53 protein-coding genes (1 of these 53 only partly in view) are annotated in these 56,592 nt (G+C 63.0%); 21 read left to right on the forward strand and 32 right to left on the reverse strand.

Features of this window, described 5'->3' with window-relative positions; translation table 11 throughout:
* The first annotated feature begins 591 nt into the window (after nt 1–591).
* Nucleotides 592–738 (forward strand): hypothetical protein, encoded by a 147-nt coding sequence (locus tag ACSFA0_RS24990; protein ID WP_435452964.1) that lies wholly within the window; start codon nt 592–594, stop codon nt 736–738.
* A gap of 233 nt (nt 739–971) precedes the next feature.
* On the opposite strand, the gene ACSFA0_RS24995 is transcribed toward ACSFA0_RS24990, so the two are convergent.
* The gene (locus ACSFA0_RS24995) at nt 972–2,528 is read right to left on the reverse strand and encodes a GIY-YIG nuclease family protein (RefSeq protein ID WP_435452965.1); all 1,557 of its coding nucleotides are present in this window, start codon (nt 2,526–2,528) and stop codon (nt 972–974) included.
* A gap of 501 nt (nt 2,529–3,029) precedes the next feature.
* On the reverse strand, nt 3,030–3,767 hold the full coding sequence (locus tag ACSFA0_RS25000) for a hypothetical protein (protein ID WP_435452966.1): 738 nt from the start codon (nt 3,765–3,767) through the stop codon (nt 3,030–3,032).
* A gap of 247 nt (nt 3,768–4,014) precedes the next feature.
* Between ACSFA0_RS25000 and ACSFA0_RS25005 the strand changes: the two genes are divergently transcribed.
* On the forward strand, nt 4,015–4,923 hold the full coding sequence (locus ACSFA0_RS25005; protein WP_435452967.1) for a DUF72 domain-containing protein: 909 nt from the start codon (nt 4,015–4,017) through the stop codon (nt 4,921–4,923).
* Nucleotides 4,924–4,979: 56 nt separating this feature from the next.
* On the opposite strand, the gene ACSFA0_RS25010 is transcribed toward ACSFA0_RS25005, so the two are convergent.
* Nucleotides 4,980–5,219: a hypothetical protein gene (locus tag ACSFA0_RS25010; RefSeq protein ID WP_435452968.1), complete on the reverse strand. Its 240-nt coding sequence runs from the start codon at nt 5,217–5,219 to the stop codon at nt 4,980–4,982.
* Between the two features lie 114 nt (nt 5,220–5,333).
* Here ACSFA0_RS25010 and ACSFA0_RS25015 point away from each other — a divergent pair, with 114 nt between their 5' ends.
* The 6 genes from ACSFA0_RS25015 (at nt 5,334) to ACSFA0_RS25040 (ending at nt 8,989) form a co-directional block, all read left to right on the forward strand.
* Nucleotides 5,334–5,810, forward strand: a complete 477-nt coding sequence (locus ACSFA0_RS25015; protein ID WP_435452969.1) for a DUF4262 domain-containing protein — start codon at nt 5,334–5,336, stop codon at nt 5,808–5,810.
* 119 nt (nt 5,811–5,929) lie between these two features.
* The gene (locus tag ACSFA0_RS25020) at nt 5,930–6,130 is read left to right on the forward strand and encodes a hypothetical protein (RefSeq protein ID WP_435452970.1); all 201 of its coding nucleotides are present in this window, start codon (nt 5,930–5,932) and stop codon (nt 6,128–6,130) included.
* A complete protein-coding gene (locus ACSFA0_RS25025) occupies nt 6,123–6,872 on the forward strand; it encodes a nucleotidyl transferase AbiEii/AbiGii toxin family protein (RefSeq protein ID WP_435452971.1) in 750 nt (249 codons plus the stop codon). Before ACSFA0_RS25020 ends, ACSFA0_RS25025 begins: the two co-directional genes overlap by 8 nt.
* A gap of 158 nt (nt 6,873–7,030) precedes the next feature.
* Nucleotides 7,031–7,438 (forward strand): TrfB-related DNA-binding protein, encoded by a 408-nt coding sequence (locus ACSFA0_RS25030; RefSeq protein WP_435452972.1) that lies wholly within the window; start codon nt 7,031–7,033, stop codon nt 7,436–7,438.
* A 28-nt stretch (nt 7,439–7,466) separates the two neighbouring features.
* Complete coding sequence (locus tag ACSFA0_RS25035) at nt 7,467–7,808, forward strand: hypothetical protein (protein WP_435452973.1); 342 nt, start codon at nt 7,467–7,469, stop codon at nt 7,806–7,808.
* A gap of 56 nt (nt 7,809–7,864) precedes the next feature.
* Complete coding sequence (locus ACSFA0_RS25040; RefSeq protein WP_435452974.1) at nt 7,865–8,989, forward strand: competence protein CoiA family protein; 1,125 nt, start codon at nt 7,865–7,867, stop codon at nt 8,987–8,989.
* A 128-nt stretch (nt 8,990–9,117) separates the two neighbouring features.
* On the opposite strand, the gene ACSFA0_RS25045 is transcribed toward ACSFA0_RS25040, so the two are convergent.
* The 3 genes from ACSFA0_RS25045 to ACSFA0_RS25055 are packed head-to-tail and all read right to left on the reverse strand — an operon-like array spanning nt 9,118 to nt 13,572.
* On the reverse strand, nt 9,118–10,671 hold the full coding sequence (locus ACSFA0_RS25045; RefSeq protein ID WP_435452975.1) for a hypothetical protein: 1,554 nt from the start codon (nt 10,669–10,671) through the stop codon (nt 9,118–9,120).
* A gap of 7 nt (nt 10,672–10,678) precedes the next feature.
* A complete protein-coding gene (locus tag ACSFA0_RS25050; RefSeq protein WP_435452976.1) occupies nt 10,679–12,121 on the reverse strand; it encodes a hypothetical protein in 1,443 nt (480 codons plus the stop codon).
* Nucleotides 12,118–13,572 (reverse strand): hypothetical protein, encoded by a 1,455-nt coding sequence (locus tag ACSFA0_RS25055; RefSeq protein ID WP_435452977.1) that lies wholly within the window; start codon nt 13,570–13,572, stop codon nt 12,118–12,120. Before ACSFA0_RS25055 ends, ACSFA0_RS25050 begins: the two co-directional genes overlap by 4 nt.
* Nucleotides 13,573–13,718: 146 nt before the next feature.
* On the opposite strand from ACSFA0_RS25055, the gene ACSFA0_RS25060 reads away from it, so the two are divergent.
* The gene (locus ACSFA0_RS25060; RefSeq protein WP_435452978.1) at nt 13,719–14,324 is read left to right on the forward strand and encodes a plasmid fertility inhibition factor family protein; all 606 of its coding nucleotides are present in this window, start codon (nt 13,719–13,721) and stop codon (nt 14,322–14,324) included.
* Nucleotides 14,325–14,385: 61 nt separating this feature from the next.
* Here the strand turns inward: ACSFA0_RS25060 and ACSFA0_RS25065 are convergent, their stop codons facing one another.
* On the reverse strand, nt 14,386–15,891 hold the full coding sequence (locus ACSFA0_RS25065; protein WP_435452979.1) for a hypothetical protein: 1,506 nt from the start codon (nt 15,889–15,891) through the stop codon (nt 14,386–14,388).
* Between the two features lie 276 nt (nt 15,892–16,167).
* Here ACSFA0_RS25065 and ACSFA0_RS25070 point away from each other — a divergent pair, with 276 nt between their 5' ends.
* Nucleotides 16,168–16,800: an ERCC4 domain-containing protein gene (locus tag ACSFA0_RS25070; protein ID WP_435452980.1), complete on the forward strand. Its 633-nt coding sequence runs from the start codon at nt 16,168–16,170 to the stop codon at nt 16,798–16,800.
* Between the two features lie 80 nt (nt 16,801–16,880).
* Here ACSFA0_RS25070 and ACSFA0_RS25075 read toward each other — a convergent pair whose 3' ends face one another.
* The 3 genes from ACSFA0_RS25075 to ACSFA0_RS25085 form a co-directional block, all read right to left on the reverse strand.
* Nucleotides 16,881–17,390 (reverse strand): hypothetical protein, encoded by a 510-nt coding sequence (locus ACSFA0_RS25075; protein ID WP_435452981.1) that lies wholly within the window; start codon nt 17,388–17,390, stop codon nt 16,881–16,883.
* A gap of 15 nt (nt 17,391–17,405) precedes the next feature.
* A complete protein-coding gene (locus tag ACSFA0_RS25080; RefSeq protein WP_435452982.1) occupies nt 17,406–18,959 on the reverse strand; it encodes a hypothetical protein in 1,554 nt (517 codons plus the stop codon).
* Between the two features lie 119 nt (nt 18,960–19,078).
* The gene (locus tag ACSFA0_RS25085; RefSeq protein ID WP_435452983.1) at nt 19,079–20,569 is read right to left on the reverse strand and encodes a hypothetical protein; all 1,491 of its coding nucleotides are present in this window, start codon (nt 20,567–20,569) and stop codon (nt 19,079–19,081) included.
* A 436-nt stretch (nt 20,570–21,005) separates the two neighbouring features.
* Between ACSFA0_RS25085 and ACSFA0_RS25090 the strand changes: the two genes are divergently transcribed.
* Complete coding sequence (locus ACSFA0_RS25090; protein ID WP_435452984.1) at nt 21,006–21,458, forward strand: hypothetical protein; 453 nt, start codon at nt 21,006–21,008, stop codon at nt 21,456–21,458.
* A gap of 20 nt (nt 21,459–21,478) precedes the next feature.
* Nucleotides 21,479–22,132 (forward strand): YkgJ family cysteine cluster protein, encoded by a 654-nt coding sequence (locus ACSFA0_RS25095; RefSeq protein ID WP_435452985.1) that lies wholly within the window; start codon nt 21,479–21,481, stop codon nt 22,130–22,132.
* A 387-nt stretch (nt 22,133–22,519) separates the two neighbouring features.
* Here the strand turns inward: ACSFA0_RS25095 and ACSFA0_RS25100 are convergent, their stop codons facing one another.
* The 9 genes from ACSFA0_RS25100 to ACSFA0_RS25140 all read right to left on the reverse strand — a co-directional run bounded on the left by ACSFA0_RS25100 (nt 22,520) and on the right by ACSFA0_RS25140 (nt 30,111).
* Nucleotides 22,520–23,098: a hypothetical protein gene (locus ACSFA0_RS25100; RefSeq protein WP_435452986.1), complete on the reverse strand. Its 579-nt coding sequence runs from the start codon at nt 23,096–23,098 to the stop codon at nt 22,520–22,522.
* Nucleotides 23,099–23,252: 154 nt separating this feature from the next.
* The gene (locus ACSFA0_RS25105) at nt 23,253–24,305 is read right to left on the reverse strand and encodes a hypothetical protein (protein ID WP_435452987.1); all 1,053 of its coding nucleotides are present in this window, start codon (nt 24,303–24,305) and stop codon (nt 23,253–23,255) included.
* A gap of 179 nt (nt 24,306–24,484) precedes the next feature.
* Nucleotides 24,485–25,096, reverse strand: a complete 612-nt coding sequence (locus tag ACSFA0_RS25110; RefSeq protein ID WP_435452988.1) for a DUF262 domain-containing protein — start codon at nt 25,094–25,096, stop codon at nt 24,485–24,487.
* 103 nt (nt 25,097–25,199) lie between these two features.
* On the reverse strand, nt 25,200–27,050 hold the full coding sequence (locus tag ACSFA0_RS25115; protein ID WP_435452989.1) for a DNA cytosine methyltransferase: 1,851 nt from the start codon (nt 27,048–27,050) through the stop codon (nt 25,200–25,202).
* 151 nt (nt 27,051–27,201) lie between these two features.
* On the reverse strand, nt 27,202–27,969 hold the full coding sequence (locus tag ACSFA0_RS25120; protein ID WP_435452990.1) for a DUF6884 domain-containing protein: 768 nt from the start codon (nt 27,967–27,969) through the stop codon (nt 27,202–27,204).
* An 89-nt stretch (nt 27,970–28,058) separates the two neighbouring features.
* Nucleotides 28,059–28,292 carry a hypothetical protein gene (locus ACSFA0_RS25125; RefSeq protein ID WP_435452991.1) on the reverse strand — a complete coding sequence of 78 codons (234 nt, stop codon included), beginning with the start codon at nt 28,290–28,292 and terminating at the stop codon, nt 28,059–28,061.
* A gap of 84 nt (nt 28,293–28,376) precedes the next feature.
* On the reverse strand, nt 28,377–28,751 hold the full coding sequence (locus ACSFA0_RS25130; protein ID WP_435452992.1) for a hypothetical protein: 375 nt from the start codon (nt 28,749–28,751) through the stop codon (nt 28,377–28,379).
* A gap of 6 nt (nt 28,752–28,757) precedes the next feature.
* Entirely contained in the window at nt 28,758–29,297 is a 540-nt protein-coding gene (locus ACSFA0_RS25135) for a hypothetical protein (protein ID WP_435452993.1), read from the reverse strand.
* 76 nt (nt 29,298–29,373) lie between these two features.
* Nucleotides 29,374–30,111 carry a hypothetical protein gene (locus tag ACSFA0_RS25140; RefSeq protein WP_435452994.1) on the reverse strand — a complete coding sequence of 246 codons (738 nt, stop codon included), beginning with the start codon at nt 30,109–30,111 and terminating at the stop codon, nt 29,374–29,376.
* Between the two features lie 486 nt (nt 30,112–30,597).
* Between ACSFA0_RS25140 and ACSFA0_RS25145 the strand changes: the two genes are divergently transcribed.
* The gene (locus ACSFA0_RS25145) at nt 30,598–31,200 is read left to right on the forward strand and encodes a hypothetical protein (protein ID WP_435452995.1); all 603 of its coding nucleotides are present in this window, start codon (nt 30,598–30,600) and stop codon (nt 31,198–31,200) included.
* 16 nt (nt 31,201–31,216) lie between these two features.
* On the opposite strand, the gene ACSFA0_RS25150 is transcribed toward ACSFA0_RS25145, so the two are convergent.
* Nucleotides 31,217–32,392, reverse strand: a complete 1,176-nt coding sequence (locus ACSFA0_RS25150) for a site-specific integrase (protein ID WP_435452996.1) — start codon at nt 32,390–32,392, stop codon at nt 31,217–31,219.
* A gap of 216 nt (nt 32,393–32,608) precedes the next feature.
* On the opposite strand from ACSFA0_RS25150, the gene ACSFA0_RS25155 reads away from it, so the two are divergent.
* Entirely contained in the window at nt 32,609–33,658 is a 1,050-nt protein-coding gene (locus ACSFA0_RS25155; RefSeq protein ID WP_435452997.1) for a DNA-binding protein, read from the forward strand.
* A 126-nt stretch (nt 33,659–33,784) separates the two neighbouring features.
* On the opposite strand, the gene ACSFA0_RS25160 is transcribed toward ACSFA0_RS25155, so the two are convergent.
* The 3 genes from ACSFA0_RS25160 to ACSFA0_RS25170 form a co-directional block, all read right to left on the reverse strand.
* Complete coding sequence (locus tag ACSFA0_RS25160) at nt 33,785–34,234, reverse strand: hypothetical protein (RefSeq protein WP_435452998.1); 450 nt, start codon at nt 34,232–34,234, stop codon at nt 33,785–33,787.
* A gap of 143 nt (nt 34,235–34,377) precedes the next feature.
* On the reverse strand, nt 34,378–34,872 hold the full coding sequence (locus tag ACSFA0_RS25165) for a hypothetical protein (RefSeq protein WP_435452999.1): 495 nt from the start codon (nt 34,870–34,872) through the stop codon (nt 34,378–34,380).
* Between the two features lie 464 nt (nt 34,873–35,336).
* A complete protein-coding gene (locus tag ACSFA0_RS25170) occupies nt 35,337–36,785 on the reverse strand; it encodes a Dyp-type peroxidase (RefSeq protein WP_435453000.1) in 1,449 nt (482 codons plus the stop codon).
* 536 nt (nt 36,786–37,321) lie between these two features.
* Between ACSFA0_RS25170 and ACSFA0_RS25175 the strand changes: the two genes are divergently transcribed.
* Nucleotides 37,322–38,413, forward strand: a complete 1,092-nt coding sequence (locus ACSFA0_RS25175) for a hypothetical protein (RefSeq protein WP_435453001.1) — start codon at nt 37,322–37,324, stop codon at nt 38,411–38,413.
* 44 nt (nt 38,414–38,457) lie between these two features.
* On the opposite strand, the gene ACSFA0_RS25180 is transcribed toward ACSFA0_RS25175, so the two are convergent.
* Entirely contained in the window at nt 38,458–39,225 is a 768-nt protein-coding gene (locus ACSFA0_RS25180) for a hypothetical protein (RefSeq protein WP_435453002.1), read from the reverse strand.
* A gap of 672 nt (nt 39,226–39,897) precedes the next feature.
* Between ACSFA0_RS25180 and ACSFA0_RS25185 the strand changes: the two genes are divergently transcribed.
* The 5 genes from ACSFA0_RS25185 (at nt 39,898) to ACSFA0_RS25205 (ending at nt 44,649) form a co-directional block, all read left to right on the forward strand.
* On the forward strand, nt 39,898–40,626 hold the full coding sequence (locus ACSFA0_RS25185; RefSeq protein WP_435453003.1) for a hypothetical protein: 729 nt from the start codon (nt 39,898–39,900) through the stop codon (nt 40,624–40,626).
* A gap of 266 nt (nt 40,627–40,892) precedes the next feature.
* Complete coding sequence (locus ACSFA0_RS25190; RefSeq protein ID WP_435453004.1) at nt 40,893–42,398, forward strand: LPD1 domain-containing protein; 1,506 nt, start codon at nt 40,893–40,895, stop codon at nt 42,396–42,398.
* Nucleotides 42,399–42,402: 4 nt separating this feature from the next.
* Nucleotides 42,403–42,954: a hypothetical protein gene (locus tag ACSFA0_RS25195; RefSeq protein WP_435453005.1), complete on the forward strand. Its 552-nt coding sequence runs from the start codon at nt 42,403–42,405 to the stop codon at nt 42,952–42,954.
* A gap of 133 nt (nt 42,955–43,087) precedes the next feature.
* Nucleotides 43,088–43,612 carry a hypothetical protein gene (locus ACSFA0_RS25200; RefSeq protein ID WP_435453006.1) on the forward strand — a complete coding sequence of 175 codons (525 nt, stop codon included), beginning with the start codon at nt 43,088–43,090 and terminating at the stop codon, nt 43,610–43,612.
* 125 nt (nt 43,613–43,737) lie between these two features.
* On the forward strand, nt 43,738–44,649 hold the full coding sequence (locus ACSFA0_RS25205) for a hypothetical protein (RefSeq protein WP_435453007.1): 912 nt from the start codon (nt 43,738–43,740) through the stop codon (nt 44,647–44,649).
* A gap of 236 nt (nt 44,650–44,885) precedes the next feature.
* Here ACSFA0_RS25205 and ACSFA0_RS25210 read toward each other — a convergent pair whose 3' ends face one another.
* The 4 genes from ACSFA0_RS25210 to ACSFA0_RS25225 form a co-directional block, all read right to left on the reverse strand.
* Complete coding sequence (locus ACSFA0_RS25210; protein ID WP_435453008.1) at nt 44,886–46,322, reverse strand: hypothetical protein; 1,437 nt, start codon at nt 46,320–46,322, stop codon at nt 44,886–44,888.
* A 3-nt stretch (nt 46,323–46,325) separates the two neighbouring features.
* Complete coding sequence (locus ACSFA0_RS25215) at nt 46,326–47,489, reverse strand: hypothetical protein (RefSeq protein WP_435453009.1); 1,164 nt, start codon at nt 47,487–47,489, stop codon at nt 46,326–46,328.
* Nucleotides 47,490–47,561: 72 nt separating this feature from the next.
* Nucleotides 47,562–49,406 (reverse strand): hypothetical protein, encoded by a 1,845-nt coding sequence (locus tag ACSFA0_RS25220; protein WP_435453010.1) that lies wholly within the window; start codon nt 49,404–49,406, stop codon nt 47,562–47,564.
* 2 nt (nt 49,407–49,408) lie between these two features.
* On the reverse strand, nt 49,409–50,818 hold the full coding sequence (locus ACSFA0_RS25225) for a hypothetical protein (protein WP_435453011.1): 1,410 nt from the start codon (nt 50,816–50,818) through the stop codon (nt 49,409–49,411).
* 384 nt (nt 50,819–51,202) lie between these two features.
* Between ACSFA0_RS25225 and ACSFA0_RS25230 the strand changes: the two genes are divergently transcribed.
* Nucleotides 51,203–51,727 (forward strand): hypothetical protein, encoded by a 525-nt coding sequence (locus ACSFA0_RS25230; RefSeq protein ID WP_435453012.1) that lies wholly within the window; start codon nt 51,203–51,205, stop codon nt 51,725–51,727.
* A gap of 59 nt (nt 51,728–51,786) precedes the next feature.
* Here ACSFA0_RS25230 and ACSFA0_RS25235 read toward each other — a convergent pair whose 3' ends face one another.
* The 4 genes from ACSFA0_RS25235 to ACSFA0_RS25250 form a co-directional block, all read right to left on the reverse strand.
* Complete coding sequence (locus ACSFA0_RS25235) at nt 51,787–53,190, reverse strand: hypothetical protein (RefSeq protein WP_435453013.1); 1,404 nt, start codon at nt 53,188–53,190, stop codon at nt 51,787–51,789.
* A 140-nt stretch (nt 53,191–53,330) separates the two neighbouring features.
* Complete coding sequence (locus ACSFA0_RS25240; RefSeq protein WP_435453014.1) at nt 53,331–54,062, reverse strand: hypothetical protein; 732 nt, start codon at nt 54,060–54,062, stop codon at nt 53,331–53,333.
* Nucleotides 54,063–54,116: 54 nt separating this feature from the next.
* On the reverse strand, nt 54,117–55,688 hold the full coding sequence (locus tag ACSFA0_RS25245; protein ID WP_435453015.1) for a hypothetical protein: 1,572 nt from the start codon (nt 55,686–55,688) through the stop codon (nt 54,117–54,119).
* A gap of 48 nt (nt 55,689–55,736) precedes the next feature.
* Nucleotides 55,737–56,592, reverse strand: the 3' portion of a protein-coding gene (locus tag ACSFA0_RS25250; protein WP_435453016.1) for a hypothetical protein. It continues 575 nt past the right edge of the window; only the last 856 of its 1,431 coding nucleotides appear in the window; its start codon lies beyond the right edge, outside the window — the gene reads right to left on this strand; the stop codon is at nt 55,737–55,739.

Here is a 56,592-nt window from a genome sequence, read left to right on the forward strand (position 1 = left end):
AGGTATCGGCTCCGCGCATCGTCTGGGGTCTTGGGTTGCAACTGTCGGTGGTGTCAACTTCCAACGCTTGAGGGCTGTCGCGCGCCGACTGGGAGAGGTATTTCAGCACCCTGCTAGCTCTTCCAGAACCGCCAGATAGACCGTTTCTGCTCTACGCGACTTGCCTCGAGCGGCGTCTTGATGGTCGTCGCAAAGCTGAACCTTCGGCGTGCCTCGACCTCGTACTCGTGAGCGAACCCTCGGGCGTGCACATCGCCGCGCAGTGCACGCGTCCGCCATTGGCGGGAGCGCGCTAGGACTTCTTCGTCCGGGAGAGTGGCAAGTTCTGTCATTCGATGAATTCTGCCGAATCGGCTGGGACTGCCGAAGGTCAAAAGACACACAAGCGGCTTCCTCCTACGAGGCACTTCGACGTCGTGGCGCGCCGACGTCGCTCAAGCACCAGCCCGGTGCTCCAATGTCTGGCGTCGCTCGTCGCACCTAGGCGGCTGGCCGTACCCAAAGCGTGACGCCCAGCCCCGCGACGCGCGAAGGATCTAGAACACCGCCTGCGACCAGTTGCAGATCAGGGCCGAAAGCGCCCCCGAGGAGGTGAGCCATCGCGTTGACTTCGCGCAGCAGCTCTACCCGCCCGCTCGCTACGAGCAGCGCCACGGCGCCGTCTACGTCAGTCGTAGCGGTGCCCTGCTCTATCCTGATGCCAGCGTCTTCGAGTGCCTGTTCCAGGGCCTGGGTTAGGCGTTTGGGCGGCCCGAATCCGCGGCCGACCCGGATCTGGCGGCCGTCGCCCACGATCCGATCCAGGTCAGCCCTATCGAAAGCAGGCCCAACCGCCCCCTCGAACATCTGTTCGATGACTTCCACACGCGCGCGGCGCCTCTCCGTTTCCATGCTGTCTCCTATTGGGAGGATTCAAGCACGCGGCGGGGGCAGCCGCCGTCAGCGAATTACGCATACCGGTACGGCCGCCCCTACGGGCGGAGCGGCTCAAGCCGCACACGCTGCGCTCCGATAGTGCAATGGACGATCACGTGGCAGAGCGGACATCCGGCAGGCCCAGTTGCGCCGATCGCGCCTAGGTAGCGCAAACGTGTGCCACAGCCACCGCACAGTGCTGTCCATGCCGCCCAGAGCTTGGGGGGCGCAGCTGCCAGCACCACTTCGACGCGGATCTCACTGGCCACGGACAAGCTGGGACGCGGCGGGCCCGGCGGCGGAATGGCGCCCCTGCGTGCCGCCAGTGCTGCCGCTGCCGTCACGGGAGCCTCCATTGGAACGCCCTCGTCGATCGCAGCCACGATCGCGCGCAGCGTGTTGAGCTCGGCGCGGATGAAGTGCTTCCTGGCATCGACGCGATATGGGGCGAAAGCCACAGCTGCTTGGGCGCCCGCAAGTGCGGTCGAGCCCACTGCCTTGCACGCGACCACCCGGTAGAAGCCAACCTGTGAGGTGAGCGTCCGTTGTGCCGCATTCAGCCTGTTCAAGACGGCGCGCTCAGTCTCCTTGGTCACGGTGTAAACGGCAGTGCCAGGCGCGTGCCAATAGTTCTGGCAGACGTACACCCACCCCCCATCGCTTCCATGACGGGGAGGTACCGGGACCTCTGGAAGCACTGGGACGGGCATCGGTGGGCGTTCCGCCCACATGGCACTGTCGAGGAAAGCGTTGACGGCCAGGCCGCCGTCCTCGGCCATAAGGGCGATAGCGTCCATCGCGCGCTTGAGAAGGGCCTCAGGCCCAACGAAGAACTCCCGTTCAGCAGCAATTCGACGCGTTGCAAGAACGTCGAACAATGCCTGCTCCATGTCGTAGCTCGAACCGACAACCACTGAGTGCAGCAGGCGGAAACGGCCGATGTCATTGGCCTCCTCCACCTGATTGTTGAGCGCGGCGATGCGCACAGGAGGCAGACCAACCGTGTAGCCGATCTTGTAGACGTGCTCACGACGCTCGTCGTTGCGCGCGAGGTACAGCACGCCCGGGACCCCGGAATGACGCCGGTAGTGCGCTGGGTCGATCAAGGCGGCAGGCTGCCTCGGCGGCGACGGCGACGGAGCCTTCCGGGTCGCCCTGGTACCGAGCGTATCGCTCAGGGCCGGCGATACCGCGTGCGACAAGGTCGGCGCAGGCGCCCCATCCAACGCCGGAGTTGACGCGGTCGGCTGCGTCGCGATCTTGTACTCACCTTTCGGCTCGACTTGCGCCGGTGCCAGAGTTGATGTCGGGCCCGGTGCCGGCGCCGACGCCAGCGGCCTCTCGGGGGTGTCAGGGTCTGCGCTGCGGGCGACGGTCGGTGCCCCCCAGTGTGTGGGAGCGGCTGCAGGAAGACGACCTGCCAGACCTGTCTCAGGTGTGGTGGTGGCGACCACGGCGGTCGCAGGCAGGTCGGCGCCTGCCGTCGCACCAGACGCACCCGTTGTCGGCCGGACCTTCGAGCGCGTCTTGTCCTCGCGAAAGAAGTACATGATCAAGCCGAAGGTTACGGGCGACAGTCCGCAGACCAGGGCCAACAGCGTCTCGATGCTCATGTCGGGCCAGGCGTGGAAGGGGTTCCCGGGCTCATGGCCTCGTGACCGCTGCGCCTGGCTCCTTCGAGACGCACATTGCAACCGCGCCTCGTTCCCCATTGACGACCACCTCTGCAAACGCAAAGTCGACTTTATGGGAGCGCATGATGGTTCGGAGCTCGTCCGTGCAGTAGAGATCCCCGAGGGCCTTTGAGATCGACCGATTCCGCTCGAACATTTCGGGCTTGACCGCTCCATCCTTTGAAGTCCGCCACTCGGCATGCGTCGAGTTGAACAGCGTCAAGTACGAGGACGGTGACTCGAGAGTCTGGCGCGCGGGGCCATTCCCGTCGAGTCGGGCTTGATTCCCGGCAACGATGCGAGCTGCATAAGCTCCAAGCGCCATGGCGGGCGTCGTCATAGCCGCCGGCGGCTGAGGCTCAGTGGGTTGCGATCGCTCGCTGCACGCGCCCAGCGCCAGGCTCGCGACGATGAGTGCAGCGAGGGATCTACGGTTGCCCGTCACACGAAGCCGATCCAGGCGAACGCTCGCCCTTTCGGCTTTTCAGACGCCGGCTGATCGATCCCGTGAACGAACTTCAAGCCGGTTAGCCCCGTCGCGACCACGTGCTCGGTTTCGCCTTCCGAAATGGCAAGTTTGTCAGTGAGAGACGCCCAGCCGTCAGAGGTCAGATGGTGACGGCGGAGCACCTCCAGGTCCTTCGCGCCCATGCTCAACCCTGACGGCCACACCAGGTGTTTCTCCTGGAAGCCCTCAAGCGTGGCCAACACCTTCGCGAGAGTGCCACCCGGCACGAGCACGGTCGGCGAAACCCATGCTGGATCCGGGACATATGCGGGGCCCGCAAGCTCGGCATCGAGCAGATCCCACCGGTCCCGGTAGGGCTCGAGCTGGCGCTGGTAGGCCTTGTTCATGCTGTAGATGCCAAACCCATCGAACCAGGGGCGCCGAAGTTCCATCACGGCGGTCGCTGGCAGCACCCAGATGTGTGGCGCGACGCTGACGTTGTTGAAGGCCGTGTAGTGCAGCAAAACAAAAACGAGGTTCTGCTCGTGCGAGTAGTCCGCCTTCCCGATGGGCCACTTGCCCCCACCGGTGATTGCCTTCACGGAGATCTGGAAGATCCTGCCGGTTGAAGCCTTCGAAAGGATGTCGATGTTCTTAGCGTTCCCCAGAGTGAGGGCTGGCTGGTGCCCGGCGCGATACAGGCGCTCCAGGACTGCGAATTCGCCGGCCATGCCGGTAGCGTGCCCATTGGCCATCAAAAGACTCCAGATCTGTTCTTGTCGCGCGCAGGCACGGTCGCAGGATGGTAGCCGGCCGCGCGCTATCTAGGCGACAATGATTTCGGGCCTGATGCGCTCGTAAGGCCGTGGGGCCGTGGGGCCGTGGGGCCGTGGCGCCGAGGGGCCGAGGGGCGTAGGGGCCGGGCCCATGATGGGCGGGGTCGCCTCCAACCAAGAAGGAATTCATGCAGGGCTTCCCATGACCATTCTGGTCGGCACTGCGTCTTGGACCGACAAGACGCTCATCGACAGCGGGCTCTTCTATCCGCCCGAGGTGAAAAGCGCGGAGGCTCGCCTACGCTTTTACGCTTCGGTCTTCCCCATGGTCGAGGTGGACAGCAGCTACTACGCCATCCCGTCCCAAACCAATGCGCGGCTTTGGGCGGAGCGAACGCCGCGTGACTTCACGTTCAACGTCAAGGCGTTCCGGTTGTTCACCGGCCACCAGACAGAAGCCAAGGTCCTGGACCGCGATATACGGGAGAGCCTGCCGGCCAACCTCGCGTCGAAACCGAAGCTGTACTACAAGGACTTGCCGCTTCAGATCCTCGACGAGCTCTGGCGCCGTTTCCACTTAGCGGTCGCACCGTTGCGTGAAAGTGGCAAGCTGACCGCAATCCATTTCCAGTTCGCCCCATGGGTCATCTGTAACCGCGATGGCCAGGCACATCTCCGGGAGTGCGCCTCGAGGATGGGTGAGCAGCTGATGGCGGTCGAATTTCGGAACAAGACTTGGTTTGACGCCTCGCACGCGTCCTCAACGCTCGAGCTCGAACGCGAGCTGGGCGTCGCGCACGTCGTCGTGGACAGCCCGAAGGTTGAAACCGCGAATGTCGTTCCGTCGATCTGGGAAATCACCAGCACCAGGCTATCCATCCTCCGCCTGCACGGACGAAACAGCGCGACCTGGAACATCAAGGGCGCCACCTCGGCATCGGATCGGTTCGATTGGGACTACAGCCAAGCTGAGCTGGAGGCGCTCGTCCCTCAGATCCGCGAGCTCGAGCAACGAGTCGAGGTGCTGCAAGTCATCTTCAACAACAACAGGGAGGACCAGGGACAGCGCAATGCCAGGACCTTGATGGATATCCTAGGGATTGAGCGCTGATTGCGCGCGAAGGCTCAGATTCGGTGTCGCTGCTGTTCGCGCAACCATCAGCGATCTTAGAACGGGTAATAGACCGCCCGAATGTGCTCTCCTGCGTTTCCGCCCGCCTCGCCGTCGCCGTAACCGTCGCCGATCTGAGCGCACAGCTGGACCACATCGACGATCATGTCGAGTAGGTTCTGATCCATCTTGTCACCTTCACGGATCAGGCCGTGGCGCGCAGCAAGATCGGTGAACACCTCCACGGGCTCCGCGGTCAGCGGAACTTGTTGTGTCAGGGGGTCGTAGGAACTCATTGAATTTGCCTCGCTGTTTGCAGCAGGCCGATTACCGCCTGCTGATGTCCGAAAATCCTCGATGGAGGAGCAGATTACTCCGGAGTCACGTCGCTTGGATGCCAGAATATGCGCATGCTTTTTGACAGCGATGAACGCCGCACTCCCATCCGAACACCTCGATCGAGTTGGGGCCTCCAGACGGTGGCTGAGGATCCGATGCACGGACGCCCTGGGTACACCCGAACGACGGGCCTGCAGTCCGGCTTCGTGCATCCCGACTTGATCGTCTTCGGACTGGACGGCGCGGTAGCGCAACGTTTACTGGCCGACCTGGCGGAGCAAGTCGCTGAAGGCGTTCGGCTCGACGCCGAGCAGACGATCGAGGGCGTAGCCAGCTTGCCGCTCAGCCTCCGACCGACCGACGGCCGCCTGAAGCACCACGTGCGTGACGGGCTGCCCGGCGGTGCTGACTTTCTGCAGATCGTGTGGCCCGATCGCACTGGCACGTTCCCCTGGGAGGACGGGTATGACGAGACTCAGCGCCCTGGGCAGCCGCTCCTGTTCGGCATTGAGCTGCTCGCGCGACCGATTTCCCGGATGCTTCACTAGCCGAATAATCGATCGGCTGCACGTGTACGGATGGTCCGCGCATGCAGTCGAAAATGGACAATCGGAGCTCAGGGCGCTTTCGCAATAAAATCCGCCTTTTGCGACGCTCCTCGCCTCTCATGATCACCATCGGCGACTTTCCTGAGCTCAAGCTCATCTGCTGGAATCGGCGCGCCGACGACCAGATCGATGACGCGACGGCGTTTGCCCTGTACGAGCGAAACTGGAAGCACGTCGATCCAGCGCGCCTGAGCGCGCCGGAGCGCGAGCTGATCGAGCGTTTGACGCGTGAGCAGGGTCACGGAGTCATGAATGTTTGAGCGGGAGCACCACCGGCGCATCGCGAAGGTGCTGGCCGCTTTCGATGCCAAGGTACTGGAGGACGCTCAGTGTTTCTTCGGTGGCGGCACAGCAATCGCGCTGTCGCTTGGTGAGTACCGTCGCTCAGACGACATCGACATGCTGTGTTCGTCGCAGGACGGCTACCGAACGATCCGCAATCTCGTCAACAGCGATCTCGGCCCACTTCTCAAAACACCGCAGAAGCATATGCGTGAGGTCCGTGCCGACAGGTACGGGATTCGCACTGTTCTCGAGGTCGACGGCGAGCCGGTCAAGTTCGAAATTGTGAATGAGGGCCGGATCGTCGTCACCGGCGCCATGCATTCTGAGTTCGGCGTTCCAACGCTCTCCCGTGTCGATATGTACGCGGAAAAACTCTTGGCCAATGCTGACCGGGCGCGCGACAAGTCCGTCTCGAGCCGAGACATCATCGACCTCGCGATGATGATCGATGGCTGGGGACCGATCCCGCCCGCCGCATGGCAGAAGGCTGTTGCTCCTTACGGCGCCTCGGTGGAAAAGGCCTTCCGCGTTGCCACGGAGATGGTCACCGACCAAGCCTACCTGGCGTCGTGTCTGAAGACCATGCAGATGGATGCGGCGCTTGCGCCGCGCATCCTGGCGGCGCTGGGCCCACCGCCCGAGCCTGGTCTGATGAGAACGATGCGCGGCGCGCCAAGTGACAGCAGTCCGAGCCTCATCGCACGCAAACGTCCCTGATTGACCGGCGGGCCTCGGCTCATTCACGCTGACGAGATGTCGTGCACGACGTCAGACCCCTCCAGCACTGAAATTGCGCCTTTTGCAGTGCTGCTGGGACCTGGAGTCGCTCCGGGCTGCGCTAAGCTTTCGCCCTCCAACCAATAAGGCGAAGGAACATGGGCAGCGACGAATCCAGCGGTAGCCGTGTGAGGGCCAAGGCCACGCTCACACGGGACCAGTTTGACGCGGCGATCGGTCGGTCCAAGTCATTGAAGGCTCGGACGATTGCGATCGCACGCGGGGTTCTTGTCGACGGCCGTCCGCAGTCAGATTTTGTGGCGGCCTACGGCCTCTCAAAGAGCGCCGTGTCGCAGGCTGTTTCACGCATTGCAGCTTACTGCGACGTGCCGGCCGGCCATGTACAGATCACAGCTGTCTTACCGCTGCACCAGGCAGACATCGTTCGCGGATGGGCGTCCGATGCTTCGCGCGCTCATGCGCAAGCGTTTCAATCCCGGGCGGCAGTGCCACAGCCCTCTACCGGGCGTCAGGTTCCGCCCGAAGCCACCAGCACGGGTCCATGAAAGTTCACCGCCAATGAGTCACGCCCTCTTGACCAAGAAAATCCCGGCCCCGATCTATGCCTTCGGCGTCATCTATTTCTGCCTCAGCGTGGCGCTCCTGTTCAACTGGCCTTCGATCGCCCATGCAGTTCGACTGGTGCTGGGCGCTGTCCTGTTCTTCTTCGTCGTTCGTGGGAGTCGCTTCGCCGGCAACCTGCTCGCGGTTCTCTCGGCCGCGGCAGGCGCCTATGTTTTTGCTGTGGGCGCTGTAGACCTCTTTGTGCCCGCAGGGATCTTGCTGGTGTTCGCCGCGTACATGCACTGGTCGCGACGTGTACGGGTTTTTCAGGAGACCTCGCGGGCAGGCGTGCAGTTGCCGCCCGCCTCCTAGCAAGGCCTCCTGGGGGTCTGGGCGCTACAGTGTTGCCTTCACATCGCGCGCCTTCAATGACCCGCTTTCCGATCTTTGCTGGACTTGACGCCCACGGTGTTACCCGTTTCGTCGCGGACGTACCGGGGGGCGCCGCATGTGGCTGCCACTGCGCAGCCTGTGGCGCGGCGCTCGTGGCCAAGCGGGGCGACGTAAAGATTTGGCACTTCGCCCATGAGGCCAGCCAAGAGCGGCCCGAGTGCTTCGCCGGCGCGGTCAACTTGCTGCGCCGGCTGGCCGCTCAGTACCTTGCTATCCGCTCACCAGTGCTCACGCCCACCGCGTACGTGGTCGTCGATACCAGTGCTCCACTCCCACACCTGACCGAACGCGTCGCCTGGGAGCCTGGATTGGCGTCACTCATCGAATGGAACCTTGACGCACCGCGACATGCACCAATGGCGGCGGCTGAGCTTGCGAGTGGCTTGGCCGTCCCCCTCCACATCGTGATCACCGGAACCGCGCCTGTCCCCGGTCCGCAGGCCATGGTCAATGCGGCGATCAGTTTCGAAGTGGGGTTCCCGGACGACGCTGTGTGGCTCAAGTCTGCCGAGGCGGCTACTCAGTGGATCCGTTTGAAGGGGAAGCTGCGTTGGCTCGCTGGTCCCGATAACGCCCAGCTCCGCGCGGCTGCGCTCACCAAACTTGAAGCAAAGGCCCGGGAGCTCCAAATCCAGCAGCGGTCCCAGGACCAGCGTATTCAACAGATCTGGAATGCGCAGCGCCGCGGTCAAGTGGCTTCAGCGAGAAGCGTCGCGCCGGTGGTTGGTGACAGGTATGCCGCCGACCGAGCAGAGCATCCTGTTCCGGCGCCGCCGGCAGCACCCCGGCTCGAACCCTCGCCATGGGCACGCTGGCGCAATCCCAATAGCTCAATGATCTTCTACGGGGCAACCGCGGGCACTGGCTGGCTTGTACTCCAGCACCAGGACGGTCGTTCTGTCGCCGTGCCCTGGCCGAGTGTGGAAGAAGGCTGGGATGAGGAGCTTCCTGCAAGAATCGGAACGCCGGATTCCGAGCTCGGTGGCGTGGTGTTGGCGAATCTTGCCGAGGCCATGATGTACCTCGGTCCTATCTACCCTGGCCTGCACACGTTCGGCAGCTGGGAGGCACTTTCGGACTTCATGGACCGGCGCGCTTAGACAGTCGCGAGGGGACGGCCTGGTGCTGGTCTCAGCGGCCGCCGACTTCGATCGCACCCGCCGCGCCGGGCAAGCCTAGAGCGACGAGCCGCATCCGAGCTACGTGCCGTCCGCCCGCCCCTGCCTACTCAAGGCTGTAGCGCTTTCGGTCCCGCGATGTCGAACTCCTCGATCAAGCGGGTTGCGCTTTGGCGCAGCCGGTAAGACTTGACGATCGAGGTCCACTGCTGCTTTTTCTCCGGCTCGCGGATGGTGTCCAGCGCAGTCCAGCCCTCACCGTTCTTCGCATCGGGATCGGCACCGAGCGCCAAAAGAATCGGGAGCTTGGCTTGCATATCCGGGAGGGGCAGTATTGCGCAGCTGTGAATGGCAGGCGCCTGTACGCCAGCTGAGAGCTCTGCCATCCGAGCGAGATCGTGGCCACGCGTCGTCAGCGCCTTGATCGTTTGGATGAAGTTCGTCTCGTCCAAGTGGTTTTGTGCCTTGATTACGCCCTCCACCCTGCTGCTGCGAACGGCATATCCGTGGCTGATCCCGCATCCATTGGGAAAGCGTGCAGCTGCTTCGATGAATGCGCCCGCCAGTTCGAGTGCGGGATGGCAGTGCGTGGCCAGCGCCTCACGCACTACCCGCGGCACCAATGCTTTACCGGCGGGAGGCTGTTCAGAAGCAGCGATTCTCGCAGCGTAAGAACTGAGGAACTCAACGAGCGGCGTGTGGTCGTCTGCGAAGCCGCCCGCAAGCATCCGAATGCTCGAGGGTTCCCACGCAACGCCGCGCACAGTGCAGCGGCGCAGGTATGCGCCAAGCAAAGCAAAGCGGAATCTGTCGGCCACGTGCGCATCACTGAACTCACGTTCGCTGTCGCCGACGGCCAGGTCGATCTGATGCTGTCTGGACGCAGCACCGTCGATCGCAAACAGCAGGCCCCGGACCTCTGCGAGAGACGCCTCCTTGCCGTCGAAGAGCTTTTCAAGCAAGGGTACGACTATCGGATGCGAGCAGTACGCATCGACAATGTCGTGAGCCTCTCGGTCAGCGAGCGTCTCGATGCTGATAAGCAATAAGAGCGCCGATTGTTGCGTTGAACGTGCGAGCAGCTCTTGGGCAACGAGGAAGTTGCCAGCTCGCATCGCCTCCTCGATGCAGCCGACGTCGACGGCTCCAACATCACCCAGCAGCGATCGGAAGGTAGCCGCACTATCCGCACCGGCGGCGATAAGTGCCGTCGCCGCGCGCGGGTCCTTGACCTGGCCTACAGCCATCTGCAACAAAAGCGTGACGCGGCGCTCCCCAGACGGTTGGCTGCGCGCCCATTTCGCAGCCCGATGCAAGAAACGCATCTGGTCGGCATTCATCGGGTCGCCGTTATGGTTCGCGACGTACTGGATACAAGCTCCGAGGTAGGACACGGGCTCGTTCGACAGCCGCGTCTGAGCATCGCCGGCGTGTGCAGGGACGTACGAGGGTTTGCGTGCGACCTGCAGCATCTTGAGTGGGCAGCCCTCTCGTGCAGTCTCCTCTGCGAAATCGAGGAAGCCGTTCATCGACACTCCGTCCTTCCTGACCGCCAGGGTGAACAAAAACTCCAGCAACGAATGCTCAGATGTCTCGGCGATCTTCCTGAAGAGCGCAGCGTCGTGTCCGGGCTGCAGCACGGTGAGCAATGAGGGTGTGGACATCTGTTTTCTACTTCAGAAGGGTTGCTGAGCTGTTCGCCAGATCGGGGAGATCTAGCGCGGCCAGGACACTGGCGGTTTTGCGCCGCGCGACGAAGGCCCGCATCAGGGCGGCGAGCTCCGCGGCCGAAGGGGCGTTGCTGCTCTCCGCGTGGTCGAGCGGCGAGCATTCACCCTCCGCGCGGTCCGATGGATCCAAGCCGCTCTCGAGACACGCCAGGAGGACACGGCGAAAGTTTGAGTCCATCCAAGCGAGCACTGGAGCCCGCGGAGGCTCTGCGCCGCCGTCATCGCTCGGGACAGGACGCAGCAAGTGCTGGCGCCAGGGCTCATGATCCTCGACGGCGCATTCGACCAGCACCAGCGCCGCATCCTCGATGCCTTGATGTGACATATGACGGTACTCCGACGCGCCGAGCGCGAGCCGACTGGAGAGCCCCTGCTTCCACAAATCCGCCCACGGCATGCGGCCGCGAAAGTGCCTCACCACGTCTGGATAGCCGTGATGGACAGACTCGAGCACGGCATCCGCTGCGACCACATCAAACACGCCAGCGGCGAGCATCGCAGGAATGAGCTTCTTGCGCGCGCTCGCTTTCTGCAGCTGCATCTCAAACAGAAACTGCCTGGCGAAGTAACAGAGCCCCTCCGTCGTCTTCGAGGCTGCTTCCTCTGTCGCGGGTGACGCGGACAGCCTCATATCGAGGGCGCGGACCGCGACCTCCGGGCTGCAATAGGGCTCGAACTTCGACCACGTCGTCAGCATGTCGAGCGATCTCTGACCATTGTGATGAGATTCGGCCAACCTGGCGTCGGGAGGCAGTCCGGCCTCGACCAGTGCATCGATCGACGCCCAGGCCGAGAACTGGATGGCCGCGTAGAAGGCGGTCACGCGCATCCCCGTATGGGCGCCGCTTGTAATCCACGGGCGTTTGTTGATCCAGTCCATCGAGACTGCTTCGCCCTGGGCGCCAGGGTCTGCATCGGTGATCACCTTGACCGCCGGCGGTGCATCCAGTGCGCAGGCGCCAACCAGCGCCAGCGCCAGCATCTGCCGCGGGGCTGGCGTACTCTTTGCGGATCCGACCAAACGCTCTACAGCGCTCGTGTACACATCAACGAAACCCTCGCAGGGGCGAAGCCGTACGTAGTTGATCCACCCGTCGTGCGACCCAAAGTCGATGCCGACGGAGTTCAGGAAACCCATCAGCTTTCGGACCCGCTCTTCGACGACGCGTTCGCGCGCCCGCGTCCCGTCCAGATCGAAGCAGCCAACCGCAACGGCGGACTGCAGCCAAGCGATCGCCTCCTTCTGTAGCGCAGGCATGCCGGCGTATACCAGCGGCCCGTCGGTAGCCACACAAACCCGAGCCGCTGCCTGCTCTATGGCCTGCAGGAGCGCTTGCTCGTCATTCGGCTCCGTAGCCAAGGGGAAAGACAGTGTTGAGCTCACAGGCATGGAATCTCACACTCGGCTCTGGCAAGCGCAGCACTCGCGACGAGCCTGGCCTGGTAAGACCGCACAGCAGCGAGCGTATCCACACTCCCTTCAGCCTCAGCCATCTCCAGCAACGTAAGAGCACGGTCGTCTAAGCGCTTCATTGGAGCTAGGCCTGCTTGCATCAGCTCGACCAGCACACCGGTCATTCCGGCGCGCACCAGTGAGTAAGCGGGCTCGACGACGAACTGGCCGCCGTCTGCCGTTTCGTCATCGATGTAGGGTGTCAGGATGCCGGCCATGGCTTCTGTACCGTCCTGGCGCGCATTCGCGATCAGTTCGAGGAGCCGTCGCTCAGTTTCCGCCGGCCTGAAGGACGTGTTCGCGCAGTTGGCCAAAAAAGCCGCATCGGGCTGTTCATCGCCGACCAGCCGCCCCCACGGCATTTGGCCCTTGAAATGCTCGAGCACATCGTCTGCGCCATGCAGGCACGCTGCCGTGACCGCCTGCGCCGGCATCGAGTCAAGAAAGCCAGCGCGCAAAAACGTGGGAATGTGAGCCCGGAGGTGGTCATGAATACCGGGTGCGAGGCTGGCGATCATGGCCTCGCGAAGGGATTCGGGACAGGCGAAGGGTGCAGTTTGCCCGCCCAGTTCGAGGCCTAGCGCCATCGCATGCGTCTCGATGTGCGCACGGCACGCGCTCCACACGGTCAGCGCGTCATATGGCCCGCCGCCGGAGCCTACAGCCGAAAACGCGATCGGCTCGCGCGCGTCGAACCCAGCCTCCACGAAGGCGCGCATGCATGCGGTACTTGAAAAGTACATCGCGAAGAAAAACGGTCGTGCACTCAGGTGCGCTGGCCGGCTCCCCGCGCGCGCAAGCGGTTGGCATCTCGCACCCTGCTCTCCCATCACCGTGCTCAGTTCGAGAGGAAGTTTCATGGCCAACGGGCGACGTTTGCCAAGGGCGAGGACGCATTCGGGCATATCCAGGGCGCTGCCCATCACCATCAGCATTGCGAACGCATGGTCACGCTCGTGATCACCGTGGTCGAGCATGAGCGTATCGAGCTCTTCATCGTCCCGGATCGTCGCCACTACAAGCTGCGCATACGTCTGCGCGAATTCCGCGCTCGCGACGATTTCTACCGCCCGTGCGGGCGGGCCCGCATCAGCGATCCTCGTGTTCTGCCGCGACAGTCCCTGCAGGTACACGTCTAGAAGCCGTGCGCGCCGGTCCAATGCCGCCGATAAGTCGTCCTTCGAGTAGGCCGGGTCGAGCATCGACGAGACGCTCATGAAGCCCTCGTTCACTGCGTCCAGGAGCCAGCCCGGCGAATCCACGTCCGGCATGGATGAATGGTGGGAGATCGTCTCTCTCAGAGCGCCGACCGTCATCCCTGCCAGCGCCATGGTGCGCTCAGCAGCTGTTCTTGGGCCCTGCGGGCGTGTTCTGGTGTTCACGAGACTTGCTTCGAGCTTGGCGGAGACCCGAAAGAGTACACCGTGAAGCCAAAATCGCGCGGAAATCGACTGCCGATTATCCTCTTACGGTCAACCGCGCTTTAAACGACAAGCGCGGCCCATGTTCCTTTGCACCTGGCCGCCTCATGCGCATCGAAAGCAAAAAGTACTTCGGCACGTCTCTCACGGTTTTTCATGTGCCGATCGACGACTCCACCGTATCAATGTGCGCGGGCCGGTCCGAGGACCCGGACGCTCCGGGGTCGGTCGTATTTGTCGATGCGGAGCGTTTCCTCGAAGCCTGGCGTGCGGATACGGGACACTATCTGCACGACGTCGCACGCGGCGATCCGTCGACTTGGCCAAGCGATTACAAGTTCCAGGGCGCAGCTGACGGCTTCGCATCGCACGAGCGAAGCCCTGTGCCACTGGCTCAATGGACGGCGCGCCATAACGCGGTGATACCCGTGCGATCGCGATTCGATCCAACAACCATCCCAGGACCCGACCATGAAGAAGTCAGGCTGTGCGTGTACCCCATAGACGGCGTCACGCGCACGATCTGGTTGCTCACGCATGGAGCTAAAGTCGTACCCGTCCATTGTTTCAGCCCGAATGAGGCGGCCTTGATGGCAGATGCCTGCGGTGTGCCAGGCCTGGCGCCGGTCTCCATAGCGGAGCTGACCGCCATGACCGCGTCAGGCGAGATCTCCTTGGAGATGCCGTCTCGCACCCGCCGCTTGCGGCCATGAGCCGGGGGCGGCTGCCCGCTCCCCCAGACCCGGGCTCGCCGCCTTCCCCCGACTCGCCGGGTCAAGGGCGTGCGCGGCTGCAGCTCTCAATTTCCGTGAGCAGCTCTTGCACGCGGGCGCGCTGCCCATATGCCTGGATGCTGGCTAGCACGCTGAATGCCTTCTCGTTCGCCATCTCGGATGCCACCGTGACTGCAGCTGGCAGTCCAACGTAGCTCAAGTGCGGGTCGAAACCCTCGTCCATGTACTTCCCAAGCGCCCTGGAGAAGCCGGCCGCGATCAGCGCATGAATGGGCTGGGCGCGCGCGGTGGCGTCATCGTAAATCGCCGATAGCGACACGACTTCGAACGTGTCAGGGCAAGCGGCCTCCTGCGCCATCCCCAGCAGCTCGAGACAGGCGTCCTCGAATCCCGCTGAATCCGGCTCGGATTTGGACGAAACCGCGATCGCGACGATCAGGTCGACGGGCCGCGCCCCTTCGGGCAAGCCGGCCCAGTCGATCTTGTCACGGAGGTGGCGAAGGATGTCTGCCCGACCCGACCAAGCTGCACTCCTGACAGCGGGAACGACGTCTGCATCGAATGCACGCGCGGCTAAGAATGCGGGCAGCCGGTCGGCTAGAAAGTCATGGCCAGGCCGCCTCTTCAGCGAAGCACACAGCCGCGCAGTCAGTTGCTGCTCGTAGTGCCCATCCTCCGCGCGTGGCCCCTCCCCGACGGCGACAAAGCTGTTCCGCCTCAGCATCGCATCGGTAAGGACGTCCACTGCACCTGTGGGATCGAAGACGTCCCAGCAGGTTACGGCATCAAAACCGTGGACCGTGAACCGCTCTTGAGAAGGCTCCGATAGCCTGAAGGCGAGCGGAGCGTTGCCGGGCAAGCCGGCGTGCAGAAGAGCTGCAACTGCAGTGTGGCTGGAGAACTGGATCGCAGCGTAGTAAGGTGTGACAGCTAGCTCAAACCCGTGCGACAGCAGTCGCTGCCAAGGCGGGCCTACGGCGTCCACCGGGACCTGAAGCGGATGCGTCATGGCCTCCGGACAGGCCTCGGCGAGCGCCTCGACCTCCACGCCTAGATCCAGCGCAGCGGCGCCCATCATCACTGTGGCCACGCAGCTCACGTACGCTGGTGAACGCGCGGCACCGATCGGGCGCTCCGTACCAGCTCTCTCGGACACACGACGTGCAAGATTTGCAAACGTTGTCAGGAACTCAGGGGTGGGATCCAGACGAATCGACAGGATTCCGCCTGGTGCTGGCGGGGGGCAGATCACCCAGTTGAGAAACTGGACCATGGCTACCAACCGCGGCAGTGCATCCGCGGCGCAGCGCGACGTCTCGGGGCCGGCCACGTCGAAGTCGAAGCTGCCACCATCGACATGGGCCTGCAACCAGCGGAGCCCATCAAGACATGGGTCCTGGCCGTCGCTCGAGTCGGACGTAGCGGTCAGCAACTGCATCGCAAGGCCAAGGCGTGACACCTCCTTAACTTGCGCCAGAAAGAGGGGCTCGGCCTCAGAGTCCGCCCCCACGGCAACGAGCGGCAGAAAGGCTCCTTGCGCGGTCATCGCATGCCTCCATACAGGTTGTGGTCAGGATCAGCCAAAAGTAATGCAGAGGAAAATGATTGACGACACGTGGGCACGTAGGCGGAAGGAGTTCTACCGCGACGCGAACCCTAGCCCACTTCGTGGATGTCTGCCATTTCAGGATGTGCCGGGGCAAAGGCCCCAGAGGGCTACGTGGCCACGTCGACAATAGGGCTCCAGGCCGGCTGCCACCCTCAGGTGCGGCACGGCGCAACTGGCTGCAGCACGACTGCGCACAGCACTAAAAGGGAAGAAATGGCACGAATCATTGTTGACTCCCGCGAGACACGGAGCGGTCTCGCGCTGCTGCTCGCGGCTCGTGGCGCCGAGGTCGTCGGAGAGGAGCTGGAGATCGGCGACTATGTCCTGACGGAGGGACTGTGCGTCGAGCGAAAAGAGGCCACCGACTTCGTGAACAGCATCATGGACCGGCGCATCTTTGCTCAGGTTGCCATCATGAAAACGACTTTTGCTCGTTCGTTCGTGTTGATCGAGGGAGATATCTTCGGAACACGATCAGCGATCAGTGAGGATGCGCTCCTTGGAGCGATGTCGTACATCTCCGTGATCGAAAACGTCCCGATCCTCACCACGAAATCAACCGCACAGACTGCAGCGCTTCTGCTTACGATGCAGCGGCATGCGATAGAAGGCCTTGGCTACGACGTAGCGCTCCGCGGCGCGAAGCCAAAGGACAGGAAGGTGCAGGCTTCGTATCTGCTTGAGGGGCTTCCCGGCGTCGGCCCGACAGCCGCAAAAAAGCTTCTCGCGCACTTCGGGAGTGTCCACGCAGTAGTCAGCGCTACCGTTGAGGACCTCCGAAAGTGCCCTGGCATTGGGCCAAAAACCGCGCAAGCCATTCAAGAGGTGATGCACTTCGCCACGTAAACCTGAGGCACCAGATGTGCTGCCGGTGCCACGCCTCGACCGAACACCGCGACCCGGTCAGACGTGCTGGCGAATCACTGCTAGATCCGCGCGGCTGGCGCGCCGCGCATCAAATCGATGGCATGCCGGCGGGCCACGAACGCTCTGATCAAGCCCGCAATCGAATCTGAACGTGCAGTAGCGATGTCGAGGACCGAGTGTCCGTGACTGCCGCGCGGCATCAACGGATCGAGACCACCTTCGAGCATCCGAGCGATCACTCGCTCGCAGCCCTCCTCCACCAGGTTGCTGATGGGCTCAAGACGCGACGTGTCGCCGTTCGGGCCCATGGTCTCGTAGACGTCGAACACATCCGACCGACCAGCGCGCACGGCCTCTTCGATCACCAGGAGTGCGGCCTCTTCGACCCCATCGGATTCGGCAACGAAGTAGTGCTGCAGGAAGCTCGACAAGGGACGATCACTGAGGGCTACGAGATCCCACTGGACGCCTGCGGCAAGTGCAACAGCAGCCTCTTCCGGCTGCCCCTCGACGACACACGCGACGAGAAGCTCCTCCGGCGAGCCGTATTCCTTGGGATTGAATGCCATAGCTGCGCCGCCGACTTACAAAGTGCCGCGCGCCATCGGTGCCAGGTCAGCGGTGCCCGCGACCTTCCTTGCCAGCTGACGCGCGCTCCAGGAACGGATGAGCGCAGCCACCTCCGGACGGATCGTTTCAGCGACCTCAAGAATGGAGGTTCCGTTGGGCGCGGGCTTGGCATCGGGGCTGACACCATGCTCAAGATACTCAAGCACGACTTCGGCGAACCCGGCGCGGATCATGGTGGCGACTGGCTCGAACACCAATGGTGGCTTCGCGAAGCCTTCCATCTCCACGCGTGTCGCGGCCACTGCATACGCATCAGCACCCACGAAGGACTCGCCGACTGCCAACGCAGCCAGCACCGCCGGCTGATAGCGAGTGTCCACAAGATGATCCATCGAGCGGAGCGCTGCGGCGAGAACGGTACCGGCAACGTCCTCGCTGACGCGATCCCAGCCGAAACGTCCGCCCATCTCGGCCACGAGCTCGGCGCGGCCCTCACGGATTGCCTGCAGGAACGTGGCAGAAGGATCGAGGTCGTAGACACCAGCCGAGGAAAAGGCGCTGCGATACGGCCGGCGATTGACTGAATCGGCGCTCCAGAAACGCATTGCTTGCGCAAGCAGCGGGGATCCTGCAAGAGGCCTTTGCGACTGCGTCATCCGTCGCACTTCACGTCGCAGTTCATGTTCAAACGCCTCGAAGGTGCAGAGGAGTGGCGTCGCGTCTTGAACACCCGTGATGTCGAAATCTTCGGGCTCGCCTGAATCGCACGTCCTGCCGAGCAGGCGCAAGTGCTGGGGCGCGGCAGCATGCAATGCGTCGAGGCAGTCGATGCGGGAGAGTTGCAGAGCGACATAGGCGGGCGTCACGGTGATCGCTTCCGACCGGGTCACCTCGTCCGAAAGGATGACGGTGCGACTGAACTCCGCGAAATGCGGCCCCAGATCCGAGAGCGGCATGCGCACAGCGGCGGCTTCGGGCCAGAGGCTGGCCACCTCGGCCACTACGTCAGGGAGGTCGGCCACGCAGGCGGCGGCGAGAAAGCGACAAACGGCTTGGTTGATCTCGTCCACCACTCGCTGACCAGGCCCCGCTGCAGGATGTCGGAGTAGCTGCTCGGCACTCCGCAGGATGGCGGGCACGGCTGAGCGAAGGACCTCTCGGAACTCGGGGGTACATCCGAAGACCGCTACCGCGTGCGCCTCGGGCTCGGCAGTATTCGCAGGACCTGCTTGCAGCACCAGCGTGATGCCTTGCATGAAGCCGGCGAGCGCTCCGACGCGGCTCGCCCAGTCTTCACGAATATCGCTCAGCGATGCACGAGTGTGCTGCTTGGCGAGGTCCGGCCCTACGTCCAGCAAGCCACCGGCAACGATCGTTTCCAGCCAACCGATGTCCTGCATGCTCGACCTCAGCCGGATGTGGCTGGTCAGGACATGTCCGTCCATGTTGGCGAGCACCGCCGCCTGGTCAGCCGCGGAGATCGCGCGAGGAAGGTCGCGAATGAGGGGCACTGGCTCGCTGCCCAGGGAACGGGCGGCATCGGGGATCGAATCCAGGGGACGGGTCACGGCAAAGGGTCGGTCGCAACGTTTCTGCGGCTTGACGGATCGTCGAAACCACCTGGCAACCTAGATGAAGGCTATTTTGTCGGCGCGGAGAAAAGCTGCCATTTTCCGACCCGGACACCTCAGTCGCGGCCAGGCGTGGGGCTGCCACCCTTCGGCGCCCCGCTCTGACCGATCGCGTCGCTTACGCGTCGTCTGGCCTGCCACGACCGAATCAGATGCCCCATGTCGGGCGCCTCTTGATCCGCCAAGTCCAAGAGAGACCGCCCGCCCCCATCTGGGACCGCGCGTGGATCAAACCCGGCCTCAAGGTAGCGGAGGACAGCCCGTTGTAGACCCGCCCGGGCCATCGTACTCACCGGCTCGAACGTGCGCTCACTCGGCGTCGCCCCGCCTCGCCGCGATGGCCGTGCCTCCAATGTGAACTGCGCGAACCCCTCGGCCGCGGCCAGATCCTGGTAAGCCAGAATCGTGTTCTCGTACCGCGCACTGGCTGCTGGGTCCAGAGCCGCCTCCGCCGCGGCGCGCAAAGGGTCTACGAGCGCGAACTCCTTTTTGAGCTCGGGCCAGTTCAAGACCCCACGCAGGCTCTCGACCACGGCCGCGTGCCCTCCTTCCAGCGCTGCACGGACCGACCGCGTCGGATCTTGCCGATACAGACCCATGCCGACGTACACCGGAAGGAATCTGGTCTGGTGCGGCTGATCAAGTGACTCTAGCGCCTGCTCGCGCACCATATGCAAACGAGATTCCGAGGCCTTGCCATCCGGTCCCGGCCTCATGGAGTAGCCCAGCGCGGCAGCATAGGCGGGGTTGCTGCACATCGACGCGTAGAAATTGTTGACGTTCGTCATGTAGTACGGCTCATCCTGCCCATGCAGAACTGCCGACCCGACCGGGAGTTGAATGCCCGACGGAACATTTGCGTAGAGGGCGTCGAGGCAATCGATCCGAGAGAACTGCAAGGCGCAGAACAGCGGACCCACAGTGGCCACGTCGTCAGGTACATCCGCATGTCGGGTCTGTGGTCGCACCTCCTGCAGCACGAATTCCTGCAGCCCACCGAGCGCTGAGATCGGCACCGCTCCACTCTTGGCGGATGGGCACGCCTGGTCCAGGACGCGCACTGCGTCCGCCGAACCGATGACACACGCTGCTGCCATCCAGTAGGTCACCGCGTTTTCAAGCTCCGCATTGACGCGGACGGCTGCCGTGCACTCCTTGTGCGAGCTGAGAAGACTGTAGGCTCGTGCAATCCGTACCGCAGCCTCCTCCACCAATGGAGCCAGCCCGTCGGGAATGTCAATCGTTGCTAGCTCGCCAGCCGATCCCATGGAAGCGCCAACATCAGCCGTGATCTGCCCGCCAGCCATGAACGTCGACAGCGCGCGAATCCGCGCTCGCCAAGCGTCGGCGACATTGATGAAATCGATCGCGTCCCTGACCTCGGCGAGGGGCACGTCGACGTCGACGAGTCCGCCAAAGATCATCGTGTGAAGCCAGTCCAGACGCAGTTCTGCCGAACGGAGCGCCACCATCTTCGGGATTAGCTCGGGGAACGCGCGGAGCGCAAGCGCCTGGTCTTCCGGGCTTGTCGCCTCGTCGAGCGTCATGATGTCGGGTACCGCCGATCCGTGCTGAGGCGGGTTGAATGTGGGTCGTAGGGGCATGGGTGCCAGAAGTCCGTCGGATGCTCGGAGTGGGTTGCCCAACGAAAATGCTTACGGTGGGCACGGGATACCGGGCATTCTGTCTTTTTGACCTTAAGTCTCCAAATCAACTCGTTTTTCGCCTCGACTGACGCTTTTGCCGACTTCCAGGGCGTGCTGGTGAAGGGGGTTGCTCGCTGCCGCGGCGCCTGGGCGTCCAGATTCCAGCGTGCGGACGGAGGTTCGAGGCGATTGCGGGCCGGCTTGGTATTACGATTCGGGGATGCCCCCTTGCCCTTCCGCGGCCTGCACTAGGTGCACATCGTTCATGTGCGGCCCCATAACCGGCGGCGCTGCGGCCGCGGGCGCTGCGCTGGCTCCGGGTGGATCGTGTTGACCCGTGAATAGCGCCATTCCTGGCGTGCAGCCTCCCTTTTTCGCGCTCGTGGCGGATCGGTACGGGCTCGCCCGAGCCGGTGCGGCCTTGCCGCTGGCGCTCGTCCGCGTCTTTTGCGAAGTGGTGGACGTTTGCGCCGTCGTGGGGGACGGCTACACCGGGAAAGATGGCAACTGCGGCGCGGCCATCCGTGCGACATTGATTCCCGCTGATCTGCGCGGTGCGCGAGCGCGGGCGGAAGCGGACTCAGAGACCCCTTTTCATGATCCCGGAACGGTGTTGGCACGCATCACCGCGGCCAGCGGTCTTGCACTGACCCCCGACCTTCACTCCGCGCTGCGGGCGATCGTAGAGGCTTGTGCCGTCGTGGGAGACGACTTCGCAGAACCAGGCCACTTCGGTGATGGCATCTACAGCGCCGGCGACACGATTCGCAGCGTCTACGGCGACGCCTGAAGCGGGTTTACGATTCGGAAATGGACGGCGGGACTACATTCGATGAGCTGGTAGCTTCCCAGCACCAGCGCGAGCCGGTGGCAATGGCGCGCGCGGCCGGCAAGATTGAGACGATCAAGCCGGATCCCGACGTGCCCCGACTACTGCGGGCCGCGCAAGCCGCACGCACGGTCGGTCAGAGGGTCGTCTGGCTTCACCGCACTGCTTCGGCGTGGGCTCGCCCCATTGCCACGGTTGCGGCATGCCGCAAAGGGTGCTCTGCGTGCTGCTTCCAGGCGGTGAGTATTTCGCAGACGGAGGCCGAATTGATCGGCCGCACGATCGGCCAGCGGCCGACAGACGTCGTCGACCCCGTGCATCCTCACGCTTCCTTCGACTTAGCCGATCGCGAGGCCGGGGAGGAACGCCTTCGGGCATCCTGGGCGGGCAGCCCATGTCCGTTTCTATCCGAGGGCGAATGCTCGATCTATGACGTCAGACCCTTCGCCTGCCGCACCCTGATCAACCTCGACGACGATCCACTTCTCTGTCAGATCGTTCCAAGCAGGCCAGCTTCCGTCCCCTACGCGAATGCCCAGTACCTGTTGGCCATGTGGGCGATGGCACAACCTAACGCGAAGCTTGCGGACATCCGCGAGTTCTTTCCCTCCGAGTCACCCGTCGCGTCAGCCTAGGTTCTTTTGACGGACCGCATGATCGGCCCAGGTGCGCAATGCCGCGCCAATCTGGATGTCATCTCCAGGGAAGAGCTCTTGCAAGCGCCGTCGAAGGTCTACGACTCGCCGCACCTGTTCATCTCTCGCGCGGCCGCCGCTTGCCTGTGTCGCAGGCGAGCGAGCTCCTGGGCATCGGCCTCAGTCCATTCCGCATTCACGATCGCACCCGCGCATCTGGGCTGCTGGCTGCAGCGCCGCGCTGAAGTTGGAGCGTCACACCGTCCGTGCACTTCCCCGGCTGTCCCGGGCATGCCGCACCCGTACACTGCCCTCGCCAGTCGCTGGCGCAAACTTCAGCAGGCATGCCATAGTCGGCACGATGCTCTTCATCGCTGGCCAGGACGATCATTCCTGACCTCCGATCACGAGCGCTGCAGCGGCAAGCTTGGCGACTTCGTATCCGGCGTGGAACGCGGTCCGCCGGTCGGAGTACTCGTCGTTGGCCCGCGCGTCGTCGCACGTGAGCGCAAGGACGGCCGCCTGCAGTTTCGCGGGGTTCGCGACGCCGCCTGGCCGTCGCGAAGCCAGTGTCAGGACAGCAACCTCCAGATCCTCAAGGACGCTGTCGGCATCTTCCCGGTCGAAGCCAGGCATTGCGGGCAACGGGGTTTGCGCCGGCACTGCCATGATCCAGTCGCGCTGCGCGTGTACGAGCTCCACCGCGCGGGCAAGCAGCTCGAGCAGCGTGGAATCATCGCGCGGCACGCCATTGAGAGGTGCCTGCGACTGCTGGCGCGCGAGGGCGCTGATGACTTCGGGCCGCAAATGCGTCCGCGCAGCTCGCATCTCCTCCGGCGTACGAAGCGCACCGAGATACGCACTGGCCACCAGGACGTCAGCTGCGGAGACGTGGGACGCGTCAGGCGTCACAGCAGCCTGGGCGTGCGACGGTGCACAGACGAGCGTTGAGTCGTTATTCGGCATTGATAATCGCCTTTCTGAGATGTGGCGATTATGTGCACTTGTGCGATTTAATCAAAATCGGTCGCGCGCGGCGGCATCCTCGATGCGCACGCCTTGGCGCGCCGGGCTACCCGTAGCGGCCGGTTGCCGCGCCCGAATCGACAGGCAGTCGGCCTCAGGTTTTGCGTCCCGATGGGGGGCTGACCCGCTTCACCTTGCCAAACCAGTGCCGGATGTAGCTGTCCGCCTTATGTCGGGACGCGACGGGATCGGCCGCCCACCCCGCCAGGCGCTGCGGCAGGTCCAGGTCGCGACTGTCTTTCGGCAATGCGCCGAGCAAAGCGTGGCCCTCCGCCGTCAAATGGACCTGGTCGGAGCTCGGGGAACCGTCACTCGACCCATGCTCGGGACCGAAGACGCCGCGATTCCGGAGGTTGGTGATCATCTGTCCACGCGAGGATGTGGTTCCTAGCGTGCCAGGGGCGTACTTGCCCGTACCAGTCCAGCGGTTCATCTCCCGCATCAGCGCAATGAAGGGCAACGGGCCGCGGTCGAGCACAAAGTAGGCCAGCTGCAGCTCGAACTTTGACAGCGCTCGATCAGAGTCCAGGCCCACGCGGGCCATCACGGGGCGCAGCAACGCATGGGCGTTTACCCACCAGTTGTATTCAAAGCGACGCTGGAGCTCCTTCGCTCGGAAGCCTGTTTCGCGCGCATCGGTAGTGAGTCCATCCACAGCGGCGTTCAGGGCCAGCCCTGCGTGCTCAGGCGCCAACGACACCAATCGAATATCGAACGCCCTCGGGAAGCCGGAAGTGCCGAGCACCACGCTGCATGCCTGAGCGAACATCCAAGCCCCGCTGGCGTCAACGTCGCAGGCACAGACCAGACGTACCTGGCCAGGGTCTTGGCACAGCAAGCGCAAAGCCTCGTCGCCGATCGGACGGTGTGCCGTGTCATCCAGCACCAGCAGGCCCCGGTAGAAGTTGTCATGGTCGGCAGCTTCCGTGGGCTCAGGCACGCGCATCCTGGCGTCCAGCACCACGGGGAAGTCGTGCCAACGCGTATGGGATGGGAAGAGAAAAGCCGGATTCGCATGGCCGCCGGCGTGAATGATGACGGTGCGGCCTGGCGGGAAGAAATCACTGTGGCGCCGGATCGCAGGGAGCAGCGCGGGAGGTAGACGGCTTCTCACAAACGACGACAGTGAAAGCGTCGGACGCGACACTTAGGGTGTGCATTGGCACTCCTCGAGAAAACGGACCCGTACGGATCCCATCTGCCAGCGCTTAGCTGGCGGCTCCTGGCTTGGCCAGGTGACGGACCGTTGGCCCGTATCTCGACTCTACCGCGATGCTGGCGCTGTCATGCGCAACCCTGCCGACCAGCGCGCATATTTCCCCTTCATCAGGGCCTCATCCGCATTCCGCCCGATGCCGGCCTCGATGCGCGCTCGTGCTCGGCATGGGGCAATCCTGAGAAATTCATTAGGTCGTATGCAGATCTCAGCGTGGCTTCATCGCGCTCTCGCAGAACGCCGCGCGAGAAGTGAGTGCGTTCGAACCGACGGCGATCGACTGGATCGACCTCCGACCACGTGCACGGTGCCCCCTGTACGTCTGGCACGGCCACCTGATCCGTCAAGTAGAGCTCAAGAGCCTTGAGACGCTGCTGGCCATCGATGACGCAGTTGGAAAGGTGGTCGTAGACGACGCCTTTGCCATCCGGACCGGCGGAGAGCTCGTATTCCGTCAGGCAGTAAGTGCCCAGGTGAACTCCCGCCCAAACGCTGGTGATGAACCGCTCCACCTGCTCGACAGACCACTTGAACTCGCGCTGCCACGGCGCCAGCGGGAAGCCCATCACGAATCGGTCCGCCCAGGGGTACTCGGCGACGGCTGTTTGGGGGTCGAAGCGCGCGAACTCGTGCATGAGCGCACCGATCGTCATAGGAGCGATCTGAGCAGACAGCCCGGGTCGGGGCATCTGGCGCGTTTGCGTTGTCAATGTGGAGTCCATGCGGGCATTTTGCTAGCGAGAGTGCAGTGCTGCAAAAACCGCATGACCTTTGAACGCGCCTGGGGCGGGACCCGGCGTGTAGGCGGGTTCGCATGGCGGACGCCTACGCGGCCATGCGCATCTCTACGCCACGATCGACGCTGAAGTTTGCACGGATCAAGGCCTCAGCCATCACCGGTGCGACGCTATTTCCGCACATCCGCACCTGCGCCGTCGCCGACAAGGGGACCCGAGGGATCGCATGGGGGTCAGCAGCCTGGACCCCGTCCTTGAACAGCAGCTCAGGTGAGGGTACTGAGTCGATGACGTAGGAGGACGGGAAGCCCTGAGCGCGGAACAGCTCCGGTGCCTTCAGCATGCGCAGTGTGACGTCCACCAGCACCCAGTCGCCAAAGATCACCATGTCGACCGGCTCCGGGAAATGCTCCGGGAGATGCTCATGCATGAATGCTGCGCACTGCCGCGCCCGCTCTTGCAGCTCCGGCGCAATGCAGTCGGCGGGCACTTGCACGGCCTCGACAAGCCCCATGCGACCTTTGGTGGGCATCGTGTGCATTGGGTCCCCCAGGCCTTGCCACTGGCCACCGTTGCTGTAGTACTTGATCAACAGACCAGACACCAGACGTTGGTTGGCCCCCTTCGAGAGGATCGTGGACATCGGTGCTCTGACAGAGCGACCGTCGTTGTCCTCGTTGTAGCCCCCGTATGCCTGCTCGACGAAGGACGCGCTGACCATCGCCATCTCACCGCGGTTTGCCCCGGTGATGGTTCGCAGTGGATCGCGGACGGAATGGCCAGATCGATCGCCATGGTGTGTCAGGTGGGTCACGTGAGCAGCGAATGCTGTCTCACGGTTCAAGATCGGTACCAGGGTTGCACTTGCGAGGCCGTGATGCGTGCCGCCCGCGGATATGGTCGAAAGTGGAGCTTGCACCTCATTTCCATGAAGATGCGTCTCGCTCGTTCCTCTCAAAGGGGCAATTACTGGAGCGCTCACCTGTGGTCCTGCGGCACCCACATCCAGGCATGGCTCGTTGCTTGCCTCCGCGAGAGTCAGTTCGACGGCTGCGACATCACCGTCAGGGATCGTGTTACCCGAGGGGGAGGACGTTTTGGAAGGATCCTGACCCGAGCTCACGATGTAAGGATTCGGGGAGGCGAAGACATGCCGCCACAGCCCTTTCGCAACACGACGCATCGTGTTCTTCACCAGGGGGCGTGAGCGTTCAAAGATGCTCTGCGACTGGATGCTGAAGTCGATGCACTCGGCTGCGGAGCGCCATGGCTTAAGGTTTCCAGCCAGGACGTCTGCACTCGTAGGGTCGCCATGGGTCGCATCAGGCCAGACGATAGGAAGCCCGTCGCGACGTGCAATGAGAAACAGCCGCTTGCGAATTGTCGGTGCGCCCTGGTCGCACGCGCGCAGCTCGCGCCATTCGACGTTATAGCCGTGCTGGCGAATCTGGCGTACGAAGCTCTCGAATGTCTTTCCCTTGCGCTTCGGATCAGGTCGAAGGCTGCCATCGGGGTCAGTGATGAGGCCTCCCCAATCGATGAACTCCGGCACATTCTCGAGAGCACATAGCTCTGGTTTGCACAGCGCGATCCATCGCAGTCCGACCCATGCCAGGCTTCTAATCTCCTTCGAGACGGGAGTACCACCTTTGGCGCGACTGAAGTGTTTGCAATCTGGCGACAGCCAAAGCACACCAAGAGGGCTGTTCTTGACCACAGCCCTTGGGTCAACCGCCCAAACGCTCTCAAGCAGATGTCGAGTGCGAGGGTGGTTGATGGCATGCATCGACAACGCCTCGAGGTCGTGATTGACGGCGATGTCCACCGGCCTGCCTAGCGCTGCCTCTAGACCCGTACTCGCACCGCCGCCACCGCTGAAGAGGTCAACAGCCCTGGCCACTCCGCCAGCACTGCCGATCAAAGCACGGTGCTGCGCCATCGCCCACTTCCGCGCCCGCCGCCGATGAGGCTTCAGATCCGCCGCAGCGCCGTGATGGCGGTCGCTCGCTTGTGTTCGCATCGGTACTACTTGCATTTCAATCCCAGGCTAAGGTCAATGTTCTCGACTCGATTCTGGTGCACTAGTGCACTTATTCAAAATTGGGCCGAGATTTGCGCAGATCGATCCACCTGGAGCACAGCTGCGCCGGTTCCAGGTGCCTGAGCCCGATCCACCGACTGCGTTTCCAAGGACTACGGGACCTGCCAGAAGCAAGCGCTGGCCGCGGATCGTCAAGTTCGATGTCCGCAGTTGGTCCCGACGGTCCGACAAAGAGGCTGCGCACGGTCGCCGGTTCACGCGGCCGCCCTGGATAACTGGTCAGAGCTCTGCCGCCCACACGAAAGCCGCACATCTCAGCCAGAAGCGGCGTCCCGTTCGATTGGTAGCCGGTGATCGGGGACGGGAGGCTGCTCGGGTCGCGCAGGAATCGTCCCAACTGAGCTCGTTGGAAGCCGATGCCCCCGCTCACCTCCGACACCTGAAGCTCCGGGCCAAGCTTTCCCTGAGCCTGAAGGTTCCCGATCAGCTTGCGCATCAAGCCTCGGTACTCCCCTCCTCCCGCGAGCAAGATCCGCGACGGGGCGCTCGGCCATGCCGCCCATCCTCCTGCGGCGGGCGAATCACTGAGCTGTGCCGCGCGGGCAGCGTCAAGCCTCAGGTCGTAAGGGTGCAGCACGCGAGCTGGCTCGACGAAGCCGTACAGCGCGGACAGAATCAGGAGTTCCGGAGGATCTACGGCCGGGATGTGGGAGCGAAGCGTCTGCCACATGACGCCCCGGTAGATCTCGTCGGCCCGCGCAGGGTGGCTCAATTTGGCGCCCGAACAGGGCATCAGCACCAGGCATTCTGAAGTCATGCGCTGACTTTAGGTCGCGCCGACCTAAAGTCAAAACCGCACCGATATTTCGCTCTGCCCCAGACGCGAGACGGCAGCGCCAAGCGCGTCTAGAGCATCTCGAACGTGTCAGGGTCGTCGGACATCGCCGCGCCCTGCAGCTGCTCGACGGCAGCTTCCAGTCTGAGATGCCACGAGGTGTGCCCCGAGGGGATGGTGGCCACTTCACGCACGGCCTGGTGCAGGTTGCCTTGGTGAACCGAACCGGCAACCCTGTCCAGAAGGTCGTAGTACTGGGACGGGCTCGACCGCATCAGGTCAGAAAACGTTCGCGTGAGGCTCATAGGACGAACTCAATCCAGTTGGTTGACGGCTGCGGTCAGGGCCCCGCGGGGCGAGCAGTCGCAGGGTATCGGGGGCAAATCCGGTCAAGGGCGGCCGGCGCGACGCCTCGCAACGAGCTCTCGAGGGCTACCAGTCGCTGGCAAGGCGTCGACAAGATCGTCGAAGCTCGCTCCTTCAAGGTTGCGTCGATGCATGTCCGCCCATTGGCTAGGCGTAAACTTCCGGGCCTTCTCATAGCGCACCCAGCCCAAATACGCCTCAGCCACGCTAGGACCATCTTCGGGACCATGGGCGGCCTCGGAAGGGTTCGCGGTCTGCAATACCGCCAGAAGCCGGTCCCCAAGTTGGGCGAGCGCGTTTGCACCAGGCTGGACTTCGCTAAGCCGTAGCTCAATGCGGTGCTGCTCAATGGTGTGCGGCGCGTCGAGCGCGGCGGTCAATAAGGTAGTGCGATTCATGTGGCCTTATCGGAGGTGATTCGCGCGACGCGCGGCCGGACCATCGACGGCCAGGTGGGAGCTAAGCTCAATGGATCGGATATGCAGCGCATCCCGGATATCCGCGGACAGATCCACCGGATCTCGAGCGCCGCCAACGCGCCGGTGTAACCAGTCCGGAGCCCACTCGTATCCAAATCGTCGGTCGGCATCACTACTCTCTAGCTCGAGAACAACGACGTAGCCCGCGTCCGTCCATTTCGCGTAGATTTCCCAATCGTCGAGGATGCCATTGCGTACGACGTTCGAGATGAAGATCAGACCGTCGGAATGGAACGGGCAGAGGCATTCCTCACCCCAGGCAACAGGTCCAAACGTAGCGCTGAATCCGGCGTTGTCCTCGCAGGCCCACTGCAGAAGCAAGCCGAATGCTTTGGCCGTCAAGGGATCCTCCAGTTCGTCGTCGGCGATGGCTGGCCGCCCGTTCGCCACGCCACGGATCTGGTCTGACTCACGTGCGAACGTCATGCAGGTGTCGAGCCACTTGCGGCAGAGCGCGGGGCTCATGTGCGAAGGCACGCACGATGCATTCGAGTGGGTGGATGTAGTTGCCATCTGGATTGCGTTACACCTTGGCGTCACGTCACAGTGGACGGATGCCGCGCACGCGGCTTGCCTCCCGGGCCATATCAGCCGTCTGCAGATCACCTGCATCACTACCGACACCCATCACTCGCAACTGATTTCCGGCCTTGAACGATCGGTAGGCAGTGAGGACGGCCGCGACGTAGGTCTCAGGCTGAAAAGACGCGTTGAACTCGCGCGCGACCACTCGTTCGACATCCCCGCGGGCCTGGTAGCGAAACGCCCCTGAAGTCGGGCTTTGAACGACATCGCGGAACGGAACCATCGCACGTTTGTCGACCCAGAGCACCTCCGGCGCCCAGTCGACCTGGGTGTGGCCGCCATCCATGGCATCCAGCTGTTCGGCTTTGTCGCGCAATGAGCCGGTGGTGAAGTCGATCACCGTGTCGCCAATCTCAACCCATGCGTGGAACATCCCCGCCTTGGAGGCCTCAATGTTCGGTGCAAAGACCGTATCCCCTGGCGCGTTGATCTCCATGGCATGCGAGATAACGTCGGGATCCCCTGCACCCACCCGCCAGGCAGCGCTGCCACAAACCATCTGCGCCGTCGGGAAGCCCAGCTGCCGTAGCGCCTGCGCCCCGATGGAAGCATACAGCAGGCAGTCGGCCCCGTGGGCGTCCGTCAATGCGCCGACAACCGCTTGCATCGCCTGACCGAGGAAACCCTGCTCCTCAGCGCTCAGTGGCGGCGTTGCCGTGCGACGCTCTAGCTTGCGCTTCGATGCTTTGCCCATAGAGATCTTTCAATGTGTGTTTTAGTCAGGATACCCATCGTACTGGTCGAGCGCTGGGGTCCGACCTTCGGCGCCAGCGTGCCGATTATCTCTCCTAACGACCTTCCGGGCGTTTCGACCTATACTTGGAGGCTGCACATAATCGACACCGACATGAGAGAGATAATCGACATACGTGGCGCCGTCACGGCAGCGCGCCGGTCCATCGGCCCATCGCGCGTGATCGCAACGACTGCAGCATCCTGGGGCATGGTTGGCGCCCAGCCAGTTCGCCCTGCCCCCACGGCGCGCGGCACCATTCCGTTCGCCAGCAAGAAACGTGACGCATCCTGCTCGCGAGCTGGATCTGTGCGCCGCATGACACGCGGATCTCTAGGCGCCTAGGCGTCTAACAACGACCACACGCGCCGCCTGGCCCGTCCCTTTTCGTGGCCCTAGGCGGTGCCCTGTCCCCAGCTTAGAGGCTAGCAACCGACAATGCAGCCCATGAAGATCTCTGCCGCCGCAACACTCACCGCTGTGCTTTTCTGCGCCGCAGCCTGCAACGTCAAGCAAGAACCGGCTCCGAAGCCCTACGAGGTCTTGGTCCAAAGCGACAAGTTCGACGACAGCAAGAAGTCGACCTGCCGTATCAGCTTTTCAGCGGGCGAGCATACGTTTTTCATCACGCCCAGTGCCGAAACCACTGAGGTCGTGCTCCTGCTCCCTGCAGGAGCACAGGCGGTCATGCGCGACGCGCAGAGTAAGAGACTGCAATCTTGCATGCGGTTCGCAAGAACGTCGGATGACTGCACCGCCACCAAAAGTCTGGAATACGCACCTACCAAATTCAAGCTGCGTGTCGACAAGGGCTCGATTATCGAGTCACGAACGGGGTACTCGAGTAGCGCCGTCCTAGTCTCGAGCAAAGCGGAGCCCACGTTCTTCAAAGAAATGACAGAGGGGGCAATGCTCCACTACCAAGGTGCAGCGTTTTACGGCTACGACGGCGATCGCACTTTGGAAGACGCGATCGAAGGCGAAGTTGCCATCCCCGCGTTTGGTTCGCTGGTGAAATCAGCTAGGGACGAATGCAAGGCGTATCTGTGATCCCATCAGGATCAGGTTACAGATCTTCGGCGTCGGTGTCGTCGGCGCCCATTGAGTCCATCATCAGCCCAGCTTTCCCCTCGAGCACATTGCCGGCCCGGTAGTACACGAGGAAGGTTTCGAAACTGCGGTGCCCGGTCATTCGCATCGCCTCCATCGTCTCGATCCCCTGCCGCCCGGCTTCTGTGACGAACCCGGAACGGATGGAATGCGCCGAAAATTGCCCCTTCAGGCCTGCGAGTTCACTGCGCTCCTGGACGATTGCCCGCACGGCCCATGGACTCAAAGGGTCGTCCAAGATGCGCCCCGTTCTGATCACTCGCCGGAAGATCGGGCCGCGGGCGATACCGCTCAATTTCAGCCAGGCTGTCAGGGCAGTCGCCGCGCGCCCGCGGATGGGCTTGAAGTTGTCGATCTTCTGCTCACCCGTCTGGTTGGTCTTTGAGCGCCGCAGTGTGTAGACGTAGCCGCTCTCTCCGAAGTCGCGCAGGTTCTCCATGACCGCGGTGGCCACCTCTGAACGGCGCCGGCCGCCGCTCGACCAGGCGAAGAGCAAAAGTGCTCGGTCACGCACGCCGCGGGGCGTCTCGTCGCAGGTGGCCAACAAACGGTCTAGGAGGTCAGCCGTCAGGGCATCCTGTTGCCGAGTAACCTGCCCGCGCGCGGCGTACCCGCTGCGTGTGCTGACCAGAAGGCGCTTCACGGCTGCGTGAGTACACGGATTCTCAAGCTCAAGATTCTGGTGCGCCTTCGACATCACCGCAATCCGGTGTCTGATGGTGTTGAGCGCCAATGCGCCGCGCTTGCCCTTGTAGCCCTGGGCAACCAGGAACTCATCGACGGACGGCGGTAGGTCGCAAGTCAGTTCCGGCTGCGCGCCGGGCCCAGGACCCACCGGCGCCGAGACGTCGTCAGATTCCGACGCGTCGCCCGTTGCGGTTCGCAGGACGTGGTCGACGATGAACTGAACGATGACGGCAGGCTGCAGCGGCAGGGTCAGCGCCCGTCCGTAGCGCGCGCCGAACCATGCGCCCCAGTAGCGCATCGCTCCTTCGTACGAGCTGCGCGTGTTCGTCGACTCCCCGTCTCGCAGGATCGCGCGAACCGACTGCTCTGTGCGCGTCGAGATCACGTCGGCATCCAGCACCAGCATTCCGGGCTCGACCGGTACAAAAACCTCGTTTTCGCGCATCTTCGGTGTATCCTTCGCTACGTAAGACAGTACGTTGTAATACACACAACATACAGTTCCCCACGATAAACCACAGTTATGAGAGAAAGCGGGATTCTCGGCTTTTTTCGGCATTTGAGAAGTACGAGCGTCAAGACTGTTGTGGAATTCGTTGCTCGCGGCCAGAAATCCGCGATCGTTGGGCGCCGCGCGGTGGTGCAGGAATCGAGGTGAAAAATGGTCGAAGCGATGGGCGGGTCGAAAGCGCGGGGTGTCCAGCGCGCAGATGTGTTTCAGGCGGCAGACGCGCTCCTCAAAGAGGGTCAAAGTCCGACGATCGAACGCATCCGGCTAAAAATCGGCCGTGGCTCGCCGAACACGGTCGGCCCGCTGCTTCACCAGTGGTTTGCCACCCTGGGCCCTCGTCTCGAGGGAGCGCGCAGCTCGGCAGACGAAGAAGCCGGTCGGCTGCCGCTTGAGGTAGTGCAGGCAGCCCAGGCGCTCTTCGATGTCGCGTCGCGCCACGCTGCCAAGAGCCAGGCCCAAGCGACACAAGCGACCGTTCGCGAACTGGAGCTCCGCACAGCGGCGATTGAACTTCGTGAGCGCGAGGCGAGCCAGCGTGAGGACGCCTTTGAACACGCACGTGCGAGCCTCGACGCTGCCCTCGCCTCCACGCAGGCTGATCGCGAGTCGCTGACCCGTCAGCTGGCAGAGATGAGCGCCCGCGCGCAAGAGCAGGCGGATGCAGCAGCGCGCGCACGCCAGGCTCTTGAAGCGGAGGTGTCACGGCTGACCCGCCTCGCGTCAGACCTGCAGGCGAGCAAGGACGCGCTCCGTGCTGAACACGCAGCATCGCTGAGTGCACGAGAGCGAGCCGGACGAGAAGCCGAGGAGCGTCACATCGAGCGCCACGCGGCGACTGAGCGCCGCTTGTTGGCCGAGGTGGACCGCGCACGGGAGGAGTCCAAAGCGACCTCAGCGCTCAACGCGCGCGAAAGGGCCGCTCGGCAGCAGGCAGAAGCGTCGCTGGTGCTGGCACGCGAACAACACTCGAGCGAACTTCGGGACACAAGGGCCGCAGCTGCCCAGGAACTGGCCGCACTGTCGCGCACCGTTGCCGAGCTGCAGGAAAAGCTGCGTGGCGTTCAAGCGCTCCACGAGCAGGAGGCGCTAAGCCATACGGAGACGCGGGCTCTGCTCAAGGCTGCGATCCCGGACCCTCGGCGCAAGGCGTCAGAGAAGTTGGATCCGGCTCGCGGAGCAGCAGCAAAGCCCAGGCGGTGAGCTATCTCCTGGCGTCGCAAGTCGTCAGCCGATACGAGCTCGCACGGTCGGTCCGCAGCTCGGGAAACGTGGCATAAGAAACGACCTGGAACGTTCAAGCCGAAACGTCGCCGGGCGCAGCGAGTGTCATCCCCCCTTAGGCTGCTTACTAAGCCACGCTCGGGCAGCGAGTTGGGCACGCGCAATGCGATCGCTCTCTGCTTCGTACTGTTCCCAGGCCTCGCGACACAGCATACGGACGCGCGCCTCCACCGTCGCTTGATCAGAGCCTGCCGGCATGTGAGGCACGACGAGCCAGGTGCCCACGATCCAGGAGGCCAAGCTCTCTTCATTGAACGCTCCAATGAGAGCGTTATGCGCACCGGACTGGATTCGGATCCCGATGACAACCTGCTGATCTGGCGTCATTGATCGAACATTGGCCCCGTCGACCTTCGCAAGCGATTCCCCGATGGTGCTCATCAACGTGAGGCGCTGAGCCGCCGTCAGCTCACCAAGCCGCCGCTCGATGAGTCGAAGCTCAGAGACCTGTTTCCTCAGTGTTGCCTTGTCGGAAAGGTTCTTGAAGAAGCCCATCACCAAACTCCTAAAAGTGCGCGCGCACCGCGGCGTCGACGCAGAGGCTCCGCGCGGCCCACTGTACCTCGCAGCGCGGGAGTTGGAGGGAGCGGCTCCACATCTGTGCAAGGGGGGTGACGAGAAAACGTGCAGTCCCGCGTTCAAGGATTTGCCGCGACGAATCTCGCGGCCGTCGCCGCCTGAGTCTTGACCATCTCATCCAGCACCGTTGGGCCCTGCCCCCGCCGGTAGAAGTTGATGGTGACGGGCACGTCTCGCACCGTCGTAAATGCAACAACGCCGGTGCCTGGTGTGGCCGTTCCATCACCTTTGGGCAGGTCCTGGAGTATTCCGAGATACGCGGCCGCGTTGTCCATCCCGAGCACGCCGAGGTTCTGGGTTGCACCTGCGTGCGGGTTGCGACTTTTCATCTCCTCCTTCACCCGCCGAAACGAATCATTGAAGTCCCCTGCCTGCTTTCGCATCTTGGTCAGATAGTCGGCGCGGCCCATGCCGCCCATGGTGACCGGCTGACCTTTCGGCTGCGCCGCCAAGATCTGCCCGAAGCTGCTGAACGGAATCGACTTCCCGGCGCGCAACTGCGCAACCTCCCTGCAGTCCCCAAAAACAGCCAAGACGTGGTTGTAGCCGGTCATAGCTTTTGCAGCTCTGTCCTTGACATCTCGCTCCAGATTCGAGTCACCGAGGAGGCATTGCCCTGGAGGCGCCACGAGCGCAATTGATTTACCCACATACATGGCCGTCTGAGCCATGACAGGCCCTGCGAGGGAGGCGGCGCAGACGATCAGAAGCCGCCATGACCAGGTCCGCACCACCGCTAAGCGGCGCAGGTATCGATTCGTTGATCCTTGCCGAAGCGCGGACACGGCTGACCCGGACGTGACAGACCCCGCGACCAACGCCGTGTCAAAAAAAGGAAAGTGTTCGGTCAATGCGTGCCCTCGTAGACGTAGATCCTGAGCCGCCGCGCGCCTTGCGCGACGAGAGAGCGGGATAGCCTACGCGACAAGCAACTGCGGATCGAGGCAGCATTTCACGGATACAGAGCGCGCGGCTCTCATCGGCCGGCCGCACGCATGCACCCGGCCGACTCGACGACTCAGGCAGTCTTCGCAGCAGCGGGGGAGGCGCCTAGCTGGCCGACGCGGCGCATGAAGCTCAAACTCGGCATGAAAAAGTATTCCCCGCCCTTCATCGTGACGGTGCGCGGCACCGCGTCCACTGTCTTCGTCGACGCGGCGTCACCCCATTTGGTCGGTACTGACATCTTTGGGCGTTGCACATCACCCGCCGTCTGTCCGATGAGCGCATCAACGCCTGGTGCTGGTGTGCCTGTAGGCACTCTGGGGAACCCTGCGCCATTCGCCCAGGCGACCTGAGTGAATTCGAACTGCTCGCCGATGTCGCAATTGAAGGCCATGAAAAGCAGGCCCACATTCCCGGTCGGCTTATTGGCGGTCGCGCCGTCGTTCGGGTTGTCGGCCCGAACACCGTAAGTCTGGCCACGCCGCGCCATGATGTGCATCCGCTCTCCATCGTGGTCTTCAAACCCACCGGTACCCCGCGGGTTGGTCTTGCGAATGTGGCCCAGAAATGGGCATTTGCCCGCCACCGCGTCGCTTGAGTAATCAAAGTTGTTCAGAACAGGGCTGTGGGCGCCCTCCGCGGCCTGAGTCGTCACCGGGGTTCCGTCCTCGAAGCGCCCTACCAACAGCGCGCCCGCCCTATCTGGATCTTCAAGACCCAGATCCTTTGCAAACCTCGATTCGGCGATCTTGAACGCTTGGACGTCCTGCTCCAGCTTGCGGAATATGAAATAGCTCCCGAAGTGCTCACCAGCACCATCTGGCGCCGGCTCGGGAACGATCGCCCTGCCAATTGCGAAAGCTGGGTCCCAAATCGACGTGCCGTCGGTAGAGTGCATTTCACTCTCGATGTCGGAGGCAAGGAACAGCGGCTGGCTGCGTCCGTCGACATAGCCGAAGTGTTCGATGCCGTCGCCATTGCTGTTGTGCAGCCCGGTGCCGTCTTGGGTGCCCAGCACCACGACGCTTGGCGTCGCCTTCAACAGCGCAGACACCTTGTCGTGCGTCGCTGACTTCGGCTCCATAGTCATGTCGCCGATCAAGACACAGGCATGAAGGTCAGCCTTTGCCCGAAACGCTTCATCCCACTGCTCAACCGGCGGATCGTTCAGCTTGGGGTTGCCTTGCATGCTGGTCCGGAAGGCCGTATCGGCGGGAACGTCCGTGATTTCCAGTTTGGCATAGCCTGCCGCGGTAAGTCCGACGCCAACATATGGCGTGCCAGGTACCTTCGATTTCTTGAAGGCATCGATCTCGGCCAGGTGTTGCGTGGCCGACTTCATCAACGGCTCGAGCTTGGACAGAAACTCCCTCCCTTCCGCCGCGTCGGTGAACTTCAGGAAGAGGATGGATAAAAAGTCCCGAGTGTGGCCCTTCAGAATATTCGGCTGCAGGGTGTCGAGCATGGCTTGTTGCTCAGCGCTCGGGGGAGACGTGATCTGGCCGGAGAGGTCGAGTGACATGGCAAGGTGCTTTCATAGGGGTCGTGGGTCTAAACATCCCTCGGCCTCGGCGAAACTGCCTCCTGTTGAAGCACTGTCGCGGCCAAGCTTCGCGGTAGCCCGCTAGTCCTGGAGCGTGCACCGCGTGGCAGACGGTAGTGACCGCACACCTGCGACGCAACGTGTCGAACGGCCTATGACGTATGCCGCAGACGATTCATCAAATGTAGGGATGCTCCGCTTGTATGCGGACGCTGGGACCCCCGTCCGCACGCGTAGCGGGCTCCCCGCAATAAAACGGCCGTCGCTAACTTGCTTCTGGGTCTGGCCTCGCACAGCATCTCTGTTCTAAGTGACGAGATCGGTGAGCCAGCCAAGCCCACACACGTGCCAATCTGCAGCGGTGCTCCTCGTGCAGTAGTTCACGAAGCCACTTGCAACTGCAGGGAGGCGGCTGCATGCCCCTACTTCGCTGATCTATTTCTGCCGAAGAGACCTACCACCGCTTTTGGTGCTCGTCGCACGAAAAGTCCTCAAAAGATTCACCGTCCCTCCTCATGAAAAAAACAGCGTTTCTTGTCGCCGTCGGCCTGCTGCCACTTGCGGCTCTCGCGGATGGCCAGACGATGGCGTGCAACCTTTCTTCGCCTGAGCGCCGCAGCGAAATCTGCGGGTCACCACGAATGGCCGCTAAGGAGGCGGATTTGGCGGCAGCAGTCAAGGTCGCAATCGGCAAAGGCATGACAAACGAGCAGGTCCTTGAAGCAATAAGGAGGTGGGTTCAAGTGTTTGAGGGCCCAGGCCGCGGTCTCAGAAGCGAGAACGATGGAGATGGCATGTATAAGTCGATGATCTACGAGCTACAAGGCGCGCCAAAGAGGCTCGGCTTGAAGCCACCGCCGGAGCCCGCGAAGGCGCGCACCACCACTTATGCTGGCGACCCCGCTAACGAGGAAGTTTTCTTCAAGTACCACGTGGGCGGCGCGATAAGTTGGGAAGCGGTCCTGGTCGCGCTAAAGAAAGGATTTGACGAAGTCCAGTCTGCGACTGCGCCTAGAGACGTACTCGAAAAGGTTCACGTTCCGAAGGTGATCGGCGGACTGCCAAAATATCTTGCGTGTGGCGGTAACGAGTGGGAAAAATCCTCGGCCTTCTATGAGGTCGCCAGCGATGGAACGATGCGCACCACACAGCGAAGCGACGACGGGAAGACTTGGAATAGCTATACCGAAAAGTGGAAAGTCATCGGCGGTGGTAAGAAGCCCCAGACCTACCTCTTCAGTAAAACACATGCCTTCCTCGTTGAGTGGGCGAGCTACGAACCGCCCGTCAAAGGGAAGCCCACGCCAGTAATTTTTGCCTACTACCACGAGGCAACCGGGGATATGCAGCACCAAAAGCGATGCCTTGCGGCTGAAACTATGACCCCGATCCCTGCCGCGCCTTACGTGCCCCCGCCGCCGCGGCCCAGCGCGGAAGACCAGCGGGTTGCACAGCAGGTGATAGGCTGGATCGCTGACATGCGGACGAAGGGCGCCAAGTGCTCAAGCGTCGCCGACTTTGTGCAGTCCCGTGTACGGCAGTTCGGCGTGAATTCTCCGCACGTAACTAGCGCGTTCGACGAGGCGTCAGCGCGCGGCTGCTTTTAAGCACGTTTGCCGCTTGGGCGCCGCGTCGACCCCGACGATGGCGCTCAGGCTTCCGCTCGGCCCTCATTGGGCGCAGCTTCCGATGGTGCTGGCAACAGAGTGGATTTGGCGAGACCTGCCAGGGTTTCAAAGATCACCTCCGGCCTGACCATGTCCTCAAGTCGCGTCCGCAGCTCGACGATGCGCGCCCGAAACTGTTCCATAGCGTCGCAGTTGGCGTCTGTCGCCGGAATACATGCCACCACCCGACCGTTCCTGTCTTCGTATACGCCTGGCCAAGCACGGTACTTGTAAGGGCCGCTCGTGCGCGACGTGTCGAGCTCACGCAGGAGTTGGGTGCCGTCGCGAGCAGTACCCTTCCAGACCGTCACCGTGGTCAACGAGAACCCCTCCGAGCGACCGCGGTAGTAGCGCGCCTCACGATCGATTTCCACCAACAGGAACTCCTCCCAGGTGATCCGGTACTCGGCTTCAAGCTTGGCCCAGACAGCGGTGCGTATCACCTCAATGTCGGTACCCTGCACATAGATGCCGAGCGTGTCGTTGCTGGCCGCGAGCTCTACGCTCCGAACGGACGCCGGCGCAGAATCCGTTTGGTCGAACTGCTTGAGCAGTCGCAGCTGGATCTCGACCTTCTGGTCCTTGACAAGGAGTGGCGCTTGCTCTGGCGCCTCGCCCAAGGGATCATCGGTCTCGGCTGTGGCGCTCCGCCCGCGTAGATGAGTGCTCAGATCAGCTTCGACGCCTTTGTAAGTCCAGTGCCAAACATCGACCAGGACGCCTTTTCCGTTCGAACTCTTACCTCGTGCCATCGGTGCCTCTGCGTTGCGGTTTTGCTAAAGGAGGCAGTGTCGGCCACTCGGCTCGAACCGCAAAACCCGGCGCATTTTTCGAGCCGCTACGGCGCTCGACCAGACAAAGGCTGCAGCCTGCATCAGCACCGATCAACCGAGGCCCCCGGCACGCAGACCCGGCACCGAGTCAACTCTGGCGGTACCGGGCTCAGGGGCCCATGAAGCGTCTCACCGCCTGCAAAGCGCCGCGCGAGCTCGTCCCGGTAGTGGCGCCCTTCGCGCCGTGGGAGCAGGCCAGAGGCAAGGCGCCAAAACGCGTTGGCGCTGCGTACCAGTTCCAGGTCCGATAAGTGCTGAAGATCATCCATGCATAGAGTTTCGGCCTTTACGGCCGGAAGTACCTGTGCAACACCACACACAGCGCAGCAGAACTTCCATAGACGGCCGCAAGGTCACAAGTGGCTCCAGCAATACGCCCGTTGCGATCTCAGCTGTTGCTCCCCTTCAGTGCGGGTTCCCCACGGTCGAAGCACACGTCCTCGCATGAAACACCTCCAGGTCGTGTTGCAGGAGGCTGTGCAAGCGCCCATCCGGTGCAGAATTGCCGTCTCCATGCGGACCGATTTCCAACCAGCCGCCGCTAGCGCGATTCATGCCGGCCTAGACGTTGCCGCCACAAACGCCTATCTCATGGCCAGCTACTTGCGGATCCTGACACCTGACGTGTTGGAGCGCTTGCGGAGCACGGCCGGTCTCTCGAACCCATTCCTCCCCTTCGCCACTCAAGCGTACTGCCGGCAGCACGGCCGCATCCTCGTCGTCGGCCGCGCCCCTAAGCGGTGGCTCAACCATGAGGATCTGTGCAACACGTCGATCGACACCTACGCGCTACGCTCCGCGGCCGCACACGCGCAGTTGTTGCAGACGCCGCCAGGACGACACAAGTTCCTCCAGTTCCTGGGTCGAGGTAACAGCCGCCTCGGAACAGCCGACAGCGCGATCGGCTGGTGCAATCTGTTTGCCGTTAGCCACGCCAAAGCCTCGCCAACCGCCTTGGCAAAGTCCTCCCCAGAGGTCTTCAGCGTCATTGCCAAGCTGTCCCAGGAGCTTCTCGACTCGCAGCTGAAGATCCTGAGGCCGCACGTCATTTGCTTCACGGTCAACCCATCGTTCGACCCGCAGCTCAAGCGGTACTTTGGCGCACGGATGAGCGCTCCGGTGGCGGATAACGACGGTGCGCGACTTCGCTTCGAGCTCGATGGCATGCCCGCCTGGCGGATTAACCACCCGCGAAGCCTGGCCAAGGTCGACCGCGAAGCCGCACTCTCCGAAATGATCTCCATGGCGAGGTCAATCGCCGCCCTCGACGCTCTCGTCACCGAGCCGGCGGCTCGAGGCATGAGCGTGCTGCCGGATTAATGTGCTGCCTCGGCGAACGAGAGCCAACCGACCTCTCTGGCCCTTGATAATCGGCGTATGAAGTCAGTCCCAGCCGTGATCGCGACACCACGCCGTGGCCTGAGGCTTCGACCACTTGACGCGCACGCTCGTGGATCTCTGCAGCTCTCGGCAGGGTCTTTCGGAGCCCGGTTTCTGCGCCGCGCCCCTGATCGGTTGAGACCCAAGAGCCAGTGCAGGTCTTCGGCGCAGACGCCGGCGCGCCGGCGCTCGGTGCGAGCTCACACATGAGCATCCTCGACCAAGCAGCAGGCCAGGACTCTGATGGCGCTCGCATCGAAGACGCCGGCGCGTTCATCCCCTATGCCCGGAAGCATCTGGTGTCCCGGTCCACGGGCCCGGCGGCGGCGGAGAGCGAGCTGACGCTGGAGAACCTTTTCCCTGAGCCTGATTGGCGTGCCAAGGTGCAACAGGGAATGCCGGTTGACTGTGCAGCTTGGCTCGCCATGCTCTACGACAGCCTCGCTGCTCGCCCTCGCGCTGATGGCGCGTATGGCGTGACGGGACAGCGTTGGGCCCAGGCCTTCGAGCAAGCTGTACGCTGGCTATGCTGGTTCTTCAACTCGGCAAAGTCGTTGGAAACTGCCAAGAGCGTTGCGCGAACGCTCGCGGGACGCCTTGGCTCCAATCCGAAAGACATCGCTCGCCTGCCTCTGACCGACATGGCTCCATATTGGGCGGCGTGCCCGGGCGGCAAGCGGCGGCTCCGGCCGCTCGGCTCCTTCACGCTTCGGCAAAGCGCCATGGCTCAATGGCTGCCCAAGCTCGGCTGGCCGGCCAGCGATCGAGCTTTGAGGTTCAACTTGGTCCCGACCTCACTTACGGATGGCACGTGGCGTGTTGGACAGATCAAGGGCGAGGGCTACTACTTCAAGAGCGATGCGCTCGCCACTGAAGCGGAGGCCATCGCCCAATGCTTCAAGCTCTTCGACGAGTTGGAGGCTGCTTCAGGCACCGTTCGCAAGCGGGTTCTCGACAAGGAGATGGAGCGCGCGGGCCCAGATTACCGTGGCGGACGTGACATCGACGCCCAGACGCTCATCGCCGAGTTCAATCTCCGTGGGGTGCAGTTCGGGGAATCCGTTCCCCAAGCGGAGCGCCAGGCCTGGTTGAACTCGGTTTACGAAGGCATGGCGGATCTCGCCGACGTGCTTGCGCTACCGCGTCGCTGGATGGGTCTTGGCGGCCTCGGCCTCGCGATCGGGGCGCGGGGCAGCAGCGCTGCCCTAGCTCACTACGAACCATCACTGCGTGTCGTGAACGTCACCCGCATGCGTGGTCAGGGCGCATTGGCGCACGAGTGGTTCCACGCACTTGACCATCGGCTTGGTCGGCACCACGCCACCACATACCTCACGGCGCACTGCTTCAACAGGCGGTTGATCGTGGAGTCGGACGCTCCGCTTGTGTCCACGATGAGCGCGTTGGCCTGGGAGATAAGGGCTTCCGAATTCCTGCAGCAGTCGATAGCGATCGAGGACGTGCCTCGTGCGGGCAGCTACTGGACGAAGCCTGAGGAACTCGGCGCCCGGGCCTTCGAGTCTTGGGTTCAAGATCAACTCGTGAGCGCCGGGCGGCAGAGCCCTTGCTTGGTTCAGGGTACGCTGGAGTCCGATAACGGGAAGCAACCCATCCGATCGCCATATCCGCGTGGCCAGGAACGTCAGGACCTTGGAGCTCACTTCCGCCGGCTCGCCGGCGAATTGAGGCGCGCCTCGTCCTCCAAAGATTGAGGGCGTGCAACAATTCTGGCCTCGAGTGGAGGCGCAGATGGCACGGAAACCAAACGAGGCAAGCGGCGGCCTGGACGCCGCTGTTCAAGCGGTCAAAGCAGCGGACACCGCGGAAGATCTGCGTGCGGCTCAAGCGGTCCTTTTGCCCCTTCTAGGCTTCTCCCTTGCTGACACGGCCGACATCGTCGGCCGAGATCGGTATTGGGTCTCCAGGGCACGCAATCGAGCCATTCGCGGACAGCCAGCGCACACCCATGGCGGCCGCCGCTTTGCACTGCTATCCGAGGCGGATGAGGTTGCGCTTGTGAAGCGCGCGATCATCGATGGATCCGTGTCTTCGCAGGGGGCAGCCGACCCCACCCGCACCTCGCTCCGTCGCATGCTCGATGAGCGCGGCGGAGGTTCCGAATCAACCGTCACCGCTATGCTCGATCGTTTCGCCGGGAAGCTTGTCAAGGGAGCAACCTGGTCGCGAATTTCCTTGCATCAGTACACGTTCGCGCGGCTGTACAGCCTTGAAAAGGATCTGGCACAACGCATGGATGCGATCGAATAATTGTTGCGGCTTGAGGTGGCAAATGAGCCTAAAGGCAGCACCGAAAGTACTCCTCGTGCTTGCATCACTTCCGGTGCAGCACCCACAGGCTCCCTAAGCCCTGTGGCCTGTCATACGACCTGGAGTACTGTTTATGCCGTCGACCCTTCCGTCCACCTTTGATACGCACGTGGCATGGCGCTTTGACGCCATCATCCCTGGGACCTTCCGCCGCAACAAGGCTGCATTCGCCCACCACGAGTACCCCATAGTTGGCCCCCTGCCTAGTGCCGGCCGTAAGACGCTTCCCAAGGAGAAGGCGTCCAGCACAGGTCCGTTCGTGTACTTCGTGTTGGACGACCAAGAGCGTGTCCGCTACGTCGGGAAGAGCCTGGAGTCCAACGTCCTCCACCGATGGATGCGACCCGGCGTAGGTGGCCCCGCCAAGACCTACTGGACTCACTCGACGAGGTCGGGCGGATGCGTGTTCGCGATCGCCGCGGCTCTGCGCTCAGGTGAATCGCGGCACTTCACGCTGCGCTACTCGCCGGTCACTGATGTGCCGCCGACGCTCGGAGGCGGCCTGCTCTCGAGCCTGCCGGGTGACACCGCCGCGGCTGCTGATCGCATCGAGCACGCGCTCATCCTGGCGCTGCGCCCAGACTGGAACAAGCCGTGAGGGCCGCAACGACGGTTACAGCCGGACGTGAGGGTCTCCTGCAGCCCGGACGCTTCTGGACTGGGACGCCGAGCTTTCTCGCTGCGTTTGATCCAGTGGATGCCGAGCTGGACAGGGAGGACTCCTTGTCCGATCGATACGCCTTTCTACTGGGTGAGCAGTTGGGACGGTGCCGGATGACCTGGCAGCACGATTCGGCCAACGGCGAGGTGGAGCGCGGCTACAACTATGGGCGCACCCTCCCCGCCATCCGGAGCGACATGTTCATGCGCAAGGTGCTGAGCGTCCGGCGGAACGCTTTCGCTCGAAAAATCCCGGTGAGCTCGGCGCTCACCAGGTCTTACATGGAAGAAATCTCCGTCCGGTTCTGCCCCGTCTCTGGCGTCGAACTGACTCACGCCACCCTGGCGGAGACGGATTGGTCGGTCGACCGCCTGGACAACACTTTGGGCTATTTGCCGGGCAACATCTGCGTGATGGCCAGCCGAGTGAACAAGCTCAAGGGCACCACAAACGTCGAGGATCTACGTACTGAAGTGGGTGCGCTCATGGAACGGTCCGGGCCTGGAGCACTTGGGGCGCGCCTAGAGTGCGGACTGCTGTGTATCGAGGCGCGACGGTTGATCTCGTTGATGGCTGCGCCCACCGGTTTTGCAATTGGAATGCTGGGGATGTCGGCGCCTTTCGCAATGGCGCCCGGCGCCTGGGCCACCCTCGACGGGGCCATTGGCGCGATGCACGTGGCGTCTTCGCATTCAATTGCCGCGCAGGCGAAGCGCGCAGCCCTCTTCAAAGCGATGGGCAAGGCGGAGTGGCGTCTGAGCAATCGGTTGGCAGCTCGCATTCGCGCAGAGCTGGCGGCCGACACGCATCCTTGCGACGTCTGGCTGGACCCGGTGAACGAGCGGCTTCTGGTCGAGGCAATGGACCTATTGCTGGATAAGCCGCCGGCGCTACCAGGATTTGATGCGGCTGGAAAGGCCGCGGGAATCAAAGAGGCAATGCACCCCGTCAGCCGGTTCACGCGTGTGAGTTGACAGGGTGATGCGGACCGGTGCGCCAGTCAGGAGTTGCCGGCGTTGACCCCAAAGACCAATGCGTTCGAGATAACGAGAGGCTCTGGGATCTCGGCGTCGACAAGGTGCTGCCTGGTGCCGTCCGGCATGATCCGGTCAGCCAGCACGAAAACCCCTACCTCGTGCCAAAAATGTGGCGGGTGGAAGTATTCCCAAACGGGTGAATCAGGATCGCGCAGCGCGCCGCGCGAGCTCACCTAGTTGGCGGAGTTCAGGATGTCCAAAGCTCGGCCGCGCAGGCTCGAGCTTCGCATCACGTCCGCGCTGGCAGGCGCGTTCTTCAACGCTACGGCCAGTGGAGATTTCACCCCGGGCTGAGGTTCAGCGTGGACGTCCAAACCGCGGGCGATGTAGTGCGTGATCAGACGATGGTAGTTTTTGTCTGCAAAGGCGCGGATCGGCTCGAGCGCCAGCGCGTTGCGCACATCCGGCGCGACGAACGTTGCCTCAGCAGTCGCAGCCTCGCCGCACTCAGCAGCCTTGGCCAGCAGCGCAAGAATCGCGTCCTCGATCCGATGCGCGTCGGCTGGATCACCTGTGGCCACGGCGTGCAGGATTGGCGACTGCGCCGTCGAAAACAACCAGCCGACCTGCGCCCAGTAAGCAGCGTCCGCCAGGCGCATCACGACCGACACATGACCATCGCGCAGAGCGGCCTGCACCGCGTCAAGAGCGGCATCGTCATAGGCGCCGACGTGGGCGAATGCCGGAACGTAGTTGCGCAGCCACGGCGCCACAGCGGGCTCACCCTCGGTCGACGGCGCAGCGCCGGCAGCCAGCTGCGCGAACTCCACGAGCTGGCGCTTCTTGCCAGCGAGTTGGAACTCGCGCAGCTGGACGATCGCATCCAGCACCAGTGCGAACGCGCTCGGCGTGCAAACCGGCACCACGATCGAGGCCATGCCCAACACCGCGGCCACCTCGGAGAACGACTCGTAGCGAGCCTCGGCAACTGCCGTGTCCGCACGCAGGCCGCACGCAAACAGTTCGGAGAGGCACGTTTCACGAGAGAGTTGAAGGGCGGAAAAGTAGGCGTTGACGCGCACCTCGGGCACCTCGCCGGCGCGCGGCAGAACTTGCTGCTGCATCGCCGCGCCCAACCGCTGAAGCCCGAACATCGTCGTCATCGCGTCCGGGCAGGCGATCGCGATTGCACGCACCTGGTCTGGCATGTCCATTGCAACTGCGCCGGCGAGCATGCGGGCCATACCGGAGTGCGCGAGAGCCGAGTATTCGTCGATCAGATCCTCTTTCAGCAAGCGAGCGTGCTCCTCGATCACAGTCGCAACTGCGGCCGCGAACATGGAGCGTGCATCCTCCGTCGCGCCGAAAACCGCGGTCTCGGCTTCTCGGTACAGCGACCCGAACCGTGCGTCGGCAGTCAACACCTCGGTGGTGATGCCGTACGTGAAGCTCGTGAACGCCGAGATGCGGTTCACCCAGTCGACCGTTGGGTCGGTCTGCTGGGCAGTCGCCGGCGCGGCATTCAAGAGGCCTTCCTCGACCATGACGCGCATGCGGTCGACGTTCAGGACCTTGGATTCGGCGGCCACCATCGCAAGCAGGGTCTGCTCATCGACGGTCGCCAGCATGCGGCCGTAGTCGGCCGGATTGGTGAATGGCTTCGACTTCATCGGTTACACGCCCAAACGTTTAGTGGATGCTGCGGTCGGCGGGGCGTCGAACAACGCCAGGGCGCGCTCGCGAACCGCAAAAGCCTTCATGGCCTGTGCAGCCTGAGGGAACGTTGCCTCCGCTTCAGCGCTGGCGGCCTGGATGTCGACGCCGGCGACCCTCAGGCCATCCAAGACAGCCTCTGCTGCCGTCGGCTCACCGGACGCGAGCGCTGCTTGCACAGCCGCGGCCGGGCTCTTGGCGAACACACCGACCGACGCGATCGCAGGCACGTAGTCGAGAAGCCAAGGGTCATCCTCCAGCTTCTTGAGCAGCTGGAGGGCGTTCGCCTTGAACGCCTCCGCATCGCTGCTCTGCTGGTACCCAGGCGCGGTCCAAACCAGATTCAGCGCATGAGCGAGTGCCTCGGGCCGGCACACCGGCGCGAAGACGGCGAGGTGATCAGCGAGGCCGAATTCCTTCGGGGTGTGCACGCCCATCTCACCCATCGGGGCGCTGGGGGCCAGGCCCTTCGCGAACATTGCCTCCAGGCAGGCTTGGCGCGACAGTTGCACCGCAGTGAAGAAGGGGTTCACCTTCATGTGCGTTGCGTCCGCCAGTGCGAAGCGCTCGACGTCGTTGCCCAGGCGGCTCAGCGGGAACATCGTCGTCATCGCTTCAGGGCAAGCTTGAGCGAGCGCCTCGACCGCTTTCGGCAGATCCAGAGCGATCGCGCCGGCCATCAGGCGTGCGATGCCGGAGTGCAACGCCAGCTCGTCCTCGACGCCAGGGGTCGCCTTCAACAGGGTGTAGTCGGCGGCAACCTGGTGCGCAGCCTTCTCGATGAGGGCGCGCGGCTTGGCTGGGGCGCCGAACACCGCGATGGGCATCTCGGAGGTCAGAGCACCGAATCGGCGATCTTCCGTGATGATGTCCATCGAGATGCCATCGGTGAACGCCGAGAAAGCGCTCAGGCGATTTCCGAGCGTCTCCGCCATGTCGCTCAAGCTGGGTGCATCGACGCCGTCGAGCTCGACCTCGAGCACGCCGTCACTGACGATGACGGCCAGGACTTCGGCGTTCATCACACGCGCCTGCGTTCGCACGTACGTAAGCAGTGCGGTTTCAGGCAGCGATGCAAGCATGCGGCCCAGATCTTCGGGATCGGTAAATGGCTTGGATTTCATGGGATTCTCCTGAACGCCGATTTTTGAGCAGAAAAGCAAACGTTGCAGTTTCGGAGGCCTCGTGAGGCTCTTTCAGACGCCCAGGGCAGGCGTTGGTCCCGCCGCGTCGATTATCTCAGCGGCCCGCCGGCGCGAAACGAAGGTGCGGATGACTGCCGCTGCCTCGGGCGCGTTCTCGTCTGCATCGGCAAGGAGCGACTTCCCATCGCTCCCGATGGGCTTCAAGGGATCCAACCCCACCTCCAACAATCTGACGATCGTCCGGTGAAAGCCTGCGGCGGCCAACCCGAACACAGCGGGTCCCCTTGAACCTTGGGGATTGAACTGCGTCGAGGCTTCGAGGATGCGTTCGACTTGCCCAGCTTGCTGCGCCACGTCAACCAGCACCAGCAAGGCGTCTTGAACCAGCTCTCGATCTTCATCCGAGACGTCGCCGGAACCGACGCCACCAAACAGCCGCCGATCGTCGACCAAGCTGCGAGATTTCCAGTCGATCAGAGGACCCACTGCCGCGACAACTTCGGCAAACCCGTAGTTGCAAGCCTCCTTCAAGGCCTCGTCGGCTACGGTGTCGAACCATCCATGGCGAGCCATGGTGAGGATGAAATCACGGGTAGATCTGCCCCGCGGAGACAGCGTCATCGCTGTGACTCCGGTTTCAGCGAATGCGGCGCGGTCTCCACTGTCGAGAAACGCCTGCGATGCGCCCAGCTTGTTCATCAAGTGGGTCATCATCAGCTGTGAGCAGTGTGGCGTCAGCCCCAGGCAGAACTTTTCGACGGTCAGGACCGAGTTGCGGCCCCATCTGCCCAGCGGCAGCGCCGAGGGCAGGCCCTCGGCGATGAGCACGTCCAAGCAATCGACCCGCGATAGCTGGATCGCGACATATGCTGCATTCACGAACGCATCGCCATCGAACGGAGCCGAGTCGACCGAGAACAAGCCTGCGAGTGCTCCGCCCAGTTCTGGCAGGGGGATCTGCTTGACGAGCGAACCTCGTCGCGCGCCAACAATGGAGCGGCATGCATCGGGAAGATCCAGAACCACTGCGCCTGCAAGGCAGTAGCCCATTGCAAGGTCAATCTGCTCCGCGCCCGTCGCTACACCCCCGAGGGTCGCGTGTTGTTCGAGCAGCCTCAGTTGATCAACGACCGTGCGGACAAAGTCCCCGTACAGTGCCTTCACGGGCTCAGGCGCTCCGAACACGGCAACGGCCAGTTTCTCAGTGCCGTCGGATTGAGGTTGCTGGTCGAAAGTGATCCCGCTGATGAAGCCTGTGAAGGCCTGTACACGCTGAGTCCAGGCGTCGATGACGGATTGCATCGCAGCCGCGTCGGTTGCGGCACTCGACTCCGGCCCCACGTCGAATACCTGCAGGTCGACGAACGTTTGCAGCCAATCGGTATTGAGGACTTGCGAATGGGCTTTGATCGTGGCCAATAATGCAGTCTCAGGCATCGTGGCCAAGTAGGCTGGCCATGTCGTCCGGTCCGAGATTGGTGCGATATCCCGAAGCGCCAAGCTCCGAGCGCCCCGCGCAGCCACGTCGAGCGCAACGATGTGGATCGCCACGGATTCGACGATCATGGCTTCTTGGTCAACGGTGCTCGGCCGATACTCCTTCGTCTGCTGGGCAACCAGTTCCATGAATCGTGCATCGCCCACCAGGTCGAGCGCGCGCCGCATTCGCACGACCGTGGGCATGTCCTGAATAGCTTCGACCTGGGCTGCAGTCGGCCCGTCATACGCAGGCTCGCGCAGCGCCTTCATCGGAATCGACAGCTTTGTGCCGCCGAAGCTCTCCACCCTGGCCATGTCTCCCACCCGTTCGCGCAAGTAGCCCTGTTTGATCGCTCCTGGGCCGTCGAACTCGACGATCTGGTTGATGCGGAGGGTGGCCGTTGGAGAGCTGCTCATGTTCATTTCGTTGCGAAAGTTGTGTGCGACAGCGCTGGCTCCCCCAGCAGGGTCATGACCTGCTGCCGTGAGTTGTATGAGCGCAGGACAGTGGCCATAGATGGGTTCAGCTCGTCAGCAATCTGGACCGGTGTCCACGCGCCAGGAGCGACAGGTGCATTCGGGTCAAGCCCATGTTGCAGCATGCGAAGGAGTACCTCACCGAGACCCTCCTCGATGACGAGCCCGAGCGGCTGTGGAGCTATCGGCCCGCACCCGCCAAGGTACTCGTCGTCATGCTCGGGGATGAGGGACTGCTTCAGCACAACGTCTGCCTGTCCATCGGCGATGGCTTTGTCGATGACGAAAAGCATGCTGCGCTCAAATTCGTCCTTCGCGATGGAGCCTTCTTTGAAGGCGTTCAAGGCGCCGATCAACGGGTTGTGGGTCGGATCACACGAGAAAGCTGATCGAGCCCAAACGACTTTGTCCGCCACGTGGCGCAGCACTTCCGGATGCCCGCCCGCGCAGGCGACGTCGAAAGCGTGTGTCGGATAGGCGTCATACAGCCCAACGGCGATGTATGCCGGCACGTACGAAGCCAGCCCCGTGGAACGGTCTTCGACGGAGAGCACGGTATGCGCGTGTTGGTCCAAGGAAGCATGCGCTTCAGGGTCGGAACAGGCGGCCATCGCGACCCGCATGGCGTGCGCATAGGCGTGAGGCCAGCAAGCGGGCGTGAAGCGCTCGTGCATGGTGAGTGCGTCGAAGAGGCGGTTTTCAGTCGCTGGCTTGCCAAGCTCGATGACGTCGCCTTCGAAAGCGGCTTCGATCAACTTCATGCACTCGACCCGGGAGAACTGCAGCGCCCATCCGTAAGGGGTGAGTTGCACGTACGAGAGCACATTCGATGCTTGCAGGGCCTGCTGCCCAAACTCGACAGTTGCAGTCGCCGCATGTGGCGCCGCCTCGAGGAGCATTGCAAGCGCATCGCGGGCGTCGAGCGCACATGCAGTTGCCATCAGGGCGGCCATCATGTAGTTCACCTCCACCATGAATACGCCGGTGAAGGGGCGGCCGGCGCGCTCAAGCGCACGCTCGTGGTCGCGAACGAAGTATTCGACCGCCATTTCGAACGCAGCCTTGAAGTCTGGATCGGGTGCCAGGTTGACGACGTTGTGCGCAGGTTGCATTGGGCCGAGCAGGGGGTCGCTCGTCTGCTTTGGGCTCACCGCTCGTCGGATGCACTCGCTGATCGCCAGCACCATCGGATACACCGCGGTATGACCGGTTGGCTGGAATCGCCCGTTCATCTCGCTGGTAAGGGCGAACGCCCCAGCGTCGATGGCGGCCTCGAGCCACTCCGCGCTGTGGTCAGCCATGCAGTCGCCAAAAAATGGAGCGACGCGATCCTCGAGAGTCGCGAGCACCAAGACCCTCTCCGCCGGGGTGCTTGCCCTGGGGTGCTTCCCGGTGATCACAGAGAGCCCTCGCGGCTGGTGAGTTGGCGGCCGAAGCGGGGTGCGCGATTATCAGTGTCCATCGCGCGATTTTGGCGCGTCGCGATATTTGTGCAGTTTTCGTGCACTTCATTAATCGCCGTGCCACGCCCGAGAGGCAACTACCGTGCCAGCGAGTGCCTACAAAGTGGGCATTTTGTTGGAAGCCGCGTCAGCTAACGTCCCGGCGTGATCCACACCGACTTACCCACCGAGTTATCCACTGTTTCATTGGGCAATTTGCCAAGGAAAAGCTCGCTTCGGATGATCGAAGATCACGCAAGTTGCCCACAATCTAGGCTAGGAAGTATTTCACGCGTGCAACTCGATCCAGACAACGAACCCCCGGCGCTGCACCTGTCAGCCAGAACGTACATTGACGAAGCGTTGAGGACCGTGCTTGATAGGCAGCGCGCAGCGGTGGCGAGCGATGCCGGCGTGACCGTTCTCGGCCCGGTCGAACTGCAAGTCCTCTTCTGGCTGAAGACTCAGCCGCCGCTAACGCAGGCTTCCATGACTTCGACCCTTGAACAGTGGCCAGGCACCGGCCGGTTGAAGGCTCACCCTCTCGTCGATATCGTCGCCGACGCAGCACTGTACGTCCGGAGCCTCGTCGCGCGGGATCTGCTGTGGGAAATGGGCGCCCCTACGCGCCGACTGCTGGTGTCACCGCGGGGTATCGCGATACTGAACGGACTCCACCCTGCCTGGGAGGATTCGGATTTGCCCAACCGCATTGCACTATGGGCCGACGAGTGGCCGGCCAGCAAGGTCTCCATCGACCGGTATGTGTCCCTCCTCCGCCTTCGGGGCGACACTCCGGTACCGCTGCGAGCGCGTTGAATGGCCTCGGGCGGCGATCGCCGGTGGCCACTTCGCCGCAGCAGGGGGACGCGACACACCTAGGTCAGGGCGGTACCAGCACCCGTGGCGAGCTTCCGAAACAACCCGTCGAGCTTGTTCCGTGCCATCCAGGAGCGCATGAGCGCCGCGCCCTCCTCGCTGAGCTGCTCGGCAACGGCCAGTGGAGACCGTACGCCCGGGGCCATTGCCACCTCCGGCTCCAAGCCATGCTCCAAGGTTTTGGCCAAGAGACGATGGAATCGCATGCCGACCGTGAAGCTGAGTGGAGCAATGTCGCGTTCATGCGGCGGCACGACCTCGCCGCCCACCTTGTCGATCACGAACTGGTGAAGAACCCGGTGTACCTGGCCGTCCTCTTCTGCAAGCTCGACGGCCGCCATCATGGCTTCCTCGTACTGCTCGACACGGCTGTTCATCTGGGAGTCGATGTGCGCCTGCATCATGGGCGACTTTTCGCTGGACGTCGTGAAGTTGGTCTCAGCCCATGGAACACGTCCCCGGAAATGGCGAACCACCGTCGGCTGGCCATGACTGATTGCTTGCTCGAACGATATCGCCGGCGCCAGGTCGTATACGCCAGCTTCCAGGTAGGCGCCGACGTAGCGCATGTCTTCGTTCTCCTGCTCTTCCTTCATGGCGCCCCATGCATCCCTGAGCAGGAATTGGTAGTGATCACTGGTCGGCGGGGATGCACCCATGCGGGCGAGCCTCGCCGCGTCAGCGGTCAGTTGATGCTTCAGCGCGAGGGCAAGGGACTCAGGCCTGGCGTTGAGCGCCGCCACCTTCAGGAAGCGCGTCGCACCGACCGTCCCGATGTCGCCATCCCCAGCAACGGGCATCGTGTCGCCGCGATAGTGGGCCCGAAGGACAGTCATGCAATCGTGCCGGCCTAGAGCGATGGCGATACCGTAAGCAGTAAGACCGCTCGCCTGGTCGCTTTGGGCAGCGCCCGAAAGCCAGCGGGGCAGCGTGTCGCGGTGCGTAAGAGCGTTGAGTGCCGCTGGGTAAGCCTGCAGTAATCGGCTGAGCTGGTGCCGGTCATCGACCGCTATTGCCGCGACGATCAACGCAGTGGCCAGATGGCGCACCGACACCCTCGCACCGCGGCTGAGTTCACCTGCTTCGACGCCATGTGCCACGACATCGAGCCATTCGTGCATCCACGGTTTTGGCTCAAGCACCCAGGTGTTGATCGGGGTCGGCGACGAATTGGCAAATACCGGCGCCTGTCTCCCCAGGTTGACGAATGGAAGCACCGTACGAAGGCCACTCGGGCTCAGGTGCGGGTTCGCCAGCACACCCGCCTCGACTGCGGCGCGGGCCCACTCCACATCTGCCGTTTGCGAGCGGCGCGCGAGGAGCTCAAGCGCCATGTCGAGATCCAGTACTCGGAATGCGCTGATCATCTCGGCGCGTGCTGGAGGAGAGATGGCGGGGAGCATGGCGATCTGACAGAGGGGTGACCCGCTCATCATGCCGACGCTAGGAAAAGGTGCAATTTGCGACGCGGGGCACAAGTTTGCGGAAGCTCTCTTGCCGCTCGCGTATGCGGCATTCGTTTCTTCTTGGCTAGCAATTTCCGCTAGCGACCGATGGAGCTCTTCCCGCGAGCGGCGCACATTTCCTGATACGCCTTGCTGAATCGAATCTGGACGTTGAACCTGTTCGCGGCCGGGGATCCAGGAGTGCATAGCGCGTCGATTTCGGACTGCGCTGCCTTGTGCCCTGCGTTGGAAGCGTGGACGATCAAACGGAAGCCCTCCGCCGACAGACCTGGTGCTGGCTTCGTCGCAAAGGGCACGGGGCCCGAAGGAGGGATCTCCTTCGTACGGGCGTGCAGCGCGGTCTTTCCTTCGACAAAGGCGGCGTAATCGCCTGTCCTACCTGCGCGCGCGACGAGCTCTTCGTAGCTCGTCATCAGTTTTGCAGCCTCCTTGGACGTGACGTCCCTCGCAGGTTTGGCGAGGTAAGCCGCAACCTCCGGAGGCAGTGCAGCGTTCACAACGCTGTGCTCGGCCGCGCCCGCTAAGCTTCCGCGCGCGAAGTCGTCGGTACCGCCGGCGCCGGCTGCACCAGCGGCCCGACGCACGGCTCCGGCCTCGGCGAGAGTTTCGGCGGCAACTACACCGGTTGCTGCGCTTTTCCCCGCACCTCCTGCGGCGGCCTTCCCGGCGCCGCTTGCGGCCTTGCCTAACAGCCCCCAGAAGCCGTGCGCGTGTCCAGGCGCCAGTATCGTGGCCACAACCAGCACCAGCCCGCCCACACCGGGCTTGAATGCGCTACCGGGGAACGCGGGGGCCGAACGTTCGTGCATAAGCAAGGCGCGTATGGTGCTGGTTGAGGAAGATCGGGCGAGCCACCTGGCGGCTTAGGGTCGCGTGGCCAAGGCGCGCGCGCCGTGGCTGCCGCACCCGGCGTCGACCACATCCGCGACCTCCGCAATGTCGAGAATCGACGTCGCCTGCTTGCGCGCCTGGAAAGCTCGCATCAGGTCCGCACACTTCTCGGCATCCTCCCCGAAGAATTCGACGAGCTCGAGCGGCGTCTGGCAATCGTCGAAGTATCGACGCGTCGGCTCGAGCCCGCTCTCGAGCATGGCAAGAAGTACACGGCCCATGCCTTGAATAACGACGTCCTGCAGCGGCTGGAGCGTCACGGCGCTTGGATCGAAGGCGATATCGGGTCCGTGGCCGGCGCTGAAGACGTGCGCGACGAATGCTTTTCCACCCCGCTCGTCGCCAAGCGCCTTGGCAAAGAGTTCCATGATGGTTGACTCAAAGCGCTCGACCTTCTTCTCCGAGTTGGCCTGGTCCCATTCGAACGAGCGGCGCAAGGCATTTCCGATCGGCGAGCTTGCATAGTCGACCATGAACCTTGGCCAATCGACTGCGCCTCGGATTGCTCGCACGATTTCCTGGTGGCCGTTCTCGACGGCGGTTCGCATGTACCCGGTGGGATCCTGCTCCCAAATTCCGAGGCGGGTGAAGACCGGCAGGTAGGGCTCGAAACCGCGTGCACGCCCCCTCCCCTCGAGAATGGTCACCATTCGGGCGCCAAGGTCCACCTCGTCGATCGCAATACGCGTGCTCGCAAGGCGCGAAGCCAAGGCGAACTCGAAAGAGCTTGGCAAGCACGCAGGGAAGACGGTGTCGCCCATCGCCTCGGCGACATCCTCGAACGAACTACGCTGGACCATTGACTGGTTACCCGTTCGATCCAGCTTCACCATCAGCTCCATGCACGGGCGATTGGAGTACTGCATGGCGAAATAGAGCGGCGTGAACTCGGTGCGGTCAATCTCCGGCACGTAGTCGCTCAACGCGCTTCCCAGCACGCGTGCAGCGACGCTGACTTGCAGAGCTTCAGGCCGCTCGTGCAGCACCTGACGGACGGTATCCGGTAGGTCCAGCGCGCAGGCGGCAATCAGCGTGTGGGCAGCGACTCGATCCAATCGTCGCGTGGCCGCCAGGTAGCTGTCATGCTCTCTGGAGCCAACGTCGTCATAAGACGGATCTTTCGCTCGGATCATGGCGAATTGCGCGCATAGTTGATCCGCAAACCGACGGACGTAGTTGGCCACGTCGGCAGGCGCATTCAATTCGAGGTAGCTCACGGGCCCGCTCAGCTTGCCGAGCTCAGGATCCTCGTCAACGCTTCGGATGGTGGATCGAGTCAGGAAGGCGAATGAGCTCAGCACGGTGTCGACCGCTTTGGGGTTGTCCGCGACCACGAAGTAGTCGCCCTCAAGCGCCAACCTCAGCCAGTCCATGTCGAAGTCAACGGCCCGGTTCGCGAGGAATGTAGCGCGCTCTTGACCGTTCAGAGTCGCCAACACCATCGAACGCTCCACGTCCGTCTGAGCGGGCGCGCGACTGCGGCCACGCCCTTGAGTCAACGCGTCGCCGGAAATAGGGCTGCCGCCCGTGATAATCGCTTCCATGCGGCAGTTTATCGCTCTGCCGATTTAGCGCACCAATCGGACGATTTACTAGACTGGCGCGTTCTTGCCAAAATCAGTCGCTACGCCGAAACCCGTCTGCATTTCTGTGGATTCCGCGGTGGCGATGAGGTCGAGCACCTGCTGCGCACGACTCCGCGCGCGCAACGACAGAATCATGTCGATCACGACAGCGTTGCCGTGGATGCGCGCATGCTCAAGCACCGACATGCCCTTGGTGAACGTCTCCTCCGGAGTCAGTCCGCCGTTGATCAACCGGCCGATCACGCGGTAGAGATGGTGGTGAAACGCCCACCTGACGATCTCCTCGCGGCATTCCGCCCAGGGCCCGTGGAGCAGGTGCCCCATGCCCTCTTCCTCGACCCGATCCATCAGATAGACGATGACGGTCTCGTACCTCTCAGGAGAGGCTTCGAGCGAGTTTGAGGCCAGCAGCTTGACGATCAGGTGATCGTCAACATCCAGAAGTTGTGCCCATGGGAAGGGGCCGCGCAGGCCTTGGAGGACCTCGATGCGCCCAAACGTGGCTGCACTGCGCACAGAGCGGCCCAGGTCCATGTCGAAAACACCCGCCATCCGAAACACGTCGACGAACATCTCCACGTTACTGTTCGCCGGATCCCGCGCGAGGACGGAATCCGCAATGCTGAAGAGTGGACCGGCATCGAGTGGGCGAAAGCTACCTCCCTCGCGGATCATCCCGAGCACCCGATCCAGCATCACTGGTGTGCACTGAATGGCGCCATACGACAGGACTTCGGCGAGCATGGCGGTGTTCTTGAGCGGGTTCTTCCGCCCGTCGCCTCGGTGCTCGATCGCGTACCCCTTGGGGTAGGCGGCGGCTGGATGCGCCGCCGACCAGCCCCAACGGACCAGTTCATCAAGG

The sequence above is a fragment of the Variovorax restrictus genome, from assembly GCF_051216715.1.
GTDB lineage: Bacteria > Pseudomonadota > Gammaproteobacteria > Burkholderiales > Burkholderiaceae_C > Variovorax.

Bases quoted from the DNA above. Each gene is read 5' to 3' on its own strand.
- ACSFA0_RS24995 (WP_435452965.1), bottom strand. From the start codon at position 2,528: ATGAGCATCGAGACGCTGTTGGCCCTGGTCTGCGGACTGTCGCCCGTA.
- ACSFA0_RS25000 (WP_435452966.1), bottom strand. From the start codon at position 3,767: ATGGCCGGCGAATTCGCAGTCCTGGAGCGCCTGTATCGCGCCGGGCAC.
- ACSFA0_RS25005 (WP_435452967.1), top strand. From the start codon at position 4,015: ATGACCATTCTGGTCGGCACTGCGTCTTGGACCGACAAGACGCTCATC.
- ACSFA0_RS25010 (WP_435452968.1), bottom strand. From the start codon at position 5,219: ATGAGTTCCTACGACCCCCTGACACAACAAGTTCCGCTGACCGCGGAG.
- ACSFA0_RS25015 (WP_435452969.1), top strand. From the start codon at position 5,334: ATGCTTTTTGACAGCGATGAACGCCGCACTCCCATCCGAACACCTCGA.
- ACSFA0_RS25020 (WP_435452970.1), top strand. From the start codon at position 5,930: ATGATCACCATCGGCGACTTTCCTGAGCTCAAGCTCATCTGCTGGAAT.
- ACSFA0_RS25025 (WP_435452971.1), top strand. From the start codon at position 6,123: ATGTTTGAGCGGGAGCACCACCGGCGCATCGCGAAGGTGCTGGCCGCT.
- ACSFA0_RS25030 (WP_435452972.1), top strand. From the start codon at position 7,031: ATGGGCAGCGACGAATCCAGCGGTAGCCGTGTGAGGGCCAAGGCCACG.
- ACSFA0_RS25040 (WP_435452974.1), top strand. From the start codon at position 7,865: ATGACCCGCTTTCCGATCTTTGCTGGACTTGACGCCCACGGTGTTACC.
- ACSFA0_RS25045 (WP_435452975.1), bottom strand. From the start codon at position 10,671: ATGTCCACACCCTCATTGCTCACCGTGCTGCAGCCCGGACACGACGCT.
- ACSFA0_RS25060 (WP_435452978.1), top strand. From the start codon at position 13,719: ATGCGCATCGAAAGCAAAAAGTACTTCGGCACGTCTCTCACGGTTTTT.
- ACSFA0_RS25065 (WP_435452979.1), bottom strand. From the start codon at position 15,891: ATGACCGCGCAAGGAGCCTTTCTGCCGCTCGTTGCCGTGGGGGCGGAC.
- ACSFA0_RS25070 (WP_435452980.1), top strand. From the start codon at position 16,168: ATGGCACGAATCATTGTTGACTCCCGCGAGACACGGAGCGGTCTCGCG.
- ACSFA0_RS25075 (WP_435452981.1), bottom strand. From the start codon at position 17,390: ATGGCATTCAATCCCAAGGAATACGGCTCGCCGGAGGAGCTTCTCGTC.
- ACSFA0_RS25085 (WP_435452983.1), bottom strand. From the start codon at position 20,569: ATGACGCTCGACGAGGCGACAAGCCCGGAAGACCAGGCGCTTGCGCTC.
- ACSFA0_RS25095 (WP_435452985.1), top strand. From the start codon at position 21,479: ATGGACGGCGGGACTACATTCGATGAGCTGGTAGCTTCCCAGCACCAG.
- ACSFA0_RS25100 (WP_435452986.1), bottom strand. From the start codon at position 23,098: ATGCCGAATAACGACTCAACGCTCGTCTGTGCACCGTCGCACGCCCAG.
- ACSFA0_RS25110 (WP_435452988.1), bottom strand. From the start codon at position 25,096: ATGGACTCCACATTGACAACGCAAACGCGCCAGATGCCCCGACCCGGG.
- ACSFA0_RS25115 (WP_435452989.1), bottom strand. From the start codon at position 27,050: ATGGCGCAGCACCGTGCTTTGATCGGCAGTGCTGGCGGAGTGGCCAGG.
- ACSFA0_RS25120 (WP_435452990.1), bottom strand. From the start codon at position 27,969: ATGACTTCAGAATGCCTGGTGCTGATGCCCTGTTCGGGCGCCAAATTG.
- ACSFA0_RS25125 (WP_435452991.1), bottom strand. From the start codon at position 28,292: ATGAGCCTCACGCGAACGTTTTCTGACCTGATGCGGTCGAGCCCGTCC.
- ACSFA0_RS25130 (WP_435452992.1), bottom strand. From the start codon at position 28,751: ATGAATCGCACTACCTTATTGACCGCCGCGCTCGACGCGCCGCACACC.
- ACSFA0_RS25135 (WP_435452993.1), bottom strand. From the start codon at position 29,297: ATGAGCCCCGCGCTCTGCCGCAAGTGGCTCGACACCTGCATGACGTTC.
- ACSFA0_RS25140 (WP_435452994.1), bottom strand. From the start codon at position 30,111: ATGGGCAAAGCATCGAAGCGCAAGCTAGAGCGTCGCACGGCAACGCCG.
- ACSFA0_RS25145 (WP_435452995.1), top strand. From the start codon at position 30,598: ATGAAGATCTCTGCCGCCGCAACACTCACCGCTGTGCTTTTCTGCGCC.
- ACSFA0_RS25150 (WP_435452996.1), bottom strand. From the start codon at position 32,392: ATGCGCGAAAACGAGGTTTTTGTACCGGTCGAGCCCGGAATGCTGGTG.
- ACSFA0_RS25155 (WP_435452997.1), top strand. From the start codon at position 32,609: ATGGTCGAAGCGATGGGCGGGTCGAAAGCGCGGGGTGTCCAGCGCGCA.
- ACSFA0_RS25160 (WP_435452998.1), bottom strand. From the start codon at position 34,234: ATGGGCTTCTTCAAGAACCTTTCCGACAAGGCAACACTGAGGAAACAG.
- ACSFA0_RS25165 (WP_435452999.1), bottom strand. From the start codon at position 34,872: ATGACCGGCTACAACCACGTCTTGGCTGTTTTTGGGGACTGCAGGGAG.
- ACSFA0_RS25170 (WP_435453000.1), bottom strand. From the start codon at position 36,785: ATGTCACTCGACCTCTCCGGCCAGATCACGTCTCCCCCGAGCGCTGAG.
- ACSFA0_RS25175 (WP_435453001.1), top strand. From the start codon at position 37,322: ATGAAAAAAACAGCGTTTCTTGTCGCCGTCGGCCTGCTGCCACTTGCG.
- ACSFA0_RS25180 (WP_435453002.1), bottom strand. From the start codon at position 39,225: ATGGCACGAGGTAAGAGTTCGAACGGAAAAGGCGTCCTGGTCGATGTT.
- ACSFA0_RS25185 (WP_435453003.1), top strand. From the start codon at position 39,898: ATGGCCAGCTACTTGCGGATCCTGACACCTGACGTGTTGGAGCGCTTG.
- ACSFA0_RS25190 (WP_435453004.1), top strand. From the start codon at position 40,893: ATGAGCATCCTCGACCAAGCAGCAGGCCAGGACTCTGATGGCGCTCGC.
- ACSFA0_RS25200 (WP_435453006.1), top strand. From the start codon at position 43,088: ATGCCGTCGACCCTTCCGTCCACCTTTGATACGCACGTGGCATGGCGC.
- ACSFA0_RS25210 (WP_435453008.1), bottom strand. From the start codon at position 46,322: ATGAAGTCGAAGCCATTCACCAATCCGGCCGACTACGGCCGCATGCTG.
- ACSFA0_RS25215 (WP_435453009.1), bottom strand. From the start codon at position 47,489: ATGAAATCCAAGCCATTTACCGATCCCGAAGATCTGGGCCGCATGCTT.
- ACSFA0_RS25220 (WP_435453010.1), bottom strand. From the start codon at position 49,406: ATGAGCAGCTCTCCAACGGCCACCCTCCGCATCAACCAGATCGTCGAG.
- ACSFA0_RS25235 (WP_435453013.1), bottom strand. From the start codon at position 53,190: ATGCTCCCCGCCATCTCTCCTCCAGCACGCGCCGAGATGATCAGCGCA.
- ACSFA0_RS25240 (WP_435453014.1), bottom strand. From the start codon at position 54,062: ATGCACGAACGTTCGGCCCCCGCGTTCCCCGGTAGCGCATTCAAGCCC.
- ACSFA0_RS25245 (WP_435453015.1), bottom strand. From the start codon at position 55,688: ATGGAAGCGATTATCACGGGCGGCAGCCCTATTTCCGGCGACGCGTTG.